Genomic DNA, 57,671 nt, shown 5'->3' on the forward strand with positions numbered 1-57,671 from the left:
GATGGGTTCCGGCGCCGAAGTGCTCCGCATTCTTGGCTGGCTGTTGGCAGGCTTGGCTGCTTGCAGTATTTTTGTAATGCTGGTGCAGGGCACCCACGAACGCAGGTACGAGCTGGCATTGTTGCGCAGCATGGGCTCCGGCCGTGGGAAATTGTTGGGACTGGTGCTGTCGGAAGCCCTTATCCTCGCACTTGCCGGCATTCTCGGCGGCTTTTTATTGAGCAGGCTAAGCCTGTGGCTGCTGCAGCAAGAGGTGTTTACCAACTATCACCTCACCTTTTCAGGGCTCTGGAAGATCACTGCTACAGACATGATCACCGCTGCCGCCATCCTGGCAGCCTGTCTGCTCGCCGCGCTCTTCCCGGCCATCCGGGCGTTCCGGCTTAACATTTCTAAAACACTGGCAAATGCTTAAAACAGAAAGATTTTTATTGGCGGGCCTGGCTTTTCTACTGGTATCCTGCTCGGATATCTCGCAGTTCTGCCGCCATTCATCCATATCGGCGGGATATCTGTCCAGCTTCATCAGCCTCCGGCAATCCGCCAATAATGAAAGCCCGCTGCCGGTATCCACCGTTACCTACGCGGATACCACCACCCGCAGCGTAACATGGAAACAGCTGTCCGACGTTATTTTCGACCGGAAATGGGACGAGAAGCTGCAAATGCCCATGCTCTACCCTTCTTTCAGCCGTAACATCAAGGCCCTGCACGGCAAAAACATCGTTATCAGCGGGTATGTTATTCCCCTCGATGTAAAAGGCGGCATGTACGTGCTCTCCGCCAATCCGAACAGCTCCTGCTTCTTTTGCGGCGGCGCCGGACCGGAATCTATCATGGCGCTGAAATTCAAATCAGGCAGTCCTTCTTTTGAAACGGACGATTTTGTCAAGTTTAAAGGAAGATTAAGGCTCAACGAGAAAAATATTTACGAATTATACTATAACCTGGATGACGCCGTGCTGGTAGGGAAATAACGCAAACTGTGCTACCTTTGTATATCCGATCAAGTGGAAATGATATGTCTAAAAAAGCGATCTTTTATATTGTCTTCTTTGTATTGCTGAGCGCCGGATTTATGGGATATTCCGGACTGATGATCAAGGAAGATTCAGGTGAATTTTTCGGAAAGGAAAAGCTGCCGGTGCTGGGCTCCCCCGGTCACACCGTACAGGGTTTCACTTTCCGGGACCAGGAAGGAAAGAGCATTACACAGGACCATGTGAAAGGCAAGATCTATGTGGCGGAATATTTTTTCACCACCTGTACCAATATCTGCCCGGTGATGAACAAGAATATGGAGAAAGTGTATGCGCAATACAAATCCAATCCCAATTTTCTCATCCTTTCCCATACCTCCGATCCCGAATATGATTCCATTCCCGTACTGAAAGCATATGCGGAAAAACATGGCGCGGACGCGAAGAACTGGCATTTCCTGACGGGCGACAAACGGCAGTTATACAAGCTGGCCCGCGAAAGCTACCTGGTAGACGATGGGCATTACACAGGGCCTGACGATTTCGTGCACACGCAGTGGTTCGCGCTGGTGGACGGCGAAGGACAGGTACGCGGATTGTATGAAGGCACAAAAGATAAAGATATTGAGAAGCTGATCAAGGATATTGACCGGCTGATGCATGAATAAATTGATCCATCATGGCTGCAAAACAAAAAGAACTCATCGTGCAGTTGTTGCGCTCCAGTAAACTGAGCATTACGGATACGCGTGTTAAAATACTGGAGCTCTTTATGAAAAGTAACGGCGCGCTGGAACATGCTGACTTTGAAAAGCTCAGCGGGAAGTCGTTCGACAGGGTAACGATCTATCGCACACTGCAGACTTTCCTGGATAAAGGGATCGTTCACAAGATACCTACCACCGATACTTCCGTGCGGTACGCGATCTGCAAATCGGATTGCGGGGAGCACGATCATCATGATCACCACGTGCATTTCCGCTGCGAAGAATGCGGCAGCACACAATGCCTGGATGAAACGGACATTCCCGTGATACAGCTGCCGAAAGGCTATGCCGCGCATAACGTGGAAGTAGTGGTCAGCGGGGTTTGTAAAGAATGTAAATAAAAAGAGGCGCCATTACGACGCCTCTTTTTTTATGCGATGATCTTGTCGATCTCCTTTTGTACGAACCCTGCCAGCTCCTTCACATAAGCAGGCGAGAAATCAAACCTGATCCCCGCCGCTTCATACAGTTCCCGCAGCGTTTTTGTATACCCCAGGCTGAGCGCCTTCATATAATTGTCCAGCGCCTGCTCCGGATTTTCCTTGTACTGCTTCCACATAGCGATGGCGCCGAGCTGCGCAATGCCATATTCAATGTAATAGAACGGCACTTCAAACAGGTGCAGCTGACGCTGCCAGTTGCTGGCACGGTAGTTTTCATGCCCGCTCCAGTCGATGTTACCGGGCGAGAATTCATCCATGATGCGCACCCATGCTTCGGTACGTTCTTCCACGGTATGCTGCGGATGTTCATATACCCAGTGCTGGAATTTATCGATCGTTGCGATCCAGGGGAAAATGTTGATCGCGCGTTCGAGCTGCTGCAGTTTTGCGCGGCGCAGCTCGTCCGGGTTGCTGAAGAAGATCTCCCAATGGTCCATGCTGAAGAGTTCCATGCTCATGCTGGCGACCTCCGCTATTTCCATCGGGTATTCCTTGAAGGAGCTGAGCGGCAGATCGTGGCTGAGGAAGGAATGGATGGCATGTCCGCCTTCGTGCACGATGGTGGTAAGGTCTCTCATCTGGCCGGCGGCGTTCATGAAAATGAAAGGCACGCCGGTTTCCGCGAGCGGGCAGTTATATCCGCCCGGGGCTTTGTTCTTCCGGCTGTCGAGGTCCAGCCGCTGCATGTTCTTCATCACCTGCAGGCAATCCCCGAAGAAAGGCCGCAATTCATTAAAGCAGGCGATGGATTTGCTGATCATTTCATCTCCGCTGGTGAAGGGTTCCAGCGGTTTTGTCCCTTCCGGCTCCGCATCGCCGTCCCACGGCCGCAATATATCCAGTCCGAGTTTCAGGCGCTGTCTTTCCAGCAACTGCTTCACCAGCGGCAGGATGTGCTCCTTTACCGCTGCGTGGAACTGGAAACAATCTTCCCTGGTATATTCAAAACGGCCCAGTTCCTCGAACTTGTAGTCCCGGTAGTTTTCGAAACCCGCGTTCAGGGCTACCTGGTGGCGTTTCTTCACCAGCTCGGTGTACAGGTTGTCCAGCGTGACCTTGTCCTGCAGCCGGCGGGCGGCCGTTTTGGTGAATACCTCTTCCCGCAGTGCGCGGTCCGGGCTTTCCAGGAACTTGGCGGCCTGCTGCAAGGTGTATTCCTGTTCTTTCACCTTGATGGTCATGGCGCCGGATATCACACCGAACTGCTGCGCCATTACGCTCAACTCGGCCTGTATCTGCACATTGGCTTCATTGAACAGCTTCACCTGTTTTTTTACGTTGCGCAGATAAGGGAAATAGATAGCGGGGTCCAGCTCCGCGGTGAAGCGGCAGTCCAGCAGCTTGCGGTTGAGGATATCGGCATGGGGTTGCAGTTTGGGCTGGATTTCCATGCAGAAATAGGTGAATGCCTCTTCGTATGCTTTGTTGGCGGTGTCCTGCGTCATGCGGATCTGGCGCCAGCAGGCATCTTCACTGATCACGGCTTCCACTTCGCTCATGTCTGCCAGCCATTTTTCCAGCTCACTTTTACTGTTGATCTCCCGGTTCTGCAGGGAGATGAAATACGGTTCCAAAGCTTCCCAGGTGGTTACCGTAAAGTCTTCCGGCAGGAAGTGCCTGGGCGGCTTTGTAATATTTGCGGATGGTGTCATCGTTTAACTTTTGAGTATCGATAAAATTAGCCAACAAATCCGGATGAAAAAAATTGAGCGGCAAGCGGGGAATAGACTTTAACATTTTGAAAATGAATGTCGGCCCGACAGCGCCTAATAAGACCGCTGTTGGTTCCCCAAAACGGTTAGGCACAAAACGCTGCTATACCGTCGCCATCCGGTATCAGCATAAAAAGAGGCTGACCAAAGTATTGGTCAGCCTCCGGCATTTATAAAAAAAGGTATTACTCTTCTGTCTTCTTCTTCTTTGTTGCTTTAGGCTTTTTCTCTTCACCTTCCGCTGCGGGAGCGGCGGCTTTCTTTGCTGCGGCTTTTTTCTTAGGCGCGGGTTTTTCTTCGCCTGCGGGCGCTTCTTCCGTTGCCTCTTCTTTTTTCGCTTTCGCTTTTGTGGCTTTTTTCGGTTTTTCTTCTTCCACCGGCGCAGCGGCTTCCGCTTCGGTTGTTTCTTCCGTTTCTTCTTCCTCGAACTTCAGCAGATCGTTGGTTTTGAGGATGGCGTACCATTTCACCATCTTCTTCATATCGCTTACATATACGCGCTCCTCGTCAAATTCGGGGAAAACGTTTTTGAAATAAGCTTTCACCGTGTTGTTGTCTGCTTTGGCGTCGGCGAGGGGAAATTTGGATTCCTGCTCCTGCATGGCTTTGAAAACAGCCGACAGGTTTACGTTTTCACCGGTTGTAAACACTTCGATGCTTTCCAATGGGGTAAAGTTATGTACCCGGGAAGATACAAAGCGTGTACTTTTATCTTCCAGCGATCTCACAATAGCGCCATCCTGTTTGCTGGCCAGCAATTGGAATAAACCGCCTAGTCCGGTTACTGCAACAATTTCTCTGTACTGCATGTTTTCATTTTTAAGAAGGGCAAATATAAAAAATTAGCAATAGATATCTTCCTGACAAATTTTCATTTCCCGGATGTACTGTAAAATGTACCGCTGAAATCACCTTCCGGCCAGTACCAGCGGCAATTTCCATGCCCCTGTCTTTCCCTGCGGGTCAAAAATCTGTATAAATATGATATAAATGCCCGGTTGGGCGATCAAACCGGCGTCTGACAAGCCGTCCCAGCTGATCCGGCCATTAACGGAGAGCAGCAGGTTCCGGGCAAGATGGCGGACGGGCCGGCCCCGGCCGTCAAATATGGTGATATTGGCGGTTTGCCCCTGCCGGAGGTCCCATGCCAGGAGGGCTACATCATTTTGCCCGTCGTTATCCGGACTGAATACTTCGGACATGAGGGTAAAGCCGCTGTTCAGCGCCGTGGCCGGCTGGAATTGTGAGTTAACGGCCCCTGGTGTGGCGTATCCTGCCGTGGCGGCGGCGGAATGCCAGTTGTGGGGGTCGCCGGACGGATAATCCGGGTGCAGCCGTTCCAGGGAAATGCCTTTTGTCTGCTGCAACACGCCGTGGTGCCAGGACTTGTTATACGCCACTTCATCGATCACCTGACCATCCGCCCTTAGCAGCACAATACTCCCTTCATCCGGCGGGAGTGTTGGCAATGCCGAAATGCGCTGTACGGCGCCGCAGGTAAAGAACCTGCACAACGCCGGTTCCGGCGACCAGGCCATATGCTCTCCGGGCATGCAGAGAAAAGGCCCCTCCGTGAGCAAGACCGCCTGCTTCAGCACACCATCCGTTCCGCGGGAAGCGAAGTACAGTTTGTCCAGCTCTATCGCCTTGCCGCTGCGGTTGAATATTTCTACAAAATCCGCGGCGCCCTGCGGCGGATCAAATAACACTTCATTGATCACGAGATCAAGACTGTCCGGCGCCACCGGCCTTGCGAAAGGTACCGGCTCCGGCAGCGTCACCGTTCTGCCGCCGCAGTCTTTTATATGATGGAACATGAGGCTGCCCGTGTGGACGGGTTCTTTCAGCTGCAAGGTGACGATATTGAAAAGCGGCGGGGCAACGCTCACCTGTTCAATGCCGGGGATATTATAATTTAATGGATCACTGGCGGACGCACTATCCAGCCCGCCGGAAAAATGCAGCCGCAGCTGCATGCTATCAGGGACGGATATACGAACCAGTGAAGTAACAGGCGGTTCGGGAATGGCGCCGGCCGCGGTGTTATATCTTCCCGGTGTTCCGCCGGTAACGTCGGTGGAGGCTTTCCAGTTATCCGCTCCCGCGCAGGGCCAGCGGGTATCTTTCATTTCCAGGCTCCAGCCGCCGGCATCCTTGATGCTGCCGGCATACCAGCTTTTGCTGTACGCCACGGCATGCATCAGCGTTCCCTGCCGGTCATACAACGAAAGTGTTTCTCCTTCATTCGCGAGCGGCGGAAAGCTGCCGGCATCCAGCGCCGGATGAAAGAACGAAAAAGCCAGCCTTCCGCAAACCACCACCAGGCTGTCCGGCTGCAAGGTGTAGGCCGGCAGGGAAACGCTGGTGGAAGAGTTGTGGAGCGTCCAGCCATCGAGGCGGATGGCGTGGGGCGACACATTCCGCAGCTCCACATATTCATATTCCGGCAATCCTGTGGGCGGCGAAGGATCAGCGAGGATTTCGTGTATCAGCACATCGTAGCGGCCGGGCGTATAATGCAGCACATTCATTTCCTGCAAGGGCATTGCATTGCCATAGAGGTCTTTTACATCTTTCACCGAAAAGCGGGTACTGACGCCGTTTTGAAGCGGGGTTGACAGGAAAACCCTCACCACTACGCCTCCCCATTCCACCCTCCGCACCCCCGGCACATAATTCCCCGCATCACAGGCGGTAACACTATCCACCGGCTCCGAAAACCGGATGAATATCTCCTCCGCGCTCAAAGCCTCCGCCGCCAATACTTCCGGCGGAATGACATCAGGGATAAACGGACGGATGAAGATGTCATCAAAATAATGCCGCTGAAAAAAGGATGCGGTGGACTGGCGGACTTTCAAACCAAAGTGCGCGCCTTCCGCAAAAGTGTTGTCTACAGCCTGCCCTTCGGGCAGGCCATTGGTGTACAGCCGCCACACACCTTCCTCCGTGCGCGTCGCACGGATCCGCAGCGGACCCGCGGAGGTTCCGTCCCGCCCGTCGATCAGCTTCAGGGGAGCGCTGCCGGGCGGATGGCAATAAAGACTCACTTCATCCGCCGTATTCCCGATCCGCACAAAATATCCCGCGCCCAGAGCGGCGTCGGGCGAAAGCAGGTACACGTCCGCGTAGTTGGTGGAAGAAGTGGCAAGGTCGAGATGCACCCACCATTCCCATTCCAGGGCGCCGGACAGGGCAACGGGGGACGAGAGGTAGAAGGTGCTGTTCGGAACGGTATGACGGCTTCGCAGCACGCCGCCGTCCACGCGGAAAGCGCTGTCCATTCCCTGCCAGGAAGGATGCTGCGAAAAATCGCCGTCATTGAAATTGTCGGAAAACTGGCCAAAGGCAATGGCCGGGAACGCTGCCAGCAGCAGGTTACAAACAACGGGTCGCATAAAGGAAGAATTTAATGAGTCAACAAAGTAACCGAATGTAGGAAAAATCTTGCTTTTCTGTAGTAATTTTGGCCTCTCATAAAAACAATATAATTACACATACAATGAAAGTAGCCGTAGTAGGAGCTACCGGACTGGTAGGCTCCAAAATGTTGCAGGTATTGGCGGAAAGGAATTTCCCCGTAACGGAACTGATCCCTGTTGCTTCCGAAAAATCTGTTGGCAAGGAAGTGATCTTTAAGGGCAAGCCGTTCAAGGTGGTGAATGCTGATACGGCTATTTCCATGAAGCCGAACGTAGCGATCTTTTCCGCGGGCGGCGGCACTTCCCTGGAGTGGGCGCCCAAATTCGCGGCGGCCGGTATTACCGTGATCGACAACTCTTCCGCCTGGCGCATGGACCCCTCGAAGAAACTCGTGGTGCCCGAAGTGAACGCGGATGCGCTGACGCCGGAGGACAAGATCATTGCCAACCCGAACTGCTCCACCATACAAATGGTGCTGGTGCTGGACCCGCTGCATAGAAAATATGGCATCCAGCGCGTAGTGGTATCTACCTATCAGTCTGTAACCGGCACCGGCGTAAAGGCGGTGGACCAGCTGATGAACGAGCGCAAGGGCGTGGAAGGTGAAAAAGCCTATGCGCATCAGATCGACCTGAACGTTATTCCGCAGATAGATGTGTTCCTGGATAACGGGTATACAAAAGAGGAAATGAAGATGGTAAAGGAAACCGTGAAGATCCTGCGGGACGAGAACGTAAAGGTGACCGCAACCACTGTGCGCATTCCCGTGATGGGCGGGCACAGCGAAAGCGTGAACATCGAGTTTGCCAATGACTTTGACCTGGCCGAAGTGCGGGATGTTTTAAGCAAAACGCCCGGCGTTGTGGTGGTGGACGAACCTGCCAAAGCACAATACCCCATGCCGAAGGACGCGCATGATAAAGACGAGGTTTTCGTTGGCCGCATCCGCAGGGATGAAACACAGGCTAACACTTTAAATCTCTGGATCGTGGCGGACAATTTACGCAAGGGTGCAGCGACCAACGCGGTGCAGATTGCGGAATACCTGCAGCAAAAGAACTGGTTATAGTGATTTCATAAAAAATTGTTTTTCAGTGGATGACGGATGTGCTTACATCCGTCATTCTTTTTTTATGAAATCTTATAAAGTTGTCATTCAGCCATTTATCATCTGTCAACTTTCATTGCCTCATATTAAATTTCAACTGTGTATCGCATCCCTGTTTTATCCTTCCCTTATTCTCAATGTTTTATAGGATGACATGCTTGGAATTTGAAATATTTTACTGTAAATTCACTTCCCCTTCATTTCACGATGAAGGATATACGAATTCATCTGTTCTTTAGCGCAACTGTGAGAGTGCCTACTGGCTTGCATTTTACTGCAATTGTTAATACATCGGATAAAAACTACACGGAAGTAGTATTGATATGTGGGGTTTAAGTTTCAACTTTGGTAATACAATCCTATGCTAATAAATTCTTTATCTGTTTTTTTCCATGACAAATAAACTATCAAACTAAACACCCTTTATCCTATGAAAACCAACACGAACCGTGAGCTTTTGTTAATGCACAAGTTTACTGAAGAGTGGAGTACTAATTTCTCATCACAGGTATCCCGGATCATGAACATTGTAGATCAGAAAGACACGCTGGATGGAATTATTCCGATCATCGAAGTAGCTAACGTGTATAACCAACGCTTCGCCCAGACCAGGCTCGACAAGGAAAACCTTTTGAAAAACCGTAAATCACGTCCATTTGAGTTTTTGATACACAAGAATTGATTTACCGTTACCATTTAGCTTTGCTTACTGCTGCACAACTGAAACTGTTTTGCGAAGTATGTACCATTGAAAGACACTAGTTGCCGGAAGATCCTCTCCGGTAACTAGTACACAGAGTACACAGGTTCCAGAAATTTATTCGTCCAGCGCGCGGTTGAGAAAATTTACGAAAGGCTGCATCACCGCGTAGGTACGCAGGATGTCCCGCACAAGGGTAGGTTGCGTAACAGCATCATCAGACATGCTGTGGGTGACTACAAAGCTTTTTAATTTGATATAGGCGATAGCGGGATTATCTTCATGATAGCCCTGCGGCGCGGTTTTCAGCGTATCGCCGTTCACCTTGCCGAAGTAGCGGATAAAATCCTTCTGCCCCACAATGCCCTGGAATTCGGAAAAATTATAATCGATCTCCTGCCGTATCTTTTTGATCTCGGGCGCGTCCGGCATCCAGATGCCGCCGCCGGCAAAGTTGTTCCCTCCCGGCTCCAGGTGAAAATAAAATCCCCCGTACGGGCTCTTCTTTCCTCCTTTTGAAAAGGAAGCGCCCATATTGGCCTTGTAAGGCGTTTTGTCTTTCGAGAACCTCACATCTTTATAGATACGGAAAACACAATCCTTTACCGTCAGTCCTTCCAGCCCCGGGTCCATTCTCGACAGTCCATCTATGATCTGCTGCACCAGCGTTTCGAAATCTGCTTTCGCCTGCTGGTATTGGGTCTTGTTTTCATCGAACCAGGGTTTGTTATTATTCTGTCTGAGGTCCTTCAGAAACTTCAATGTGGAACGTTGTAGCATATGATTCTACCCCCTTTTGGGCGGTAAAAGATACAAAAACTCCTGTACGCCACGGAGAAATTTTCCGGGTGTACAGGAGTTGTAAAGAAAGGGCCGGCTATATTAACCGGCCCCTGAGCATAATGGTTTGGTTAAACCTTCTTATATGAGCCAGTATTAAGGTTAGAATTTATAGATAGCGGCCAGCAGTACGTTGGCGGACACCTTTTTGCTGGTTTCCTCTTTTTTCATGAAGATGTTCTGCGAAGCCTGGTCCATCCGCACCTCCGGCACCAGCGTGAATCCGCCGACCTTGTAGTTGCCTGACAAAGTTAGCGCGAACACATTGCCGCCTTCGGGGAATTCGGTGGCATCGGTGAACAGTTTGATATTGTCTTTATCCTGCAGGTACTCCCCGCGCAGCGTGAGCCCGAAGCTTTCAGACGGATCGTAGTTCAGGTACAGGGCGGAACCGAACCAGTTGGTGTTGATCCCGTTCTTGTACATGCTGTACGTACCGTTGTAGCCGAGGCCGAATTTTTCGCTGACCTGGTAAGTGATCACGGCATCGAACTGGTCGTTGCGGGTCTGGAAAGTATCGCGGCCGCCGATGTAGTTGAGGTAGAACTTGAAAGGCACGCTTTCCGGCGAAAATCCATACTGGGCGCCAATGTACTTGATGCCGGTCCAGCTGGCGGTCTTCAGGTCCGTGGGGTTGAACACGCCTACCATGAAGCTGTGCTCACCAAAGGAGAAGTCCGCTTTCACGCCGGTATGGAAGAAGGGGCCGTAGGAGAACATGTAGGACATGCTGTAGTTCCTGTTGGCATAAGCGTCTACCAGCTCGTAACCCACGTGGGTGGCGAAGCTGCCCATTGTGAACTTCAACCACTCTGTCGGTGCATAGTTCACATACAATTGTTTAATAGCGAGGCGGGTGTTCGCATCGTTATAAGAAAAATCTTCCGCACGTTGCCCGAAGCCGAGATCCGCCACGAACCCTACATTTTTGTAAGCGCTTTCCAGCTTCAGCGATACCATGCCCAACTCAAAGGAGTTGTGGGAATTGGTAAAGCTGGTCTTGTTATCCGTATTGTTCTCGTTCAGGTTATACTTGTAATAAACGTCTGCGTATCCGGACAATTTCAAACCAACAGGCAGCAGGCGGGTGGAATCTTGAGCCGAGGCGGACATTGCGAAGAAAACAGCCAGAAGTACGAATAAACTTTTTCTCATTATGCGGGATTTTTTGGTTAATAAAATGATAAGGCCGCTGCTTGTTGTGGTGCTGAATATGAATAGTGGGGGCATGATACGCCCGGATCGCTCATCATCACAGCGTCTGGCCGCATGGCTGACGGCCTGCGCCGTGATGATGAACAATAATTCCGGGGATCAAACAAAAATCTCTAACCAGTCTGAATAGTATTAGCCGTGTATGGCGGTTTCTTCCTCTTTCAGGTGACCGCTGCCGTTAATACTGAAATTATTGGGATGGTAAACTTCATTGTGCTGGGTAACGTCGAGGCCGAGCTCTTCTTCTTCTTCCGTTACGCGGAGCGGGTGGATGAGGTTGATGAGCTTGAAGATGCCCCATGATACGACGAAGCTGTAAGCTACTACGAGCAGGAGGCCGAGCAGTTGTTTATAGAACAGGTCGAAGTTGCCGTAAGCCCATCCGTCAGCCGCCGCGGGGTTGATGGCGGTGGATGCGAATACGCCTGTCAGCAGCATGCCGGTCATACCGCCTACGCCGTGGCAGGGGAATACGTCCAGTGTGTCATCAACTGAAGATTTGTTCTTGTAGTGTACCACGACGTTGGAAATGATCGCGGCAATGAAGCCGATCACCATGCTCTGCGGTACGCCTACGTAACCGGCGGCGGGGGTGATGGCCACCATACCTACTACGGCGCCGATACAGAAACCGAGCATAGAGGGTTTTCTTCCGCGGATCACATCAAAGAAGATCCAGGCAAGACCGGCGGCGGCGGTAGCAGTGTTGGTTGCAGCGAAAGCGGAAACCGCGAGGGAGTTGGCGCCCAGGGAAGAACCGGCGTTGAAGCCGAACCAGCCGAACCAGAGGAGGCCGGTACCGATGAGCACGAACGGAATATTCGCGGGCTGCAGTTCCTGCTTCGCGATGTGGGCCTTGCGGCGTTTCAGCACGAGAGCGCCCGCGAGAGCGGCGCAACCGGCGGAGATATGCACTACGGTGCCACCGGCAAAGTCCAGTACACCGAGCTTGAAGAGGATGCCGTCTGCATGCCACGTCCAGTGCGCGATCGGCGCATATACCAGCAGGCTGAAGAGCACCATGAACAGTACATAGGAAGTGAAACGGATGCGTTCCGCCACGGCGCCTACCACCAGGGCGGGCGTGATCACGGCGAACTTCAGCTGGAACAGTGCGAACAGCAACAAGGGAATCGTACCCCAGGGTTCGCCGGAACCTACTCCGTTAAAGAAGAAATAAGTGGAGGGGTCGCCGATCAACCCGCCTTTGGAATCACCAAATGCGAGGCTGAAGCCTACCACCACCCAAACGATGCTGATGAGGCCTGTTGCAATAAAGCTCTGCATCATGGTGGAGATCACGTTCTTTTTGTTTACCATGCCTCCGTAGAAAAAGGAAAGGCCGGGGGTCATCAAGAAAACGAGACATGCTGCCACCAGAACCCAGGCAACATCTGCCGCATTGTACTTACTTGCATCACTAAAAGTTGGTACGGTCGGAACAAATAAGCCAATTACTGCCAGTGCAGTCAAAAAAATAAATGGCAGATAATCCTGAAATGAAGTTTTCTTCATAGCGTTTCATTTTAAAATTCGAAATAAAAGTAGGCAGGTACTTTAAAAATTCAAATAGAAGGCCCGAAAAATGGAAAACTTCGAAAAAACGGCAGAATATGGGGCGGAGAAAGCAATCATATAATGATTAATCAAAATATTAATATTGTTTTTGGGGCAACAACAATGTTAAGGGAAGGTTAAATTTCGGTTTAAAACATTGATAAATAAGAACTTAATAGAGAGAGGACAGAAAATTACGAAATTCTAATTTTTGCCGGCACAGGTTGCACTGTAAAAACGAAAAAATCCTTGCAGATATTTATCTGTCAAGGATTTAAACATTAATTTCAAATGACTTATTTCATTCAAAACAGCACAATCACACCATTCATATTAGAAATAATTCTATTCAAACTTTATTTATTTGCGCTTCAAATTTTCCAAATCCTGCTGCATCGTGAACATCTGATCGCGTAAACGGGCGGCTTCCATAAAATCGAGGTCTTTTGCAGCTTTTTCCATTTCCTTTCTGACCCGTGCAATGGACTTTTCCATCTGCGGAATGCTCCTGATCGTATCCTGGTTGTAAACGACCGCGTCTTCCGCTACCACAGCCATTTCATCATGCACGGCGTAGGGTGATGAATCGTCGAAGTGGCGGATCTCCAGCACGGATGTCTGCCCCATGATCTGCTCCTTTGATTTTCGTACAGTCATTGGCGTAATGCCGTGCAGCTCATTGTGTTTCCGCTGCTTCTCGCGGCGGCGGTCGGTTTCATCGATGGTGCGCTGCATGCTGTCGGTGATCTTGTCCGCATAGAATATCACCAGCCCGTCCACGTTCCTCGCCGCGCGCCCCGCCGTCTGTGTCAGGGACCGCTCATCCCGCAGGAAGCCTTCTTTGTCCGCGTCCAGGATGGCCACCAGCGATACTTCCGGCAGATCAAGCCCTTCCCGCAGCAGGTTCACCCCCACCAGTACATCTATATTACCAAGGCGGAGGTCCCGCAGTATCTCCACCCGCTCCAGCGTATCCACTTCGGAGTGGATGTAGCGGGACTTGATGTTGATACGGTGCAGGTATTTGTCCATTTCCTCGGCCATCCGCTTGGTGAGCGTTGTCACCAGTACGCGGTCGCCTTTCAATACGCGCTTGTCGATCTCGTCCAGCAGGTCGTCCACCTGGTTTTTGCTGGGCCGCACTTCTATCGGCGGGTCCAGCAGGCCGGTGGGCCGCACGATCTGCTCCGTTACGATGCCTTCTGTCTGCTGCAGCTCAAATTCGCCGGGGGTGGCACTTACAAAGATGGTCTGGTTCAGCAGGTTCTCGAATTCGTGAAAGTTAAGGGGACGGTTATCCAGCGCAGAAGGCAGCCGGAACCCGAAGTCCACCAGCGTGAGCTTGCGGGAGCGGTCCCCGCCGTACATGCCGCTGACCTGCGGGATGGTCACGTGGCTTTCATCGATCACCAGCAGAAAATCTTTCGGAAAGTAATCCAGCAGGCAGAATGGCCGTGTTCCGGGCCGGCGGCGGTCCAGGAACCGCGAGTAGTTCTCGATGCCGCTGCAATATCCCAGCTCGCGGATCATCTCTATATCATAATTGACGCGCTCGGACAGGCGCTGCGCTTCGATCAGCTTGCCGTTCGCCTTGAAATACTCCACCTGTGCGGCCAGCTCGTCCTGTATCTCGAAAAGGATCTGCGTCATCATGTCTTTCGGCGCCAGGTAAAGGTTCGCCGGAAAAATGGCGGCGGTATCCAGCACGCCTATACGTTTACCGTTATTGACATCAAAGCTTTCGATCTCCTCAATTTCATCCCCGAAGAAAGTGATGCGGTAGCCGTAGTCCACATACGGCAGGTTTATATCCACCGTATCTCCCTGCACCCGGAAGTTGCCACGGTTGAAATCCCCGGTGGTGCGCGTATACAGCGCATTCACGAGCCCGTGCAGCAGGGTGTTCCGCCCAATCGTCAGCCCCTTGTGAAGGCGGATGATCCCGTTCTCGAAATCGGTGGGGTTGCCCATACCGTAGATGCAGGACACGCTGGCTACCACGATAATATCCCGCCGCCCGGAAAGCAGGTTGGACGTGGCGCGGAGGCGGAGCTTGTCCAGCTCCTCGTTGATCGCCAGGTCTTTTTCAATATAAGTATCGCTGACGGGCATGTAAGCCTCGGGCTGATAGTAGTCGTAATAGCTCACGAAATACTCCACGGCGTTTTCGGGGAAGAACTGTTTGAATTCGCCGTAGAGCTGGGCCACGAGGGTTTTATTATGCGTCAGCACCAGCGTTGGCTTCTGCGTATTCTGGATCACATTGGCTACGGTGAAGGTTTTGCCCGAGCCGGTCACGCCAAGCAGGGTCTGGTATTTTTCTCCGTCCTGCAGACCTTCTGTAAGCTGGCGGATGGCTTCCGGCTGGTCGCCGGCGGGCTGATATGGTGCATGTAACTTAAAGGGCATACGCTATCGGGTTTATTACGGGTATACAAATTTCGGATTTTGAAAGGGAAAGGCGAAATTCGGACATCTAAACCGGAAAATACATTTTTACATGAGAAAGCACCTGTTAAAAGGATTGATGGTGGTGGCAATGATGGCAGGCAGTTTGTCCGCCAGCGCCTGGGGCGTGATCGGGCACCGTGTCATTGCCGAGATCGCGTCCATGCACCTCAGCCCCAAAGCGCAAAAAGCCATCCGCGCCATTATCGGACCCGAAACGCTGGCTATGATCGCCAACTGGCCGGACTTCATCAAATCGGATACCACCGGCATCTATAATCATACTTCCACCTGGCACTACCTGGATTTCCCGGGTCACTGCACCCGCGGGGAATACGACCGGCTGCTGGCCGCCGCAAAAGGCGAAAACCTCTACAGCCAGACGCTCGCAATGATCCAGGAGCTGAAAGACCCCTCCACACCCGATGCCCGAAAAAGATTCGCCCTGAGCTTCCTGGTGCACATGATCGGCGACATGCACATGCCGCTGCACGTGGGGCGCGATGAGGACATGGGGGGCAACAAGATATCCGTTAACTGGTTTGAAAGGCCCACCAACCTGCACCGGGTGTGGGACGAGCACCTCATCGATTTCCAGCAGTACAGCTATACGGAATACGCGGGCCTGCTGAACCGGATGGTGACAAAAGAGAAACGCGGCGCTTTACAGGCGGGCAGCGTGCAGGACTGGATGTGGGAATCGCATGTACTGTCTGACAAGATATACGACCGCACCAGGCCCGGTGACAAGCTGAGCTACCGGTATAATTTTCTTTTCGTGGACGATCTGAACGCGCAGCTCACGAAAGGAGGGCTCCGGCTGGCGAAGGTGTTGAATGAACTGTTCCGGTAAAGCGATGGCAGGGTTGACAATATCAGGCCCTCCGAAAAAATCAGGGGCTCAAAAATAATCCGATGGGCATGAGAATCGTGTAAACGAAAATTCTCTCCATCATGTATCCGAATAGAGATCGGATAAAATTATTTTTGAGCCCCTGATATTTATGCGGCGTTCGTTTATACCAGGTCGATATCAAAGTTCACCAGCTGCACGAACTGTTCCAGCCTGGTGGTGATGTCTTCCCGGGTGATCTCCCGCAGGCGTTGCGCCCCGAATTTCTCCACGCAGAAGGAAGCCATGGCGGAACCTACGATGATGGCGGTTTTCATGTTCTCGAAGGAAATATCCTTTGTTTTGGCGAGATGGCCTATGAAGCCGCCCGCAAAGGTATCGCCGGCGCCGGTGGGATCGAACACTTCTTCCAGCGGAAGGGCGGGCGCGAAGAACACATGGTTCTCATGGAACAGCAGCGCGCCGTGCTCGCCTTTCTTGATGATCAGGTAGCGGGGGCCCATGGTGAGGATCTTCTTCGCCGCTTTTACCAGTGAATATTCTCCGGTCAGCTGGCGCGCCTCGCTGTCGTTCACCAGCAGTACATCCACCATCTTCAGCGTCTTCAACAGGTCTTCCAGCGCAACGTCCATCCAGAAGTTCATGGTGTCCATCACAATGAGCTTGGGACGGGGATTCAGCTGGCTGATCACGCTCATCTGTACCTGCGGCGTGAGGTTCCCCAGGATGAGGAACTCGCTGCCCTGGTAGCTGTCCGGGATCACCGGCTGAAAATCGGCCAGCACATTCAGTTCCGTAACGAGGGTATCACGGGAGTTCATATCCAGGTGATATTTTCCCGCCCAGTAAAAGGATTTTTCATCTTTCTTCACCTGTACGCCTTCCATGGCAACGCCCCTGCCGGTAAGCGCGGCCAGCTCGTCCTGCGGGAAATCCCCGCCGATCACAGATACCTGGTTCACAGGCTGTACGAAATTGGAAGCTGCCCATGCAATAAAGGATGCGGAGCCGCCAACGATTTTATCCGATTTACCAAAAGGCGTTTCAATATCATCGAAAGCCATGGTACCAACTACGGTAAGAGACATGTAATGGATTGATTTAAAGGTTGAAAAACGCAGCAAATGTAATCAATTACCAATTACCGGGATACCTTTAAATCCATCTGTCCATTCTGCCTGGCCGCAGATCAGGGCGCACCATCAAACCTTCACCTTCTTCCATTTCCCTTTTCTGAATATCACCACCGCTGTCACCGCAATGGCGGACTCTGCTATCACGATAGCCCAGAAAACCCCTGTGGGCCCCCATTTGAAAACGATCGCCAGCAGCCAGGCCAGGGGGATTTGCAGCATCCAGAAACCAAAGAGGTTGATGAACGTGGGCGTTCTGGTATCGCCGGCGCCGTTGAAAGATTGCGCCATCACCATACCGAAGGCATAAAATATATATCCTATGCTGATCAGCCGCAAACCTTCAATGCCATAAGCCAGCACCGCGGCATCATGCGAGAAGATGCGCAGTATCTGCGGCGCAAATATCATGAACAATACAGAGATCCCGCCGAGGAAGAACATGTTCATATAAGCGGCCTTCCAGACGCTCTTCTCCGCTCTTTCCGGCTCGTTGGCCCCGAGGTTCTGCCCCACCAGCGTAGCCGCGGCGTTCGCCAGGCCCCAGGCCGGCAGGATCGCGAAAACGATCACGCGGATGGCAAAGGTGTAACCGGCCAGCGCGTCTTCCCCGAACTGCGAGATGATACGGATCAGGAATATCCAGCTGGCGGAGCCGATCAGGAATTGTAAAGTACCGCCGGAAGCGAGTTTGATCATACGAAGGATCGTCTGCCAGTCCGGCCGCAAATGCCGCCACGTGATCTGTATCAGCTTGTTGCCGCCGAAGAGGTGATACAACTGGTAGCAAACACCCGCACCGCGGCCGATCAATGTGGCAATGGCCGCGCCTTCCAGCCCCATGCCGGCACCATAAATAAATACAGGACAGAGGATGATGTTGAGCACATTCGCCAGCACAAGGCTGCGCATGGCAATGCTGGCCTCTCCCGCGCCACGGAAGATCCCGTTGATCAAAAACAGGAGCACCACCACCAGGTTACTGCCCAAAGCAATTTTCGTATATACGTGTCCGTTTTCTATCATGACGGCGTCGGCTCCCATCAACGCAAGTATCTCTCTCGAAAATATTACGCCGAGAATGCTGACCACCGCGGAAAATCCCATGGCCAGGTACACCGCCTGCACCGCTGCGTGCGCCGCGCCCTCGGGGTCCTTCTCCCCGATACGCCGGGCCACAATGGCCGTAGCCGCCATGCTGATGCCGATAGCTACCGCGTAGATCAGGCTCAGTACAGATTCCGTCAATCCTACCGTAGCCACGGCAGCTTTTCCCAGTCCGCCTACGAAATAAGCATCCACCAACGCAAACAGTGATTCCATAGACATCTCCAGGATCATGGGAATGGCGAGCAACACCAGCGCACGGTTTATGCTGCCGGCCGTATATACTTTTTCTTCTCCTTTTATAGCTTCCTTTATCAGGCGCAGCCATTGCTGCGTGCGCGTAGCTGCGCGCGTCATACTTCGCATGTTGACGAATTGAAATGGTAATAAATGAATTTTGAAGGCGCCGCCGGGCGCCGGATAGTGGAGGATGAGGTGGCCGGCGCTATGCCGGCGGTGTTAGAATTTCATATGCGTAAAAATTGAGGATTACAAAGGTAATTGAATTGTTAAACCGGCCATGCGGAATTTTACAAAGCAGGTTGATCCCGCACTGTTAAATGATGAATGTAATTCATCCACCTGCTTGCAACAGCTGTTTTTCATCAAAGAAACAAGCCACCATACTGCATTCCGGCGGGCCGGATAAAAAAAGGATGCGCGCTTTGTAACATTTTAATTCCAGCTCCGTTTTACCTATGTCCCGCAAATGGGACTACACACTTAACCTAATTATTGAACCAAAGCTTAAAAAACGGAAATCATGCTTATCCTAAAAAACCGGACTCTCGGATGGAGTCTGTTGGTTACTGCCGTGTTCGGAATTACGCTGGCGTCCTGCTCTGATGACGATGATCCTACGCCGCAAAAACGCTCCAAGGAGTATCCGCTGACCGTATCTACAGGAACCGGCGGCGGCAAGGTAACGCTGCAGGAACTGACTGACAGCACCTTCACCATGACGATCCGTATCGACAAATCAACAAAAGACACGACCTACCATTTTGTGTTGTTCAATGGTAACAAAGACACTACCGTACTGGATACCTTCCATCTTGTAAAGTCGGTCAAAAGCGCAACCACCGGCGCACCGGTTGAGGCCAGATGGGAAAATGTGAAAGAGATCACCATCGGTGAAGACACGAAGAAATGGAATTACGACAGCGTGCTGAAGTACCGCGCATTTGCGCGTGTTGCTTTTGTTGACAAGGGCGTAACGCCGGAGAAAGACAGTGTTGTGGCGATCGGCAACATCGGCAGCGCACAATAATCAGTTACGTACAATTTTAGTTGATAGATGGAGACGAGGGCTGTGTCGGATACGATGCAGCCCTTTTTTTGCCCATACCTTCATAAAAGACAATAGCCGGATAAAATCCGGCCATTGCTTGTATATGATAGGATATGGTTCATGGTGGGAAGGAATTCCCTGTTGAACATCTTACTGCGTTAACATGTTAATTGCGCAACACTTTGAACTCTGTTCGCCGGTTGAGCTGCCGCCCTTCAGGATTGTCCTTTCCGTTGGGCAATGTGTTCGGCGCCACGGGCCTTGCTTCTCCATAACCTTTGCTGATCACCCTGTTTTGCTGAATGCCTTTGCCGATGAGGTAGTCCACACAGGCTTTCGCGCGCGCGTCCGAGAGCTTCAGATTGTAGGCATCCGTGCCTTTGCTGTCCGTATGCGCACCCAGCTCTATTTCCATTTTCGGATTGTCCAGCAACAGGTAGTACAGGCTGTCCAGTATCAGTTTTGATTCCGGCCGCAGGCTTGCCTTATTGTAATCGTAGAAGATATCGTTGATCACGATCGGTTTGTCGATCTCGAAACGTTTGAGGCAAACGGAGGGATTCATCATGGAATCCACCATGCTCAACTGCTCAGAATCGAAATTGAAATTCTTCGAGAAATAATTTTCCTTTTCGATCAGCACTTTGTATTTCCTGTTCATTTCCACTTCAAACATATAGTTGCCCGCTACGCCGGTGGTCTGCTTTTCCAGTATGTTCCGCTGCGTGCTGTCCAGCAACGTGATCTTTGCGCCTTCCAGCGGCTGACCGGTTTCGCAGTCCAGCACCATGCCGCCCGCCATTTTCACCTTGCGTTTCACGGCAAAGATCTCCAGGCAGCAAACGGATTCGCGGTCGGAGCTGATGTATCCTTTCTGTAATGCATTTTTCGGGAAGATGGATGCGAAGTAGAGGTCGTCCTTCGCGGAGTTCAGCGGGTATCCCATGTTCTCGGGTGTGGACCAGCTGCCGAAGTTGCCTTTGCTGGAAAAAAAATCCAGTCCACCGAAACCCGTACGCCCGTCTGTGCTGAACACCAGCACTTCTTTCGCGGGATCGAAAAAGGGTGCGTTCTCCTGGTCTTTTGTATTGATGGCGGTGCCGAAGTTGGCGGCGTTGCTTAATCCTCCGCTGCTGTTGATCGTGCAATACCATAGGTCGAACTTGCCCATGCCGCCGGGGCGGTTGGAGGAAAAGAGGAAATATTTTCCGTCCGGGGAAATGAACGGTTCCTTGGAGCTGTAGCCTGCAACGTTCACGTTGGCGTCCAGGGGTTGGGGGGCGCTCCATTCATTGCCCTGCCGCACGCTGCGGTAGATCGCGGAATGCTTTGCCCCGTTCTTCACGGTCCATCTTGTGAGGTACAGCGTATTGCCATCCGGCGCAAGCGCTGCCACGCCCTGTTCCATGCCTTCTTCCATGGGAACGGACAGCTTCTCATTGGCTTCAAAACTGTTATCGCCGCCTGTCGCCACATACAGGGTGTTAACGAAAGGATTGTCTTTCTTTTCGATCAATGTGGAATCCGGGCGGGAGGAGGTAAAATAAACGGTGTTATTGCTAACGGGCACCGGCGCGTAGTTGGCGCCGCCCTGGTTGATGTCGCCCGCTACCCTGATCACTTCATACTTCGGCGGCAATGCCATTTCCCTGATCGCAAACTCGCAGTTGGCGATCTCGATGGCCGTGCGCGTACTGTAGTCGTCATACCCTTTGTAAGACTGCCGGAACAACTGGAACTGCGTGAGCGCATCTTCATATTTGGACGCCGCACGAAGGCATACGCCGTACCAGTAACGCACCAGCGGGAATTGCACAGGATCAAAGTTTACGGCTTCCGCATACCACTTTTCCGCGTTGGCAAAATCGTTGTACATGCGGTAGGATTCCGCCAGGCGGTACACCACCTGTTCATAATCCTTCAGCTTTTTCTGCTTCTTGTTTTTGCCGGATTTATCCAGCAGGTAGGGCTTATATTCTCCCGGTTTGATGGTGAAAGTGCCCAGCGCCTTGCTGTAATACTGCGCCGCGGAGTAATAGTCTTTCTTCTCGAAATAACTATCCGCCGTACGCTTGTAATCATATATATACTGCTGTGCATGCAGTGTACCGGCCATGCAAATGGAAACCAACAGCAGGATGAGTGTAAATCTTTTCATAAAGTTCATCATTTGATGGTGCTTATAATCTTGGACAGATAAAATATTCCGGCTCCATGATCCTCCGTTTGCGGCCAATGAATGACAGGGATATTTCGAAGGCATTGCTTCCGTTCGTCAGCCTGCTGAGATTGGAAGTGTTCGCATCATAGCTGAGGCCGAGCGTAACGTTCTTGTAGTGAAAGCCCGCGAAGGGAGACACCGCGTCGTTCACCCGGTAGTTCGCGCCGAGCAGCAGATCAAACTCCGTATTCACTTTCACCTGTGAGTAAACACCGGCTACGATCTCTTCCGCATTGCCCTGGCGCATGTACAGCCCGTGCGGTGTGATGCCTACCATATCTGACAGCCTGATCCTGGAACCGCCATGCACGAGATAGCGGATCGGGAGGGATCTTGATTCCTTGTTCTCCGCCACGAAGGGGTCATCCGGTTGTGTCAGGTGCGCTCCCGCCACGCCGATAAAAGGATTGAAGCGGTGGTTCGGATTGCCGTCGAACAGCATCAAACCGGCATTCGCATCAAAAACAGTGGAAGAAGTGGCGCGCAGCTGTTCGCCGGAAGGAATATTCGGATCGAATCCGGACACGGGATTGTACTGGCTTCCCAGCTGGAACTTCGACTGGTCTACCCGCCGGTTGATGATACCGGCCTGTATGCCCGCCACGAGCCGCGTGGTGCCGTTTGCGCCCATTTTCACGCCACTGTAGGAAACGGTGGCCATAGCATTGAAGTAATTGAATCCCGCGTCGCCGGCGGACATGTTCAGCGCCGTGATGCCGAGCCCTACGTTTTTCTGCGTGGGCGCATCAAAGGAAATGCCGGCGGTAGAATACGGGCTTCCAAAATTAGCCCACTGGTTCCGGTAATTGCCGGTAAGCCGGTAATCTCCGTCTATCACCCCGGCCAGTGCGGGGTTCAGCCAGAGGGGGTATGCATAATATTGTGAGAAATGCGGGTCAACCTGTGCGGTCGCTGATCCGGCGAGCATGGAACACAGGGAAATCAAGCCTATCATAAACTTGTTCTTCATGGGAACATTTTTTTCGGTTTGGAATTGGCCGGAATGAAGTTGCCTTCATTCCGGCTGTTTAAAATGTATTTGCTTGCCTATTGATCGGGTTACCTGACAATCGTGATGGTGCCTCGTTTCTGAACGATGGTGCCGTCCTGCAGCACTGCTTTCAGTACGTAGGTGTATACGCCAATGGGTTGTTTCGTACCGCTCATCGTACCATCCCATCCACGGCCTTTGTCTTTCGATTCAAAGACCATCTGACCCCACTGGTTGAAGATCCGCAGCTCCATAGACGCGATAGTGGTACCGTATACGAACAGCACATCGTTGACGCCGTCATTATTCGGCGTAAAGGCATTCGGAACGAATACGGTGTTGCCCGCCGGGTTATCCGTACCGCCACCGCCGAGGAACCATGCGCTGTTGGCGCAAGGCGTTGCACCGATGGCCATTACCTGTAAGGTGACGGTCTGGTTCGGTTGCAGACCCGTTACGGTATGCGTGGTGCCCGTGAGGCCGGAGCTTGGTTGCGTGAACGTTGTACCACCGTCAGTAGATACCCTGTATCCGATAGCACCCTGGATCGCATCCCACTGGAAGGTGACAGAGGTAGCTGTTCTGCTGGCTTCCGTTACTCTCGGCGCTGCCAGCGGTTCAAGGATACTGATGGTCACCGGTGTACGGGTCGCGCTCATGCATCCTCCGTTATAACCTGCCGCCACATAGTAGATAGTGGTGGCGGTGATGCCCGGCGTTTCAAATACCGGTCCGGTGAATATGGAGGCGCCGCCTGTTGCAGAAGTATACCAGCTGAATATCACGCCTGACTGTGTGGATGTCGCGCGCAGTGTGGCGCTGCTGTCCTTACAAACCTGCAGTGCGTCTGCCGTTACGGTCGGCGCTACCGGCACATTACCAACAGTGGCCGTGGCTGTTGCCCTGGTGCCGCTTACGCAGCCGCTGCCTATTACAGCTTCCACGTATACGGTGATATTCGTAGTGAGCGTACCTGTTGTGTAGCTGGCGGACGTGCTGCCCTGCAGCAGGTTGCCGTTCACCGGCGCGTCGTACCAGCGGTAGGTAACACCCGGCACGGGGTTTTGAACGGTGAAGGTGGCTGTTGAGCCGGAGCAAACCGTGATCGCGCCGCCGTTGATGAGCACTGGCGTAGCCGGTGCGTCCGCAGGAATGAGGATCACTCTTGCGCGGCTGGAACTGATACAGCTGCCGCCCTGAACAGCGCTTTCCACGTACAGCGTATCTCTTGCGCTAACGGGGTTGCTGGTATATGTGCTGCCGGTAAAGAGCAGCGTACCGCCTGTAGGTGCATCGTACCAGCGGTATTCAATACCCGCATTCGGGCTTTGAATGCTGGCGGTGGCGCGGTTGCCGCGGCAAACGGTCACTTCGCCCGGCGTTACCGGCACTGCAGGTCCGGCCGTGATCACCACGCTTACTTTTGTGCGTGTTGCGCTGGAACAGTTGCTGCCGTTCACGGCCTGTACATAGTAGTCTTTATTGGCCGTCAGTGCCGGCGTTACGAAGTCGGGTTGAGAAGAAAGCACCGTGCCACCGGTGGCCGCGTCATACCAGCGATAGGTAATGCCGGGCTGCGGGCTCTGAACGGACAGCGTAGCTGTGCCGCCGGAGCAGATGGTCTTCGTAGCTGCATCTACAGCCGGCGCTGCCGGAGCAGGATTAACGGTAACGGTTACACTGGTACGTCCCGCGCTGGTGCATGCACCGCTGGATGCCTGTACATAATAGGTAATCGTTGCCGTTACGCCGGTGGGCGCGAAGGTGGTGCCCTGTGCCAGCTGCGTACCGCCGGTTTGTGCGCTGAACCAGGTGTAGGTAACGCCTGGCAGCGGGTTCTGCACAGACAGGCTGATGGCGCTGCCTGCGCAAACAGTGGTGCTGCCGGTTACAACGGGCAGGGCCGGCGGGGTGGTCACCGTTACGCTCACTTTCGTTGGTGTAGCGCTGGAGCATCCGCCCGCGGATACCGCCACCACATAGAAATCTGTTGCGGTGGTGATCGCGCCGGTCCTGAAAGTAGCGCCGGAGAACAGTTTATTACCGCCCGGAGCGTCGTACCAGTCATACGTGAGGCCGGACTGCGGATTCTGGATGCGCAGTGTCGCCTGAGCACCGGTACAAACCGCTACGTTCGCGGATTCTACAGCCGGAGCAGCCGGTCCTGCTGTTACCACCACGCTTACTTTCGTGCGTGAGGGGCTGGAGCAGTTGCTGCTGTTGATGGCTGCTACATAGTAATCTTTATTGGCCGTCAATACCGGCGTTACAAAGTCGGGTTGAGAAGAAAGCACCGTACCGCCGGTTGCGGCATCGTACCAGCGATAGGTGATGCCGGGCTGCGGGCTCTGAACGGACAGCGTGGCTGTGCCGCCGGTGCAGATCGTCTTCGTGGCCGCGTCTACCGTTACCACCGGCGGAACCGGGTTAACGGTAACGGTTACACTGGTTCTTCCGGTGCTGGTGCATGTACCGCTGGAAGCTTCCACATAATAAGTGGTAGTAGCTGTCACGCCTGCCGGCTTGAAGCTGGTGCCCTGCGCCAGTTGCGTACCGCCGCTTTGTGCGCTGAACCAGGTGTAGGTTAATCCTGTTTGCGGGTTTTGTATGGACAGGCTGATGGAATCGCCTGCGCAAGCAGTGGTGGAACCGGTGATCACCGGCAGACCGGGCGCTACTGAAACCTGTACGCTCACCTGTGTTGGCGTTGCGCTGGAGCATCCGCCGGCTGATACGGCATACACATAGTAGCTGGTAGCGGACACTATCGGTCCGGTTACGAAAGCGGGACCGGTGAACAGTTTATTGCCGCCCGGTGCGTCGTACCATTCGTAGGTAATGCCGCCCAGCGGGTTCTGCACGCGCAGCGTAGCCGGAGCGCCGCTGCAGACGGTCACGTTCGCGGATTCAACAGTTGGCGGGTTGAGCGCGGTTTGTACGCTTACCCTTGCCGTTGCGCGGCTGCTGCTGGCGCAATTGCCGGCGCCTACTGCTTCTACAAAGTAGGTAGCGGTGTCTGTCAATGCAGGCGTTGCAAACGTAGCGCCGCTGGAAAGCAAGGTACCGCCGGTGGCAGCATCGTACCAATTATAGGTAACTCCTGTTACAGGATTCCGAACGGAAAGTGTTGCGGGCTGGCCGTTGCAGATAACGGTAATGCTGTCCGCCAGTACGGGCACGGCCGGTGTGGCGTTTACGGTAACAGTGGCCGCAATCCTGCCGCCGCCGTTGGTACAGCCGCCGCCTGCATTTACGGCTTCCACATAGTAAATGGTGGTGCCTGTCAACGCCGGTGTGGCAAAGGTTGCCCCTTCAAACACCGGTGTGCCGCCTGACTGCACGGTATACCAGCGGATGGTAATGCCCGTTGTGGAAGAGGTCACACGCAATGTTGCGGAGGTGCCGCTGCACACGGTCAGATTATTTGCTTCCAGTACCGGATCAGGCGGTGCTGCGGCCACAGTAACGGTAACGGGCACACGTGTTACACTGCCGCAGGTGCCGTTGTATGCTTCTGCGTAGAAAGTGGTCGTGGCCGTGAGTGCGCCGGTTATAAAGATGCTGTCCAGCGAAAGCGGCGTACCGCCTGTTGCGCTGCCGAACCAGCGGATGGAATGCGAGGAATCCAGTGCACGGGCCATCAGGATGGCGCTGCCACCGGTACAGATGGAAGTATCTCCTTTCTGAACAACGGGCAGGTCCGGCACTTCCTGTACCTGTACGGTCACCGGCGTACGAACCGGGTTCACGCAATTGGTAGAGGCCCTGAAGCTTTCAGCGTAGTAAGTGGTATTCGATGTAAGGACCGGTGTGGTGAACACTTTGCCGGTGAAGATGGGCGTTCCGCCCGTTGGGGCAGTATACCATCTTACGGTTGCGCTGTCTGAAGCTACAGCGGTCAGCGTTGCCTGGCTGCCAGCGCAGATCCTGATGTTGTCCGGCGTGATCACGGGTGAGGACAGGATGCGGTTGGCGTAGTGCACATTCAGGTTCACCAGTGCGGATGCAAGACCGCCGCGTACCCTGATCTCTATACGGTCATATATGCCGCCCGGCGCAAAGAGCACTGCACGCTGATTGGTGCCGCCCAGTACCACGAGGCGAAGACCTGTGGCATCCAATGTTTGGGTATCGTTATTGGATGTTGCGCCATTATAAGAGGTGATCTGTATAGCGCTTAATACGCTGAGATCAGCAAGGCCGGTGGGGAAGGACAATCTCAGTTTCACGGTATCTCCGGCAGCAGCGGGGCTTCCGAAATTCAGCGTTTGTGTGATGTCTGCCCCGAGGAGGCTCAATACCTGCGTGATCGTTGCGAAGTTGGTCGTGTCGTTGTCTACGGCGTTGTCACCGAGATTCACGGTACATCCAACACAGAGGCCGTTCACGTTGGAAGTCTGGCTGTTCGCGAAATCGCAGCCGGGGTTAAAGTCACGGTCCACATTCACGGTAACCGCTGTTCTTCCGCTGGCGCAACCGGAAGCGGAGGCCGCTTCCACATAATACCGGGTGGTATTGGCCAATGCGGGTGTAATAAAAGGATTACCTGTGAACACAGGCGTACCCCCTGCTGAATCCAGGTACCAGCGGTAAATAGCGCCCGGTGTAGCTGATGCGGCCGTCAATGTGGCGGTTTGACCGTATTCAACGGTACCGCCGGCGGGATTGATGGTCACGGTCGGCTGAATGGGAACGTCATTTACCTGGATGGTCACTGTTCTTGGGGTTGCGCTGATACACTGACCGTTCGCTGCTACTACATAGTAGGTGGTGCTGGCGGTCAGCGCCGGGGTTGTGAATGAAGGGCCGGTAAATACGATGCTGTCCAGCGCAGCGCTGGCATACCAGTTAAATGTTACGCCGGGCGTTGCGGAGGCGGCAGTGAGTGTAGCTGTACTTCCTGCGCAGATGGTAGCGTTCTGCGGCGTAACATCCGGTGTGCCCGGTTGCGCTGATACACTAACCTGAACGGCTGTACGGGTATCGCTGGCGCATCCGCCGCTGGAAACAGTTTCTGCATAATATACGACCGAGCTGTCGAGCATCGGCGTGATGAATTCCGCACCGGTAAAGAGCACTGTACCGCCCGTCTGCTGGCTGTACCAGCGGAACGTTGCGCCGGCGGGGGCCGTAGCGCGCAAGGTGGCGGTAGATCCGCCGCAGGTGGTTACGCTGGTGCTTTCCAGGGTTGGCGCCGCGGGTGCGGAAGTGATGGTCACCACCGCTTTGGCCCTTACCGGATTGGCGCAGCCGGTGCTGGTCTTGGCAGCTTCCACATAGAAGGCGGTGTCTGTCGTAAGCGGACCTGATACAAATTCAGGGCCGGTGAACAGCAAGGTGCCGCCGGTGGGCTGGCTGTACCAGCGGTATGTTGTATTGGCCGCCGGAGTTACGGATAATGCAGCTGTACCGCCGATGCAGGTACTTACAGTATCCGGCTGCACTACAGGCGCAGGTATCAGGCGCTGTGCATAATTGATGTTCACAGCATTCAGCGCCTGTGCAAGGCCGGAGTTCAGGCGAACTTCCACCCTGTCAAACACTGCTGAAGGCGCAAAGGTCACCAGCGCCTGCTGGTTGCCCGGCAGGAGCTGCAGATGGAGCAATGCGGCATTCAGCGCCGTGCGGTCATTGTTATAAGTAGTACCGTTATAGGTAGCGATCTCTACGCTTCCGAGCAATGCAACATCGGCCAGTGATGCGGGGAAGGACAGACCCAGCCGGATGCTGTCGCCTGCGTCACTGGGAGAGGGGAAGATGAGCGTTTGCTGTACATATCCGCCGAGCAGGCCAAGGATGGCGTGCAGGGAAGAGAATGTTTCTGTGCTGCCGTCCACTGCGGAACCCTGGTTGTCCACATAACAGCCTATGCAAAGCCCGTTGGCGTTGCTGATCTGTGTGGTGGCGATGTCGCAGGGCGCATCGGGATCGGTGATCACAACGTTCGCCACGGCGGCAACTCTTTGCGGAGTGGCGCAGCCGGTGCTGGTGGATGCTTCCACGTAATAGGTAGTGGTGGCGTTCAGCGGCGGGGTGGTGAAGCTCGGTCCGGTGAAGACGAGCGTGCCGCCTGTCGGCGCCGTATACCATCTGTATGTCAGTGCCGTGTCCGGCGTATTCACATTAAAGGTGGCGGTGCCGCCCTGCGGGATCGTCACGGAGGTGGCGGTGAGCGAGATGCTGGCGAGCCCTACTTTTACGAATACCGGTTTGCGCACTTCGCTGGCGCAGGTGGTAGTGGCGGATGCGGCTTCCACATAATAGGTAGCATTGGCGGTTACCGAATCCAGTACGAATGCGGAGCCGGTGAACAGCAGGTTGCCGCCGGAGGGTGCGTCATACCAGCGGAAGGTAGCGCCGGCAGGGCTTGTGGCGGTGAGCGTTGCATCCTGCCCGCTACAGACATTTACGGTGTCTGCCGCTACGCCGGCCATCGGGGTGATCTGCTGCGCGTAGTATACATTGATCTGCGTCACGGCAGTAGCCACACCGGCGATCCTGATCTCGGCTTCATCAAATACCTGTGAAGGCACATAGGAAATCACCGCGCGGGAGCCGCCGTTCAGCAGCTGCAGGTTCAGCAGGCCGCTGTTGAGCGCCCTTACGTCCGCTGTATTCTCCACACCATTATTGCGCGGGCGGATGGTTACGTTTGACAGCAGGCTGAGGTCCAGCAGGCCGGTGGTAGATCCTACCACGATGCGCAGGCTGTCTCCCGCCGAGCTTTCCTGTCCGAATGCGAGGCGCTGCATTACGCCGGCGCCCAGCAAGCCTACCGGAACATGCAGCCGCGATGCGGTTTGCGGATTGTCATCCACGGCCAGTGAAGAATCGGCTATCGCGCAAAGCAAACAGAGGCCGAATGCCTGTCCGCTTTGTGTTACGGCCCTGCCGCAGGAAAGGTCCGGGCTGCCGGGCCCAACTGTTACATTCACTTCAACGGCTGTACGAACATAGCTCGTGAGGCCGTCCGGTGTGGCGGCTTCCACATAATAAACCTGGTCCTGTACAAGAACGGGGGTATTGAATGTGGGGCCGGTATGGAGGAGGTTGCCGCCGGTGGGGGCGTCGTACCAGTTGAAGGTGGCATCGGGCAGGCGTATGGAGGCCGTCAGCGTGGTATCGCTGCCGAAGGGTACGCTGACATCTTCCGGCGTTACGGTAACGGGGATGAATGCCGCGGCTTCGTAGATGTTCAGGCTGGAAAGGCCGGCCACAACGCCTGTCAGGTCTACCTGCGCACCATCGAACGTGCTGTTAACGGGGATGGTTACACGGAATTTGCCGACGGTGCCTGTCACATCCAGGCCCAGCGCCTGCAGGTTGATCAGGTCATTGTCAAGCGTAATGGCGTCGCCATTGGGCGTTGCGCCGTTATAGGTCTGCACCCTGATACCGGAGAGCAGCTGCGCGCTTAACAACTGATTGGGAACGCCGAGCACAAAGGATATGCTGTCTCCGGCCTGGTAAGTGCCGGGGAATTTAACGAGTTGCCCAACGGAGCCGAGGGCACCGACGGTCATGATAGCCTGTGAAGCGGTGGTTGTGTCCGCATCAACGGCCAGTTCAGGATTCTGCACCAGGCAGCCGACGCAGATGCCGCCGATGACCGGACTTTGTTGTTGGTCGCCATACGTCCACAAGGGGCCGGGGCCGCCGCTTACGGTCACTTTCGCCGCAGTGCGGTGGAAGCTCGTCAATCCGTCTGGCGTGGCGGCTTCCGCGTAATATGTTTTGCTCCGGGTCATGGGAGGCGTTGTAAAGCCGGCGGTCGTAGCCAGCGGGGTGCCGCCGATGGGCGCATCGTACCAGGTGAAGGTAGCGCCGGGAGCCCTGACGCTGGCTTCCATGGTGGCAGTGCCGCCGGAAGGTACGGTGGATGCGGGAGGAGTAACCGTTACAGGCATGAATGCGGCTGCTTCGTATATGCGGAGTCCTGACAGACCGGCAAGCACGGCGGAAGTGCCGATGCTTACACCGTCGAACGTACTGTTAACAGGAATGGTTACACGAAATCTGCCGGTGTTCCCTGTGCTGACGCCCAGCAATTCCAGCCGCACGAGCGAGCTGTCGAGCGCAATCGGGTCACCATTGGGCGTATTGCCATTATAGGATTGCAGGGTAATGCCGCCAAGCAACTGTGCGCCGATCAACTGATCGGGAAGCTCCAGGTCCACCGCGATGCTGTCGCCCGCCTCATAGGTCCCGGGGAAATGGATCAGCTGGGAAACGCCGCCGAGTGCGCCCACCAGTGTATTCAGCTGGGAAGCGGTATTGGGGTTGGCGTCCACAGCGTTTTCCGGATCGGTAACGGTGCAGCCTACGCATACGCCGTTGATCAGCGGGCTTTCCTGCTGGTCACCATACGTCCACAAGGGGCCGGGACCGCCGCCCACGTCTACGTTCACCGCAGTGCGGATAAAGCTGGTCTTGCCGTCAGGCGTGGTGGCTTCCACCCAGTATTGATGCACGCCGCGGTTCAGCACGGGCGTGGTAAAGGTGCTGCTGCTGCCAAGCAGGTTGCCGCCTGATGGCGCATCGTACCAGTTATAGGTAGTGGCGCCCAGGCGGTGCGAAGCGGTGAGGGAGGCCGCGCTTCCTGCGGGAGAAATAACGGGATTGGCGGAAGGAGTTACAGTAACCGGCACTACCGCGGTTACTTCATATATGTTCAGTCCGCTCAGCAGGTTGAGTGAAGCGTCAAAAGTGATCTCCACCCGGTCGAATGTGCCGGTTGCGGGAATGATGGCCCTTCTCTTTGTAGATCCGCCGAGGCCGAGCAGCTGAAGGCGGACGAGCTGGCTGTTGAGGTTGACGGAAGTAACGGCAGCCGGCGCGGAGCCATTGAAGGTCTGCACCCGTATGCCGCCCAGCACTTCAAGGCTGAGCGCGGCGCCGGGCACTTCAAAGTCCAGCACAATGCTGTCGCCGGCTTCATATGTACCGGGGAAAACGATGCGCTGGCCTGCCCTGCCGAGCACGCCAAGGCCGATCCTCACACGGGCCGCGGTGGCGATATTCCCGTCATGGGAGGCGCCGGCCGTGTCTACGGCGCAGCCGAGACAAAGGGGGATGATGTTGGTATGGCTTGTGCCGGTACTGAAAATAGGCCCCGCAGCAAAGAAACTGCGTGTGGCCGTGTACGTTACAAGCGTTTTCTTTGTCAGCAGTGGTGATTGTCCGTACCAATCAGCGGCGGCGGGGGCTTCGGTATGCTCGCCGGGGTACCACCAATACTGCATATGGCTTGCGGCAAATGCTTCCGCGGCGGGTCCTGCGGGTAGCAGGGCAACGATCAGCATAATAAAAGCGCGCAAGACACTCTTAGGAGTAACATTCAGACTCATATACAATTGTTTGGGTTATGTATGAAAGTTGTTTTTGCGAAATAGATCATTGAAAGCGCATGCCCTTACATGAGTGGACATGGTTTTGTGGTTGAACTGATTCTCGTTACATCAGGGTATAGTTTTGAAGAAAGGTTATCTGTCAAAATTCAGATCTGCTGATTCGGTTCCATACGTTTTTGATAGGATACTTTCTTAGTTACAGGAATGGTTATTGCATTAACGACTGTACGAAAGTATGCTGCGGAAGCGGGGAAACGATGTGCCATTCCTGTTCATTATTCGCACACTTGCCAGCCTGTTCATTTTTTGGAAATCCTGTTCATTTTGTTCATTTTGGCTCCGCGAGAACAAAATCCTTACATATTTGTACTTCCTTTGAAAAAAATATTGGTTTTCCTCATTGTCAATTGTATGTCAAAACTTTATACTATCTTTAAACGCATTCACCTCCCAAGAATGGTTAGGCATCCTAATCGTATACACCAACTTCTAATACAAAAAACATTTATGGCCTATACTCCTCCCTTAATCTCTTGATAAAGAACAGCTAATGCATTTATGTTCAACTGAATAATGTCTGTTCATTTTGTTCATTTTAAATCATGTAAATCCGAATGTTCATTTTACTACGTACGTATGTCATTTATACCTGATACCCAAGCCCCCTAACCCATTCAATACAATTTCATATGATCGACCTGTCCTACGATTATATCATTACGCTTCAGCAGGAAGTGTTAAGAAAATTTGGTGTGGATCATATTCAACCAAATCAATGCAAACACCTCGCACAGTCCATTCTGAAGCTGACCGGCAAACTTGTTAGTGAGACCACACTCAAACGTGTATTCGGCCTGGCCGTTACGCAACACAGCTTTTCCCGCTACACCCTGAACACACTTGCCCAGTATTGCAGGTTCAGGGATTGGGAAGACTTTCAGGAACACCATCAGCAAAGGAATACCCGGCTGCGCCCCACAGATCATTCCAAATGGGGCGATATAAAAAAGAAAGCCGCCGCCGTATCCCACTACACGATGCTCACGCTGAAGAACCGCAGCGGCATCCCTTTTCCGCAGACCGCACCGCGGCAGTACTGCCTTTCACACATCGAACGGTTTCTTGAAAGCGACTACGCCGCCACCGTGCTGATCGCGCCCGCGGGATGGGGCAAGTCCATCGCGCTCGTTCACGCCGCGGAACACAACTGGTTCGGCAGGAACGCGCTGCACCCGGAAGATATCTGCTGGTTCATCAACGCACACGCCGCCGGAAGCCTCCTGCTCAAAGGCTTCTCGCTGTCCACCTGGCTGGACAACCAGCTGAGCCTCGGCAACGGCGAAAATTTCCGCGAATATTTCAGCGCGCATCCGGACCAGAAAGGCGGCCGGCTGGTACTGATCATCGACGGGTTCGACGAGATCACCATGGGCGCCGACAAGCTGAAAATACTCTACAACAAACTGGAAGACTTCGTCTACTCCAACGACCTCCATCCCTGGGTGAAAGTGATCCTCTCCATCCGGTCCAGCACCTGGGCGGAGATGTTCCAGCAATCACTGCAATACCCCGCCTTCCGTAAATACTGGTACCTGGGCCCGGAGATGGATGAAGACACCAATACCAACATCCCCTTGCTCTCGGAACGGGAAGTGAAAGATGTATTGCAGAGTTTCGATTTCGCGCCGTCCGCCATCCGCTCCTTTTCGGACAGCTTCCTGCAGAAGCTCCGCCATCCCTACTACCTGCAGCTTTTTTGCCAGTTCAATCATTCAACGGGACAATCGTTCGTAGACGAAAATCTCAGCCTGGTAGAGATCATCTCCCGTTTCATCCAGCACCGCGTCTTCAATTCCTCCACCAATACCTTCAAGATCCGCATCATTGAAAAAATGCTGCAGCTGCTGGACATGGGCAAGAACGGGCTGCGGACGGACAAAAGCGCGCTGCTGAAACAGAACCCGGAGCTGTTCCCCGCATACAAGGAACTGATCGCGGACAACATCCTGGTGGAAGAAAACTACAGCCAGGAGATCATGTTCAATGTGAAAGTGCGCTTCGCGCATAACTTCCTCCTGGAATATTTTACCGCCATGCATTTCATTGAAAAGCACGGCGAAACGATAACGGAAGCCATGCTCCGCGATGTTATGGAATACTTCCAGCAGTCGAGATTCCGCATGTCCGTCGTAAAGTGGATGCTGCGCTTTGCCATCATGCACGAGCAGATAGAGAGCATACAGCGCATCTTCACCCTGCCGCTCGCCACGATTGAAAAGGCGCACCTGCTGGAATACCTTGTGCTGCACTATCAGCAGAGCGGCAAGCAGGAACAGCTGCAGCAGATCTTTCCACACGGCTATTTCAGGAAAAGGCCGATCAGCACTTTTATCAACGACGACTTCATCCACTTTAAAAAGCAGAAGCTGCTCAATACGCTGCTGGGCCTCGCGGAATCTACGGAAGACAAACTGAAGATCCGCTCCAACCTCTTTACCATGGCCATGATGCGGCTGGACGCGGAACAGAGCGAGATAGAGCTGACCGGCATCAAAAAGCTCTGTGCCGGCAACGAAACGCTCAAGGAAATGTGGATCACGCCGTATGACGCTTTTTTCTTCATCTACGAATACCTGAAGTTCGGCGCCATCAATGAAGAGATGCGGGACAAGATCTACCATTACGCGCGCCACTGGAGCATTCCCGCCAAAAAGAACTTCTCCGTGGGCGACGAGACCGTTTACCGCGCGATCTGCTTCGCCTTTTTGCTGATGGGCGATCATCAGCAGATGATCGGGTTTTCCGAACGGCTTTTCAGCGAACATCCATCCATCCTTTTCAACCGCACAGACCCTTTCCGCCTCATGCTGCTATGCTGGAAGGCGCAGGCGCACCTGGGCGTGAATGACATGGCCTCCGCCAAAAGGATCTGCGCGCATATTGAACGGGTACTGCGGCATTACTCCACCGACTTCTTCAACGGCCGCCACCTGGAAGCCTTGCAGAAGATCATTGCCGCGGAGATATGGTACCGGGAAAAGGAATTCAACAAAGCCATCCGCGCCGCGGAATCCGCGATGGACATCGTACAGCGGCTGGAATTCAAAATATTCGCACTGCTGAATTACGGCGTGCTCAACCGCATTTACCAGCATCTGCAAATGGACAAACAGAAAAATGATGCGAAACGGAATATCATCATCATTTGTGAAGGCACCTCCTTCAAACAGGTGATTCCCCGTCTTGTACAGCTATAGCCACACCGGCGGTACGGCGCCTGACATATTTCATGTTCCGTACCGCATATTTGGCATAATTTTGCGGTACTATTCTCCGCAATGGCCATTGATCAGAGTAAATACACAACCCTACAGCATTTTTTGCTGAACCTGCTAAGCCTGTTGACCATCCTTCCGCTGGCGCCGTACATTAACCGGTACCTGCCTACCATACAGGTGCGGGACTGGCATATCGATCTGATCCTGTCCATTCTCATCGCTTTTCTCTTTACCCGCCTGCTGTTATGGCTTTTTAAACCGCTGATCATCCCGGCTTTTGTACTGGTGGCGGGCATTATGATATTCAATTCCTGGAGCGGCCGCTATTCATTTTCCAATGTGCTGAACGATTACAAGGGGATGGTGCAGGGCAACTGGGGCACGCGCGATAAAAAACAGCTGGATATCCTCAGCTTCTATCCCAGGCGCGTAGAGAGTTACGTGGATAAAACCGTGCGCGGCATCCGGGAAAAGATCAATTTCAAGGATTCCACCGTCCGCAATTTCTCCGTACAACATTCGCTGGATTACTATGATGAGTACTGGCCGAAATACGGAAAGATCGTACGGTATCTTTCCCTTTACCGCTACATGCGTGAGAATTTCAAATATGTGAATGACAGCCAGCGGGACGAGTACTTCGCCACACCGATGGAAACCATCCGCAACGGCCTGGGCGGCGATTGCGATGATCACTCCCTCCTCGTCACCTCCTGCCTGCAGTCCATCGGCGCGCGCACGCGCATTGTGCTCATCCGCGGGCATGCTTACCCGGAACTGTACTGCGGCAACGAGCAGGAATTCGAGATGATCAAGCAGGCGATCGTAACGTTATTCAACAATCCTCCCGTAAAAGAGTTATATTATCATGAGATGAAGGGCGAATACTGGATCAACCTGGACTATACCGCGCGCCATCCGGGCGGCCCTTATCTGAACGACAAGGTATATGCATTGATAGAATTATAGGACGTAAACAATAAAACATTATAACATGAAAGCAAACATTGGCATTCCGGACAACCATCTGCAGGCCGTAGCGGAAAAGCTGCAGGTTTTACTGGCGGATGAACAGGTTCTTTATACCAAGACCCGCAACTACCACTGGAATGTGGAGGGGGATAATTTCTCGGAGATGCATCTTTTTTACGAAAAGCAATATGACGAGCTGGCGGAGATCATTGATGAAGTAGCGGAGCGCATCCGTATGATCGGCCACTACAGCACCGGGCGCCTGGTGGATTTCCTGAAGCTCACGCAGCTGACGGAGCCGGAGTATACGAACGACCAGCCGGAGCAGATCAAAAACCTGGTGGAAGATCATGAAACGATCATCCGCAGCCTCCGCACACTGATCACCGAGTTCGCGGACAAACACAAAGACCTCGGCACGAGCGACTTCGTGACCGGCCTCCTGCGCCAGCATGAAAAAATGGCCTGGATGCTGCGCTCATACCTGAAAAAATAACATTTTCCCGTACGGAAGACCCGTAGGGGAAGGCCGGTGCAACAACCCGTTGGCCGGCCTTCCTATTTTTGCTTGCCTGCTAGTCCGCACTTTTATAAATGATGATCTCCACCCGCCGGTTCTGCTTTCTTCCTTCCGGCGTATCGTTCGTTGCCACCGGCCTGCTTTCTCCCGCGCCGGACACATGCCGGATGTACTGCTCCAGTCCTTTTTGCCGCAGATAGTCCGCCACGGCCTTTGCGCGGCGGTGGGAAAGATCGAGATTGTAATCGTCGGCGCCCACATTGTCCGTGTGCCCGAGCAGCTGCAACCGCACGTTCTCGCCCCGGGGGATCTTTGCCACGAGGCTGTCCAGCGCGCCATACAGGTTTGTGTTCAGCTCGTCGCTGTTGAATTTGAAGAGCACGTCGGGGATGACGAGGGTATCTGGCGGCGGGGGCGTTGCTTCCGGGACGATCGCCAGCTTCGGTACGCAGAATTCAAGGTCCACGAAATTGTTCTGTTCGCGGCCTTCCGGCGTAGTGGGATCGTGCCGCGGCGCCAGCTTGCCTTTCCCGGAATGAACGATATCATCATAGCTGAAGCCGTGTTTGTATACAAGAACCTCCGCCACACGGCGCGCCTTGTCCGCCGACACCACCTGGTTGTAACGGGTGGTGCCATCCACGTAGGCATGGCCGGTTATACGGATTCTCATCGTCATCTCCCCATCATATTGCCGGATCACCGAATCCAGCCTGGCGGCGGCTTCCGGCTCACGCGCGCGGCCCGCCGCTGTGAAAATCGTTTCGTCTTTTACGGTGATGGTGAAGCAGTCCATTTGCTCCGCCCGCTTTTTAGCCACCTGGGTTTGCAGGGCATGGTAGTACCTGTCCGGAAGCGTATGGCGGTAGTGCTGCGCGTAGAGTTTTTGCCTGACATTGACGGCGTTGGCGCAGAGCGGCCCGGCATTGCCCACGGGCGCGATGCTGATGCTGTCGATCAGCAGATACCCGATGTCATAACGGTTCCGGGATTCGCGGAAGCAGCCGAGCACCACGTGCGTAAACGTATCTTTGGCGGTGAAGTCCTGTTGCAGGAGATAGAAGGTTTTGCGGCCGGGGATCTTCTTCACCACATCCTTTTCTCCTGTGCGAAGCGTGGGTTGAAGGCCGGAAAGCGACACCGGCTGTATCCGGTAGGTCCACCCCGTATCAAAACGCACATCGATCTCCGGCACTACCTGTTCATCCTGTTCCTCTGCCGCCGCCAGCAGCGTTACGCGGTATTGCCGCCCTTTTTCCAGCGGGCAAAGCAATTGCGTCTGCGCGTAATTCCTGACGGGGAAAGGAGAGGCGGCCGTCAGCCGGATGAGGTTATTCCCGCCGGTGGCATATGTATGGTAAAGATATTCCAGCTTCTTTGTTTCCGGCGCTACGCTCTCCCAGGCCGAAGGCGTGCAGGGCGCCCGGAACTCCACACAGATATTCACATCCTCGAAGCCGGGGTTGGCAACAAGGTTCTGCGAACGCGCAAACAAATGTGTCATAACGATGGCAGTGAACAGAAGTATATGCTTATACGTTAGGTACATAGGAATCTGCTGTTACTATAACAGAAAAATTTCTAATTTATTATCCGTCACGGTCTTATCCGGCCATTTTGGAGGAATATAACACGAACGTGTAATATTAGGATTTCTATAACAAGGCTCCTTCGTAAATTTGTTCAAAACCCACCATATGGAACCATCATTTGCAGGAAAAGTAGCACTGGTGACCGGAGCAGGCTCCGGGATCGGTGAAGCCACCGCAAAGCTCTATGCGGCTTACGGCGCAAAGGTGATCGTTGCCGACCTGAATGAAAAGGGCGGGAACGCAGTCGTGGACGCGATCAAAAAGGGCGGCGGCGAGGCGCGCTTCGTAAAATGCGATGTCAGCCAGGCGGAAGCCTGCGCGAAGCTTGTCGAAGAAACCCTCCGGGCATATGGCCGGCTGGACTATGCCTGCAACAACGCCGGCATCGGCGGGGAGCAGAATATGCTGGCGGACATGAGCGTGGAAGGTTTCAATAAAGTGATCGCCGTGAACCTCAGCAGCGTATTCTATTGTATGAAATACCAGATACCCGCCATGCTGCAAAATGACGGCGGCGCCATTGTGAACATGGCCTCCATACTGGGCCAGGTAGGCTTTGCCTATTCCGCCGGGTATGTAGCCGCCAAACATGGCGTGGTGGGATTAACGCAGAATGCCGGCATTGAATATTCCGCCAAAGGCGTCCGCGTAAACGCCGTGGGGCCTGGTTTCATTGATACGCCCTTGCTGAGCCAGGCCGATGCCAAAACGAAAGAAGGGCTGGTGTCCAAACACCCCATCGGGCGGCTGGGCACCTCCGAGGAAGTAGCAGAGCTGGTGATCTGGCTAAGCTCCGACAAGGCTTCTTTTGTAACGGGCGCTTACTATCCGGTAGACGGCGGCTATCTCGCACCCTGATACGAACGCGGCACCGCCGCAAACATTACTTGACTTGCCATCAATACATGAAAAAGCCGGTTGCTGTTGTGACCGGCTTTTTTGCGCCTGATCCTGACCATACATACCAATATATGCCCGCTCCTCCTATTTGCGCAGACTCCGGCCTTTTTTTGGCGTCACATATACCAGTAATCTGCCCTACCATTTATCCCGTTTATCACGCATAGGTGTAAATATTACGGTTAACTGCGCTACGGGTAGTAATTTTCGGACGTTCAACCTAATAACATTAGATGAGAATTAAGCCCGTCAGCAGCCTTTTGATACTGCTGGGATGTATGTTATCACTTTTCGCAAAGGCACAGGAACCCCCTTCCAACAAGGATACCGAAACGGGTACTGTCACCGGGAAGGTATTGCAGGCATCCAACAAGGAACCAGTGCCCTTTGCCACCATTGCGCTGTTAAATGAAGATGATTCAACAATTATCAACGGTGTTGCCGCCGATGAGAAAGGCGCTTTTGTGCTCAAACCCATCCCTTACGGCAGTTATATCATCAGAATAGCCACCATGGGCTTTTCTCCCTATTATACCAAGATAAAACCAAGCAGTGAAAGACCGCTGTGGGACCTCGGCACCGTGATGATGCAAAGCGGCGCGCGCACGCTCAAGGAAGTGACCATCACCGGCCAGAAGCAGATGTTCACTATGAACAAGGACAGCATTGTGTTCTCACCGGACGAGAACTTCCTGCCGGGCGGTACCGGTATGGAACTGCTGGAATATGTGCCGGGCATTACCATCGATGCGGAAAATAATGTAACGATGGAAGGAAAGGACCAGGTGAAATTTTATGTGGATGACCGGCCGATATCCACGACCGGCATGGATTACAACAGCTATCTGCAAAATCTTCCCTCCTTCATGATCGAAAGGATAGAAGTGCTGAAAGCGCCGCCGGACCCCGTGGAAGCGGAACAGGCCCTCGTGGAAGGACGAACCAACATCCGCTACATCAACATCGTCACCCGCAAGATACAGTTCCGCGGTTATTCCGCAGCGTTTACCGCCGGGGTAGACACCCGCCGCAACCTCCGCGGCAAAATGCGCTACAACCTCAACCTCGCCCCCTTCCAGGTAACGTATTTCAACAACGGCGAATATAATTCAGACAGCAGCTATCTCTCCCGCACCTATTTCCCGCAAACCGCCGGAGCAGATACCTCCTATCTCGAACAAAAGAACTTCCGCACCAACTATAACTTCAATCACAACCTCAACGGCCGCTACGAGCTGAAGATCACCGAAAAAGAAAAGCTCCGCGGCTCCGTAACACTGGGGTGGACGGGCGACGGCAGCGACGGCGAGAACAACAGCATCTTCAGCGACTACGCCCAAAAGCCCACCCGCACCATCAACCAGGAAAACAAAAACCGCCGCAACGGCTACCGCGCGGTGACGGACTGGAACTACATGAAGGAATACGATGTGCCCGGCAAAAAGCTGGAAGCAGGGTTCAACTTTGTGAAGAGTAACGGGAACGGATATGGGAATAATGATTATTTCTACCTGATGACGGAAGATACTTCCCTGCAACGCACCAACCGCCGCAACGGCAACTGGAACATGCGCTCCAACTTCCAGTTCCGGAATGTGCTGGAAGGCAGCAAGTATTATAACCTGAGCACATCCATCGAAATGAACGGCGGCCACAACGAGGCGCTCGCCAACCGCAAGAACGTGAACGACGAGGAGCTGCTGTTCGCACCGCGGCTTTCTACCAACTACACCAACTTCAACCAGAACTACGCGGTGAATGCCTCCTTCGGCAAGCGCAGCAGGGAACTGGGATATAACTTTACCAGCCGCCTCGGCTACGTGGGCGCGCAGTCGGAAGAAGATTATGCCGGCAACCGTTTCAACAACGAAACGTATGAGATCCGCACGTCCATGGGCATGAACTACAGCCCGCTGAAAGACCATATGGTCAACGTCCGCTTCAACCCCGGCATCCAGTTCTTCAACCAGATGGCGGTGCTGGATTCCATGAGAAGCCGCGTGCCGTTCAAATACACCAACTTCTCACCGGGCATCAATTTGCAGTACGACTACAAGGACCAGCAGCTGACCTTCACCTTCAACCGCAATATCGACCGGCCCAACCCGGATCAGCTGAACCCGTTCATCAACACAGCGGATACGCTGAACATCCGCATGGGTAATCCCAACCTGCGCCCGGCCTTCACGAAAGATTACCGCCTGGAATACCTTATTCAGTACAAGAGCCACCAGCTGAAAGCCGGCCTGGAAATGCAGGATGCGGGCGACATCATCTCCCGGTATACCTCGGTGGAGCAGGTGGGCAATACCATCTACACCACTTCTACCTGGGTGAACCTCGCCAGCCGGAAAGACCGCAATGCCTACATCACCCTGAACTCGCATCTCTTCAAAGCCCTGCAGAATAACAAAGGCGCCTTCAACGCCAACATCAGCGGCGGCCTGCGTTATTACAACACCATTACGGACGGCGGGGAAGACGGGAAAGACGCCGTGAGCGAGCAGTTCGCGCATGTGGAAGGCGTTACCTCGCACCTGACCGTATGGGCCGCTTACCGCATCCGCGTGTTCTCTGTTTCTGTGAACGGACGTTATAACGGCCCACGTTACTACGCGCAAGGCAGAAGGGAAGGGCGTTTCCACAGCGGGTTAAAGGGACAGGTGAACCTCTTCCAGCGGAAGATGAACATCGCGTTCAGCGTGGAAAACCTGTTCGGTTCGTCCGTGCGGAATTCCTACGAGCTGACCAACGCCTACGAACAATATTCCAATGCGCGCCGGAACGTGCGCTATCTCAGCCTGAACATCACGTACAACATCCGCAAGTTCACGAAGCTCGGACAAAAAGGGCCGAAAGAATTTGATGAAGAAGGAAGAGAAGATTTCGGCGATGAGCGGGGAGGCCGCGGCAGGCGGTAGATCAGGCCTGCATGCGGGCTTTCAGCTCCAGGTATTTGTTCACTACGTCCACCGTCAGCTGCTCGGGCGTAGTGAGCAGGGACATGATGCCGTGGTGGGACAGCTCCCGCACGATCTGCTTTTTTTCATGCGCAAACTTCTGCGCGATCACCTGGATGTAAATATCTTCCACTTCCTCCGCTTTGCGCTCGTTCAGCTTTTTCAGTTCCGTATTCTCGAAGAATACCACCAGCAGTAAATGATATTTCGCCAGCTGGCGCAGGTAGGGAAGCTGGCGCTGCATGCCGGAAGCGGATTCGAAGTTCGTAAAGAGGATGAGCAGCGAACGTTGGGTAAGCGCGGTGCGGAGCTGCACGCCGAGGCGCTCGTAATCGCTTTCCATCCATTGTGTAGTTTGATGGTACAGCAGGTCGAGGATCTTGTTGAGCTGCACCTTTTTATTGCTCGCAGGCAGTATCTCCGTTTGCTGCCCGGTGAATGTTACCAGTCCCGCTTTATCTCCTTTGTGCAGCGCCACGTTGCTGAACACCAGCGTGGAATTGACGGCATAATCCAGCAGCGTCAATCCATTGAAAGGCATCTTCATATTGCGCCCTTTGTCGATCACGCAATACACCTGCTGCGAGCGTTCTTCCATGAAGTTGTTCACCATCAGGTTCCCGCGGCGGGCCGTGGCTTTCCAGTTGAGGGTGCGCACATCGTCCCCTACCGTATATTCCTTGATATGATCAAATTCCATGCTGTGGCCCAGCACTCTTTTGCGGTGCACGCCGATCTCGTTCAGCTGGTGCTTGAAAGACATCAGCTCGTATTGCCGCAACTGCACGAAAGACGGGTAGACCTTCACCGTGCGGGGATGTTCGAACGTAAAGCAGCGTTTCACCAGCCCTATCATGCCTTTCACAAAAACATGCGTGCTGCCGAATGCATATTCCCCTCTTTCCACGGGGCGCAGCTTGTAGTCAAACACCTTTTCCTCATCCTGCTGCAGGAACCCCTTCAGCAGGAAATCCCGCTGCTGGAACTGGTACGGCAACTCGTCCGTGATCTCTATCCACACCGCAAAGCGGTAATTATTTCTGACCGAAAGACTGATGTTGTTCTGATCTCCGTTGCTGAAACGTTCCGCCAGCCCGCGTGTCACCTGCATGGCGCGGCGCGGCAGGTACAGCTGCAAAAAATCCAGCAGCAAAAAGATCAGCAACGCCAGCACGGCGATCACGGCCACCTGCAGCAGCACCGGTACAAAATACGCCAGGATGAAAAGCAGGATCACTCCGCCGAGTGCGAGATACAGCCGGAGGTTAAAGAAAAGGGAACGGTAAAAGGCGGCGAGCGGTTTCATATTAACGCGGTACCTCCACCGCTTTAAGTATCTCTGAAATAATATCGTCCGGCGTGATGCCTTCCATTTCCCGCTCCGGCGTAAGGATGATGCGGTGGCGGAGAATATGCGGCAGCACGTACACCACGTCGTCCGGCGTCACAAAATCGCGGTTGTTCATTACGGCGATCGCTTTGGCGCAGTTCATAACGGCAATGGATGCACGCGGCGATGCGCCGAGGTAGATGCTCGGGTTCATGCGCGTTTCATTCACCAGCGTGGCGATGTATTGCAGCAGCTTTTCTTCGAGCAGCACGCTGCGCACTTTCGCCTGCAGCTGCTGGATGGCGGCACCCGTCACCACCCTGGCCACCTGCGCCGTGACCGCTTCCAGGCCGGTGCGGAGATTGGCGGCCTGCAGAATGGCTACCTCTTCTTCGAGGGCCGGATACTTCACTTCTATTTTGAACAGGAAGCGGTCCAGCTGCGCTTCCGGCAGGCGGTAAGTGCCTTCCTGCTCTATCGGGTTCTGTGTGGCGATCACCATGAAAGGCGCTTCCAGCGGGTAGGTGATGCCGTCGCTGGTGATCTGGCGTTCTTCCATCACTTCAAACAGCGCGGCCTGCGTTTTGGCGGGGGCACGGTTGATCTCGTCTATCAGGATGATGTTGCCGAAGATGGGTCCTTTCCTGTATTCGAACGCTTTGCTTTGCGGGTTGAAGATGGAAGTGCCCAGTACGTCCGCCGGCATGAGGTCCGGCGTGAACTGTATGCGGGAGAATTTTGCGTCGATGGTTTGCGCCAGCAGCTTTGCCGCCAGTGTCTTCGCCACGCCCGGCACGCCTTCTATCAGGATGTGCCCGTTCGCCAGGATGCCGGCCGTGAGCAGGTCCACCATCTCGTGCTGCCCTACGATCACTTTGCCGATCTCCGCCTTGATGGCCGCGATCGCTTCATGCAGGGGCGTCAGGTCTGTGCGGGGTTCAAAGGTATTTACTTCCATTAGCTCGCTTTTAAATAGAATTGATAGATACTGTTATAATAATGTTGCAGCTCGTGATCGGCTACGCTGCCGGCTTCCCGCAGGTAGTGCGTCTGCGCGACCAACGCTTTGATTTCGTCATGCGGGTGCCCGGATTTGCGGGACAGCGCCGTTACAAATTCATCGTTGAGCTGGCTGGTGTTCAGGTAATAACGGTTACGGATATGTTCCAGCAGGTGCTGCGCCATTTTCTGCGCCAGGTTGCTGTTATTGTGATGCAGGTAATACAGCCGCCCCAGCGTTTCCGCAAAGTCCAGCGAAGCATTTGCCAGCACAGGTTTTGGCGGAATGAGGCGCTGCCTTCTCTTGCCTTCGAACAGCACGTACAGCAACAGCAGCAGCACCGCCAGCCACAGCGCCCAGCGCAGGGCGGGATGTTTCAGCAGCACCTGCCAGTTGGAAAAATCACCACGCTGCGGGCCTTGCAGCCCTTTGTAATATTCGTCCCAGTATATCCTGTCCGGGTACTCCGGCAGATAAGCCAGCTGCGTTTCCAGCGCTTTGATGTTATCGTCTTTCAGCAGGAAATAATTCGTCCACGCCATCGGGTTCAGCAGCACGAACAGGTAGCCTTTGCCCACTCGGATGCGGAAGAAGTTCGGTTCGTGGCTGGCGTTGTTGCCGAGGATGGTGGTATTGGCGGGTTGCGTTCTGTCCAGGTAATTCACCATCTGCAACCCTTGGGAAGTGAATGCCGTATCCGGCGCAAACTCGCTGTTCACGAAGGATTGGGCGGCTTCCTTGCGGGAATCATCATAAAAGAACCGGCCGGGGCGCCTGATCGAAAAACGGAAAGCCGATTCAAACAGCGAATCCGTTTGCTCCACCGCCACGAACAGGCGGTTGCCGGCGGACACAAAGTTCCGCATGGCCAGTACGTCCTGTTCCGTTGTATATAAGTCCCCCGCTACAATGAAATAAACGTTGCCGTGCTTTTTCAGGTTGGCGTCGTTGCGGTAGCTGTAGGCGAACGGACGGGTAACGGTGCGGGGCTTTGTATCATGAAAAAAATGTTCCAGCACCCTGAACGGCACGTAGCTGCCCAGCGGCTGTTTATCCCGGCTGCTGTAGGTAGCCTGCCGGCGGGAGAGGCGGTCTTTCATCTGCGGCTGCACAGCGCTGCCGCCAATGAACAGCAGGCTGATCATTAATACCAGCAGCAGGGATATTATGATGACGATCGCCGTTCTCATCTCAACTCCGTAATGATTTTTTAAACTCCGCAAATTGTTCATCCAGTTGCATGAACTGTCCGTTATTCAGCGGTACTTTTCCGTACCAGATATATTCATAGTGCCTTGTCAGGTTAGCGAAAGGTTTGTGAAAGGCTGTGGCCGACAGCTCGCGCAGGAAATCCATGTTCGTCTTGTCTTTCCCCGGAACGATCAGCGCTTTCATCTGCAGGATGTGCAGGGCTTGCAGGTAACGCATCCTCACGGCGCTGCGGTAATCTTCCGCGGCAATGGCGGCTTGCGCCAGCGTGTCGTAATTCTGCGGGCCGGTTGCCGCTGCTTCTCCGGTTTCTTCGGCTGTGCTGCGCCGGGCGCGGGGCCAGAGGGAGATATCGCTTTTGCGGATGAACAGCACGATGGTCAGCAGCAACAGGGCGCCCAGCAGTATGTAGAAGGTGTTCCGGATCACGCTGAAATGCGCCAGCACCCACAGGCCGATCCGCTGCATGAGGGCGGAGCGGTTCTTTTCTTTTTCCTCCTGATCGTATTGCAGGGCTTTCATTTTATGCAGCTCGTCCATCGCTTCCGCAGGTACGCGGCGGATGCTGAGGCGGGTGTTGGCCATTTCATCCCATTCCCCGAGCTTCTGTTTGTCCCACATCGCGTTCAGCCAGCGCTCCTGGCGGGTCTGGCCGTTGAAGTCGCGGATCTCCACGGTGGTAGTGTCTTCTTCGGCGGCAGTGGCTTCTTCAGTTGCTTCTTCCGCTGCTTCTTCCGCGGTGATGTCGTCCAGCGTGATAATGGCGGAATCTTCTTCCTGCGCATGCACGTGCATCGCAATGCATATTCCTGTGAAAAGGAGGGTGATGATCTTCCGGGGGCTCATGGGGACGGGGGTTTTATCAGTTTGCCTTCCGCCGTCAGCCGGAAACCTTTCCGCTGCACCCGGATGGGATAGATCACGAAATACCAGATGATGAACGCCAGGGAAAGCGCGAGAATGCTGATGCTCAGTGCAACGGGCATGTCTGTATGACGGGTGATGAAACTTTCCAGGAACGCCGCTACAATGAAAACCGGCACCAGCGCCACGATCACCCGCAGCCCTTCCATGGCGCCGCGCTTGAGGGATTCCTTGCGCGTGTGCGTGCCGGGGAACAGGAGGCTGTTGCCCATGATCATACCGGCCGTTCCGGCAATGATGATGGACGATATTTCCAGAGTGCCGTGTATCCAGATGACCAGTACGGAAGACCAGCCAAGCCCTTTCGAAAAAAAGAAATACTGGAAAGAACCAAGCATGATCCCGTTCCGGAACAATATCCACAAAGTGCCCGCGGAAAATGCAATGCCCATCACAAAGCAAAGCAGGCTCACCTGGATGTTGTTATAGGCGATCAGCAGCCACATGGACCAGGAGTTCTGGTTTTTATATACGCCGAAGGGATCGCCTTTCTCGATGTTCTGCTCCGTCATGTTCACATAGCCATCACCCAGTACGCCGCGCACAAAGGTTTCATCATTGGCCGCCGAAAACGCGCCGATGATGCAGAAGAGCAGGAAGTAGCAGAAGGTGAACAGGAACAGGCGGTGATGCCGGCGGATCAGCAGGGGCAGCTTGTACGCCACGAAGTTGCCGAGGCGGTTCCGCTCTCCCTGATGATTGCGGTAGATCCGCTGAAAGATGCCGCCGGCGAGGCCATTGATATAATGGGTGACCTTGCTGTGGCCGTAAAAGGTTTTGGCATACGCCAGATCGTCCAGCAAGCCGGTAAACCGCTCCGCCATCTCATCGGGGTCTTCCGTGGGTTCCTGCTGGATCTTCTTCCAGCGCTGCAGGTTCCTTTTAATGAATGACGATTCTCTCATGCGGTAACGGAGATAAAAATACTGAAGTGGAAATATAATAAATTTTAAATTTGTTTATGTCTATTATAAAAATCCCTACTGCGTTTAATATAGACCTGGAGTTCGAGGTGGCCGACTTCGGCCGCCGCCTGGCAGCCTATGTGATCGATCTGCTGATACGGATCGCCTATGTCGCGCTGATGTCCTGGCTGATCTACAGGGTCATTGGCGTGGAGGGAGATGGGGACATGCCGTTTTTTATTTTCGTGATGCTGCCGGTATCCCTGTATTATCTCATTTCTGAAATGCTCATGAGCGGGCAGAGCCTTGGGAAAAAGGTGATGTCGCTGAAGGTGGTGAGCATCCTGGGCAATACGCCCGGCATCAGTCAGATATTGTTGCGCTGGATGTTCCGGCTGGTGGAATCGCCGCTGCTGTCTTTCGTATTGCTCGGCGCGGCCATGCAGGAAGAATCAGGTATTGGCATCCTGCTGGCGTTGGGCATGGCTATCCTTCCGCTGGTGATCGTACTTCGCTCTCCTTACAACCAGCGGCTGGGCGATATTACCGCCGGCACCATCGTGGTGCGCAACCAGCAGAAAGCCTCAATCGACGATACCATTTTCCGCGAGATCAACCAGGAGAATTATGTGCCGCAGTTTTCGCAGGTCCTCCGCCTGTCCGACCGGGACCTCGGGAAGATCAAAGCGGTGCTGGACAATGCGTACCGCACCAAAAACGCCGTGATGGCCAGCCGCATAGCTGCCCGCGTGCAGGAGGTGCTGCATATTGAAACGGACATGGAGCCGGTGCTTTTCCTTGAAACGCTTTTGAATGATTATAATTACCTGGTGACGCGGGATTAAAAAATCCTCTTTTCATATCGTATAAGATGTTCCTTCCACATACACCATCACCGGTCGAAATTCCCTGTCAAAAACAGTGAGGTTGGCTTTTTGTCCCGGTGTGATCCCTTCCCGCTGCGGCATTCCCATCAGCCGGGCCGGGTAAGTAGACGCCATGCGCAGGGCTTCCGGCAAGGGTATTCCCACTTTCTCCACGCAATTGCGGATGCCTTGCAGCAGCGTGATCGCGGAGCCGGATAAAGTACCGTCAGGCAGGGTGTAACGGTCTTTTTGCTTTATATGGGTGTATGCGCCATTGCTCGCTTCCACGGCGTCGGTGATCAGGAAGAGGCGTTCGCCCATCATCTTTTTACTGATATCCAGCGCTTCAAAATCCACGTGAATACCATCGGGGATGATGCTGGCGCAGGCGGTGGCGGATTGATATACGGCGCCGGGCAGGCCGGTGTCGCGGTGATGCAGGGGGCTCATGGCATTGAAAAGATGGGTGGAAGTCTGTATGCCGAGCGCGAACCCTTTGGCCGCTTCTTCAAAAGTGGCGTTGCTGTGCCCCGCGGACACCACCACGCCATGATCCAGCAACAGCCGGATGATCTCCGGGTCGCACATTTCCGGCGCTACGGTCATCATCTTTATAACGCCTTTCGCGCGTTGCAGGAGGACTTCCACTTCCTTTCGCTCCGGCTTTTTTATATACTGCGTGATATGTGCGCCGCGTTTGACGGGGTTGATGTACGGCCCTTCGAGATGAAGGCCCAATACGGCGGGATGGGGGTTATCCCTTACTACGTCGATGGCTTTTTCGAATACCTCCAGGCTGTTGGTGGCCAGGGTGATGAGAAAGCCGGTGGTGCCGGTGCGTACAAGACCATCGGCGATGGTATTCAAAGCAACGGCGGAGGGGTCGTCCGCGAACAGGAGACCACCTCCACCGTATATTTGCAGATCTAGCAGGCCGGGTGAAATGTTGCAGCCTTGTTGGTCGATGATGCGGGCTTCTTCAGGTATGCTGACGGCTGGTGTCCATCCTTTTATGATCCCGTCTTCAATCAGTAACGCTTTTCCCGTTATTTCCGCTTTGCCGGTAAAAAATACCGCATTGACCAGTGCTATCAGCATACGTAATATTTTAGATTATTGCGTCCACCCCGGGTTCTGGATCAGCTCAACGCCTTGGTCTTTATACAGCTTGATCTGATCGAGGGGTAGCGGATTCAAATATACTTTATCATCCGTAAATACCCGTTGCGTAGCACCACTTGGAGCGGGAATAATGTATCCTTCATCGCCACCGCCTTCGAGAGTTACACCGGAAAGCCAGGAACCACCGGGAGGATCAGGTTTTTGCCATTCTGCCCGGTTGATCCAGGCGCCTCTGTTGATATCCGGGTTAGCCACCATGTCCACATATGCCAGTTTTTTCCAACGGCGCAGATCATCCAGCCGGTATCCTTCCATGGTCAGCTCCACGCGGCGCTCACGGCGGATCTCCCAAATCATGGCGGATACCGTGGCGTCCCTTTCCGGATCATCATAAGTAACGCCATTCACTGCCGGCAGACCGCCTACCACTTCCAGTGGCGGGAGTTTTGCATCTGCTCCGCTCGGGCGGGCGCGTAATACATTGATGGATTTATCGAGATCGGCCTGCGTAAGCGTTCCCAGTTCCGCACATGCCTCCGCATAAGTTACCAGCACCTCTCCATAGCGGATCACCGGCGCATGGATGGGATTTACGTTGGACTGGCCTTCGGGCTTGTCGCGCAGATCATCGTTCAGGAATTTCCAGGTGGCATAGCCGGTGGTGCTTACGCCCAGTTTGTTGTAACGGCCGATAGAACCCTGCGGGCGCAGTTCCGGATTGAAAGTGCCCAGCAAGCGCGGGTCACGGTTCGTGCGTACCTCCTCATTGGTCTTGTCACCTGCATATGCGGTGGACAAACCTACGGGCAATCCATCCGTACAGAGATAGGATTCCATGAGGTCCTTATTAGGGCCGGTCTGTCCCTCGCCGTTCACGTAGCTCATCAGCGCATGCGTCAGCAGGCCGGTAGCATAACGGCGGTACATGATCATTTCTTTATTGGTGGAAAGGTCCAGCGAGTTGAAAGATTCGCGGTAAGTATGAGAAAAAGAGTAGCCTCCGTTCGTTATTATTTCATTGGCAGCCCATTTTGCCGCCGTGAGATATTCGGTGGATTTTGCCTGGTTCTGCTCATGGTATTTTTGCCAGGTCCCTTCAAAAAGAAATATCCTGCTCATATAGGCCAATACCACCCATTTGGTTACGTTCAGCCCTTTTTCCCCGTCAGACGCCCTTACATTTGCCGCGGCATATTCAAAGTCGGCCAGCACGCTGTCCATTACCAGCTCACGCGGGTCGCGGGGTTTGTACAGTTCTTCCTGGTCGGTGGTGAGCAATTCCCGGTTATAAAAAGGCACATCACCGAAATCTTTTACGAGGCGGAAATATTCCATTCCCCTGAAGAACCGTGCAATTCCCGACCAGTGGTTACGGGTCTCATCATCCAGGCCCGGTACCTTCCTGACGCGGTCGATCATAATATTCGCCTTCCGTACATTGGTAAACGACCAGCCGCCTCCGCTGGGAGGGATTACCTTGGTGAATTGCGGGGGACTGGTAGGCGCGAAATCATCGTTCAGCGACTGCCCCTGGTAGAAATAATCTCCCCAGGTCCAGCCTGAACCGTAACCATTGAAGTAGATTGGATAAAATCCATATGCAAACGTTCGTACGTTCTTTTCATTGGTCCAGTAGTTGCCATCTTCCATCTGGTCCAGCGGGCCACGTTCCAGGAACTCCTTTTTACAGGCACTGAACAATACCACAAAAGCCGCCAGTATATATATGCTCGATTTCATAATATCCGTTTTTTATGAATTAGAAAGTGAGTTGAACGCCGAAGGAAATCTCTTTCCTGTAAGGGTAAGTACGTCCAAAGGCTGAAGCATCGGTCTGTTCCACTGTATAGTCAATTTCCGGGTCCAGGGGGATCGATAAATTGTCGAATGTGAGCAGATTTTCAGCCGACACATACACACGGGCCGCTTTCATGTGAATGCGTTTTGCCAGATTTCCCGGCACGGTATACCCCAGCGAGATATTCTTTACACGGGTATAAGCCATGTTCAGCAGATAGCGGCTCTGGCGGTAGAAGTTCTGGATGTTATTGGACTGGCCGGTGAAAGTAGGTTGCGGATAGAACGCATCCGTATTGGTCGGCGTCCAGTAATCCTGGTGATGATCGTACCATGAATCCTGCCCGAAGCCCGGAATGAACAGGGGACCGGAAGGCCACAGCTCGCGTTTGCCAACACCCTGTATAAAGATGCTGAAGTCAAATCCTTTCCATTCGGCGCCAAGGCGGATGCCATACTGATAGCGGGGCGTGGAGTTCCCGATCACCATCTGGTCACCCGGATCGTCTACCGTGTTGGAGCCGGGAGAAAGCGTGCTGTCTCCGTTGCGGTCCACATACTTCACATCGCCCGGCGTATAATAGAACCATGCGGAATTACCTGCCAGGATGGTCTGTGAGGGAATGTCCGGTTTCAGCTCCCACCGGTCGCCATTCTTTGTGAAATCGCTTTCCTGGAACAGGCGGTCAGTTTGGTATCCCCATATCTCGCCAATCGTTTTTCCTTCGTAGTTATTGGTAATGATCCTGGTGGCGCTGGCCAGTTTGGTGATCTTTTCGTTGAAGTCGGACAAGGTGGCCAGTGCGTTGATCCGCAGGCCATTGTCAAATGTATGCGTGTAATCGAGCGCCAGCTCCCATCCTTTCGTACGCATTTCTCCAAAATTCATCACCGGTACGTTGCCGCCAAATGAGCTGGGCAGCGTCAGGCCCGCGCCGATCATGTCACTGGTAGTACGTTTATACCAGTCGAAAGTAATGCCGAATGCATTATTAAAGAACCGGGCATCTACCCCGAAATCCACTGTGGATACGGTTTCCCAGGTGAGCGACTTGGACACCTGCTGTGGCGTGGAAAAGGTGAGCTGATTGGCTTCTCCTATGAGCCAGCCGGAATTGCTGGAACTCATCACGGAAATAAAGCGATTGGGACCAACGTTCTGGTTTCCCAGGGAGCCGTATGAACCTCTCAGTTTCAGGAAAGACAGCACCGGTTTTGCGAAGTCCATAAAGGTTTCTTCGGTGAGCACATAACCGGCGGAAACAGAGGGGAAGAAATCATAGAGCTGGGCACGCGGGAATTTCGAAGAACCGTCGTAACGGCCATTCACTTCCAGCAGGTATTTGTTTTTGTAGTCATAGTTGAGCCTGGCAAAATAACCATTGGTAGCCCAATGGCCCCGGTCGCCCGATACGTATTGGTCACCGGTCGCCAGTGAAATTTCAGCCAGGTTCTGGTCTATCAGCGTTCTCCTTTCAGAAGAGTGCGCCCAGTTGCGGTAAAGGTCTACATCCATACCGGCCATTGCCTTGAAGTGATGATCTTCATTCACATCAAACCTGTAAGTAGCATAGGCGCGGCCATTGTTCCATTCGTTCCACCACGACTGGTAAGTAATCGCGTCCACTGTAGGAGACTGGTAGTTCTCGAAATAGTTCAATTGTGTAGGGGCTGCCCAGAAGTTGATGCCGGCAGTTCCGCCGCCCGGTGAACGCAGGTGGGTGTTGGTACCGGAGTAGGTATAATCTACATCCACCGTAAAGCCTTTGAAGGGTTTGAGCGTAGTTCCTACCTGTACCCGGCTGAATGTGGACTTGGTCTGCTCCATGTTCGCCTGCTGTACTTCTGTGATGGCGCTGCGGAAAGGTTTTCCCTGGTAAGTGCCGTAGGGGTAGATCTTGGGCCAGCGGTAGAGATAGTACCAGGGGCCAAAGCGCGCACTGGAAAAGCTATAGGGCGTCTCGAAAACAGATTGGCTCAGCATCATCTTGCCACGAACATCTATCCAGTCGTTCACGCTGGAATTGACAGAAAGCGTAGCATTATACCGGTCGAACTTATCGGTTTTGAACCGGAGGACACCGCTTTGGTTAAGATATCCGAGGCCGAGGTGGTAATTCGTTTTTTCGCCTCCGCCGGATACGGCGAGGTCATGCTTTTGCATCAGGGTCCAATCCTTCATATACATTTTTCCCACGTCCCAGGGGCGGTAAAAGTAAAGCCGTCCGTCCCGCACCTCGAAATCCCGGCCCATGACCATGGAGTCGCCAAGCTCTTTGCCGCCATAATCTCTTTCCCACTGACGCATCTTCTCAATTCCCTCCCTGTCGAAGCTCATGCCGAGCGTGGTAAAGTAGGCGGTATTGGGATCGACGCGCATTTTTCCCAGGAACATGGCTTCCGCGCCTTCGGCTGCGCCGGCAATGGTGGGCATGGTGGTGGGCTGGCTCCAGGAGAAGTTATTGGAATAGTTGATGCTGGCTGGCTGCCCTTTCCGGCCTGATTTAGTGGTAATAAGCACTACGCCCCAGGCGGCACGGGTGCCATAAATAGAAGTGGAAGCCGCATCTTTCAATACGGAAATGGATTCAATGTCCTGCGGGTTTACCATTTGCAGGGAAGGGATCTCCACGTTATCCACCAGGATAAGCGGCTGAGCGCCGGCAGCGCCGGTATTCAGCGAGCCCGCCATGCCTCTCAGGCGGATACTGGGGTTCCGGCCGAGGTCGCCGCTGGCGGTGGTGATGGTCAGGCCCGGTACAGTTCCCTGTAAGCCACGGGCAACGTCCGAAATGGGGCGTGATTGCAGTGTTTTTTCGATGTCCACAGTAGACACGGCGCCGGTGAGATTGGCCTTGCGTTGGGTGCCATAACCCACCACTACCACATCGTCCAGCTTCCGGTTATCCGTTTTGAGTATGATGTTCAGGGTAGCATTTTTGCTTAGTATTTGTTCCTGCTGAATGGAGCCTACGGAGCTGAAGACCACGGTTTGCCCGGGCTTGCCGGTGATAGTGAACTGGCCGTTGGCATCCGTGAAGCTGCCTCTTGTGGTGCCTTGCAGACGCACGGAAACACCCGGCATGGCAACGCCTGTTTCATCCACTACGCGCCCTCTCAAAGTGACGCTGGTATCTGCCTGCGCCGGTGGAGGACCGTCATCGCCCGGCGTCTCTCCGTGCCGGAGGATCATTATTGTGTTATCTGTCAGCTTATAGGTGAGGCTGGTAGATTTCAATAACGCATCCAGCGTAGCACTGACGCTGCGGGTTGCCAGGTAAAGTGACACACGGCCATACCGCTCCACCTCTTCGGAAGCATAGGCAATACGAAAGCCCGATAGTTTTTCGACTTGCAGCAATGCTTTTTCCAGTGTAACATTGCCTACCTCTATCGTAATCTTTCTTTCCTCCAGCGTCTGACCTTTGCTGGTAACTGCCCATAAAAGGTTGAAGCTTACCAGCATGCAAATGATTGTGGAGAGGCTCAATCTCATAAAAAAGCGCATTTGCTTGGAATAAACTGCTGTTGACAGGGCGCTTAATAGCCGCCCACTAGCAAAAACCGCGGATTTTTGCATAATTTGCAATTGTTTAAAAAGATGAAGAATAGCCGTCCTGGCTGTTTAACATTTTAAGCTAAGCCCCTCCAGAACCTACCACAGTGCGGAGGGGTTTTTATTGTCCATTAATTTCTAGGAAGGCGGTCGCAATTTCCAGGTCATGGTATAAGATTTTGGTTACCGAACGTTACGAAATGTCTAGTGTTCATCTGCGCATCCATCGCCGCTGATCATCACTTCGTCACCGTTGATCGTATAAGTAGCATCTCTTACGGTGCACAGGATCATTAAAACTTTCTCGAGTGATTCTGTTCCTTCAAATGTGGCGCGTATCCTGCAATTCTTCAGGGCAGGGTTGGCGAAAGATATTTTTACCTGGTAGCGGTCTGACACCTGGCGCGCGATCTCTTCAAACGGTACGGAAATGAAATCCAGCCCCTGCTTCACCCAGGCCACTGTTTCCGCTGCTTTCACCGCGCGGGTTTCCGCTACTTCGTTATTATTATATACGATCTGCTGGTCCGGCAGCAGGATGCCCAACAGTTTCCGGCTCCTTTCCTCTTCTATCTTCACTTTACCGCGCCTCACCGTAACGGTTACAGACGGCTGGTCCGGGTACGCTTTAATATTGAACGCGGTTCCCAGCACCGTGGTGATCACCTTGCCGGAATGGATCACAAAAGGTTTGTCTTGCTGCTGATAGATATCAAAATAAGCTTCCCCTGTCAGCGTCACTTCCCTTTTATCGCCTTTGAATGTTTCCGGATAGATGAGGCTGCTGCCTTTCTGCAATACCACGGTGCTGCTGTCCGGCAACAGGATGAAACGCCGCCCGTCGGAATTATCCGGGCTCACGGCCAGCACGGGTTTTGCCTGTTCAGATACGCCCGGCCGGCTCAGCCAGAGCAATGCGCCGATGCCCAGGATAGGCACTACCACGGCGGCGGCGCGCCACCAGGTCTGCCGGGAAGAACCCGTGCGGAACAATGCTTCTTTACGGCGGCGGTAATCTGAAAAATCAGCCAGCAGTTCCTGCGCCAGCTCTTCATCTTGCTTCCATACCACTTCCTCCGCGTCAGGATGCCGCCATGATTCATACCAGCTTTCCAACGCCTGCAACTCCTCCGGGGTACAGGTGCCGGATTTGTATTTCTCCAATAAATCTTTTACATCGTACAAGCTCATAAGTGGTAATTAAGACATCGGTATTATATAGGGACAAATGATAAAAACTAAACCGTTACTCCTGTTAAAAAAATATTTTTCTTTGTGAAATCCGCACTGGAAGCGCTTTAAATTTCTTACATTTATCTTGCTCAAAATAACCAAGGTCTATTCCACATTACACACACCATACGGACGTTGAACTCCTTTTATTCTGGAAGAAGGGTGATCAGGCTGCATTTGACGCCTTGTACAAGCGTTATGCCGTTATGCTCCTGAAAAAAGCATATGAAAAAACAGGAGAGAAAGAAACGGCCCGTGAATTTGTGCAGGAAGTTTTTCTTGAATTGCTGGAAAGGAAAGACCGGCTCGACATTCACACTTCTTTTAAAGCATACATCTTTACCGCGCTGCGCAACCGCGTGCTAAACTATCTGCACCGCCTCGCGATCCATCACCGGTATGAAGTGTTCCAGGAAACGCGGCCCCCCTCCGCCGATAATGATGTGGAATCCTACCTCCGTCATAAAGAACTGGAACACCAGATGGCCGACGCCATTCAGCAGCTGCCCGAAAAATGCCGCCAGGTATTTCTGCTGAGCCGCTCCGAAGAGCTGAGCAATAAAGAGATCGCGGAACGCTCCGGTATTTCTGTGAACACCGTGGAGCAACATATGCGCAAAGCCCTGCGCCTGCTGCGGAATGGGCTGCAACGGACTACCGCTTTACTGCCACTGTTGTTCGTGCTGCTGCCCTGACCAGCTATATCGCACCTCTTTGCAATCGCTTTTGCACCGCTGATATTGAGCCGCCAGCCCCTTCTACCTGCGCCACAGCAAATATTCATTTCCCATTTCCTTCATTTTCCTTCAACGCCAACAAATAGATCAGCGACGCCGTTCCATCCATCGTAGGCTCATTGGTGCTATAATCCCCGTAATCATCGTGATACACAACAAGACCGCTCTGAAAGGCCGCGTACTCATCCGGCTCCGCCAGGCGTATGCCGATCAGGTTCCGGTAAATATTTCCATACACCGGCCCATCTACCAGCCCGCCGTCTATCGGGTAATTTTTCAGATGTGTGAACGCGGAATGCGGATCTACCGGCGTATCGCCAAATGCAGGTAAGCCGAACACCATGCCGGTGCCCCAGGGATTGCAACCGAACAGCCAGTCCACATTCGCCTGTGCCAGCGCGGCATAGGCAGCATCGCCGCTCAGCTGCTGATACCAGTAACATTGTATCGCAAAAGCCGTTGTGAGGTTATTACTGCACCAGATGAACGGCACTCCGCGGTAAAAAGCGTTCTCTTTTGCTTTCTCCCATACTTTGCCGATGCCTGTTTTATAGTACTGTATCAACTGCTGCCGCTGCTTTCCTTTTGATTGCTTCGCCAGTTCGTAATGACCGATATTGATGAAAGGATA

38 protein-coding genes (2 of these 38 running past the window's edge) are annotated in these 57,671 nt (G+C 53.6%); 15 read left to right on the forward strand and 23 right to left on the reverse strand.

Annotated elements, in window-relative coordinates:
• The 4 genes in view from CCY01nite_RS05985 to CCY01nite_RS06000 are tightly spaced (at most 44 nt apart) and all read left to right on the forward strand, a layout consistent with a single transcriptional unit that may run on beyond the window.
• On the forward strand, positions 1–415 hold the 3' end of the coding sequence (locus CCY01nite_RS05985) for an ABC transporter permease (protein ID WP_146858736.1). It extends 1,058 nt beyond the left edge of the window; 415 of the gene's 1,473 nt are visible here — the last part of the coding sequence; the start codon falls outside the window, past its left edge; its stop codon occupies positions 413–415.
• Positions 408–977: a DUF3299 domain-containing protein gene (locus CCY01nite_RS05990; RefSeq protein WP_146858738.1), complete on the forward strand. Its 570-nt coding sequence runs from the start codon at positions 408–410 to the stop codon at positions 975–977. Before CCY01nite_RS05985 ends, CCY01nite_RS05990 begins: the two co-directional genes overlap by 8 nt.
• A 44-nt stretch (positions 978–1,021) precedes the next feature.
• Positions 1,022–1,648: an SCO family protein gene (locus CCY01nite_RS05995; protein ID WP_146858740.1), complete on the forward strand. Its 627-nt coding sequence runs from the start codon at positions 1,022–1,024 to the stop codon at positions 1,646–1,648.
• Positions 1,649–1,659: 11 nt separating this feature from the next.
• Positions 1,660–2,088, forward strand: a complete 429-nt coding sequence (locus CCY01nite_RS06000) for a Fur family transcriptional regulator (protein WP_146858742.1) — start codon at positions 1,660–1,662, stop codon at positions 2,086–2,088.
• Between the two features lie 29 nt (positions 2,089–2,117).
• On the opposite strand, the gene CCY01nite_RS06005 is transcribed toward CCY01nite_RS06000, so the two are convergent.
• From CCY01nite_RS06005 to CCY01nite_RS06015, 3 genes are all read right to left on the reverse strand, one after another.
• Positions 2,118–3,842, reverse strand: a complete 1,725-nt coding sequence (locus CCY01nite_RS06005; protein ID WP_146858745.1) for a M3 family oligoendopeptidase — start codon at positions 3,840–3,842, stop codon at positions 2,118–2,120.
• Between the two features lie 245 nt (positions 3,843–4,087).
• Positions 4,088–4,711, reverse strand: a complete 624-nt coding sequence (locus tag CCY01nite_RS06010) for a DUF5606 family protein (protein WP_146858747.1) — start codon at positions 4,709–4,711, stop codon at positions 4,088–4,090.
• Between the two features lie 99 nt (positions 4,712–4,810).
• Entirely contained in the window at positions 4,811–7,300 is a 2,490-nt protein-coding gene (locus tag CCY01nite_RS06015) for a lamin tail domain-containing protein (protein WP_146858749.1), read from the reverse strand.
• Between the two features lie 104 nt (positions 7,301–7,404).
• Here CCY01nite_RS06015 and CCY01nite_RS06020 point away from each other — a divergent pair, with 104 nt between their 5' ends.
• Entirely contained in the window at positions 7,405–8,394 is a 990-nt protein-coding gene (locus CCY01nite_RS06020) for an aspartate-semialdehyde dehydrogenase (protein ID WP_146858751.1), read from the forward strand.
• 469 nt (positions 8,395–8,863) lie between these two features.
• Positions 8,864–9,115, forward strand: coding sequence for a hypothetical protein (locus tag CCY01nite_RS06025; RefSeq protein WP_146858753.1), 252 nt, complete (start codon positions 8,864–8,866; stop codon positions 9,113–9,115).
• A 135-nt stretch (positions 9,116–9,250) separates the two neighbouring features.
• Here the strand turns inward: CCY01nite_RS06025 and CCY01nite_RS06030 are convergent, their stop codons facing one another.
• The 4 genes from CCY01nite_RS06030 to uvrB all read right to left on the reverse strand — a co-directional run bounded on the left by CCY01nite_RS06030 (position 9,251) and on the right by uvrB (position 15,154).
• Positions 9,251–9,913, reverse strand: coding sequence for a DUF2461 domain-containing protein (locus CCY01nite_RS06030; RefSeq protein ID WP_146858755.1), 663 nt, complete (start codon positions 9,911–9,913; stop codon positions 9,251–9,253).
• Positions 9,914–10,075: 162 nt separating this feature from the next.
• Complete coding sequence (locus tag CCY01nite_RS06035) at positions 10,076–11,128, reverse strand: porin (RefSeq protein ID WP_146858757.1); 1,053 nt, start codon at positions 11,126–11,128, stop codon at positions 10,076–10,078.
• 192 nt (positions 11,129–11,320) lie between these two features.
• On the reverse strand, positions 11,321–12,703 hold the full coding sequence (locus CCY01nite_RS06040) for an ammonium transporter (RefSeq protein ID WP_146858759.1): 1,383 nt from the start codon (positions 12,701–12,703) through the stop codon (positions 11,321–11,323).
• A 402-nt stretch (positions 12,704–13,105) separates the two neighbouring features.
• Positions 13,106–15,154: an excinuclease ABC subunit UvrB gene (gene uvrB / locus CCY01nite_RS06045; protein ID WP_146858761.1), complete on the reverse strand. Its 2,049-nt coding sequence runs from the start codon at positions 15,152–15,154 to the stop codon at positions 13,106–13,108.
• Positions 15,155–15,245: 91 nt separating this feature from the next.
• On the opposite strand from uvrB, the gene CCY01nite_RS06050 reads away from it, so the two are divergent.
• Positions 15,246–16,046, forward strand: coding sequence for a S1/P1 nuclease (locus CCY01nite_RS06050; RefSeq protein ID WP_146858763.1), 801 nt, complete (start codon positions 15,246–15,248; stop codon positions 16,044–16,046).
• Between the two features lie 164 nt (positions 16,047–16,210).
• Here CCY01nite_RS06050 and CCY01nite_RS06055 read toward each other — a convergent pair whose 3' ends face one another.
• The gene (locus CCY01nite_RS06055; protein WP_146858765.1) at positions 16,211–17,134 is read right to left on the reverse strand and encodes a PfkB family carbohydrate kinase; all 924 of its coding nucleotides are present in this window, start codon (positions 17,132–17,134) and stop codon (positions 16,211–16,213) included.
• A 114-nt stretch (positions 17,135–17,248) separates the two neighbouring features.
• Positions 17,249–18,652: an MATE family efflux transporter gene (locus tag CCY01nite_RS06060; protein ID WP_222614316.1), complete on the reverse strand. Its 1,404-nt coding sequence runs from the start codon at positions 18,650–18,652 to the stop codon at positions 17,249–17,251.
• A 397-nt stretch (positions 18,653–19,049) separates the two neighbouring features.
• Here CCY01nite_RS06060 and CCY01nite_RS06065 point away from each other — a divergent pair, with 397 nt between their 5' ends.
• Positions 19,050–19,556, forward strand: coding sequence for a hypothetical protein (locus CCY01nite_RS06065; RefSeq protein ID WP_146858767.1), 507 nt, complete (start codon positions 19,050–19,052; stop codon positions 19,554–19,556).
• 187 nt (positions 19,557–19,743) lie between these two features.
• Here the strand turns inward: CCY01nite_RS06065 and CCY01nite_RS06070 are convergent, their stop codons facing one another.
• The 3 genes from CCY01nite_RS06070 to CCY01nite_RS06080 form a co-directional block, all read right to left on the reverse strand.
• Entirely contained in the window at positions 19,744–21,735 is a 1,992-nt protein-coding gene (locus CCY01nite_RS06070; RefSeq protein ID WP_186830925.1) for an OmpA family protein, read from the reverse strand.
• A 22-nt stretch (positions 21,736–21,757) separates the two neighbouring features.
• Positions 21,758–22,768, reverse strand: coding sequence for a PorP/SprF family type IX secretion system membrane protein (locus tag CCY01nite_RS06075; RefSeq protein ID WP_146858771.1), 1,011 nt, complete (start codon positions 22,766–22,768; stop codon positions 21,758–21,760).
• 89 nt (positions 22,769–22,857) lie between these two features.
• Positions 22,858–32,136 (reverse strand): Ig-like domain-containing protein, encoded by a 9,279-nt coding sequence (locus CCY01nite_RS06080; protein WP_146858773.1) that lies wholly within the window; start codon positions 32,134–32,136, stop codon positions 22,858–22,860.
• A 692-nt stretch (positions 32,137–32,828) separates the two neighbouring features.
• On the opposite strand from CCY01nite_RS06080, the gene CCY01nite_RS06085 reads away from it, so the two are divergent.
• The 3 genes from CCY01nite_RS06085 (at position 32,829) to CCY01nite_RS06095 (ending at position 36,885) form a co-directional block, all read left to right on the forward strand.
• Positions 32,829–35,396: an NACHT domain-containing protein gene (locus CCY01nite_RS06085; protein ID WP_146858775.1), complete on the forward strand. Its 2,568-nt coding sequence runs from the start codon at positions 32,829–32,831 to the stop codon at positions 35,394–35,396.
• A 123-nt stretch (positions 35,397–35,519) separates the two neighbouring features.
• The gene (locus tag CCY01nite_RS06090) at positions 35,520–36,386 is read left to right on the forward strand and encodes a transglutaminase domain-containing protein (RefSeq protein WP_246129865.1); all 867 of its coding nucleotides are present in this window, start codon (positions 35,520–35,522) and stop codon (positions 36,384–36,386) included.
• Positions 36,387–36,396: 10 nt separating this feature from the next.
• Positions 36,397–36,885 (forward strand): Dps family protein, encoded by a 489-nt coding sequence (locus tag CCY01nite_RS06095; protein ID WP_262713318.1) that lies wholly within the window; start codon positions 36,397–36,399, stop codon positions 36,883–36,885.
• Between the two features lie 79 nt (positions 36,886–36,964).
• On the opposite strand, the gene CCY01nite_RS06100 is transcribed toward CCY01nite_RS06095, so the two are convergent.
• The gene (locus CCY01nite_RS06100; protein ID WP_186830926.1) at positions 36,965–38,413 is read right to left on the reverse strand and encodes an OmpA family protein; all 1,449 of its coding nucleotides are present in this window, start codon (positions 38,411–38,413) and stop codon (positions 36,965–36,967) included.
• A gap of 193 nt (positions 38,414–38,606) precedes the next feature.
• Between CCY01nite_RS06100 and CCY01nite_RS06105 the strand changes: the two genes are divergently transcribed.
• A complete protein-coding gene (locus CCY01nite_RS06105) occupies positions 38,607–39,359 on the forward strand; it encodes a glucose 1-dehydrogenase (protein ID WP_146858784.1) in 753 nt (250 codons plus the stop codon).
• 320 nt (positions 39,360–39,679) lie between these two features.
• A complete protein-coding gene (locus tag CCY01nite_RS06110) occupies positions 39,680–42,322 on the forward strand; it encodes a TonB-dependent receptor (protein ID WP_186830927.1) in 2,643 nt (880 codons plus the stop codon).
• Position 42,323: 1 nt separating this feature from the next.
• Here the strand turns inward: CCY01nite_RS06110 and CCY01nite_RS06115 are convergent, their stop codons facing one another.
• From CCY01nite_RS06115 to CCY01nite_RS06135, 5 genes are read right to left on the reverse strand one after another with little or no spacing between them, the layout of a single operon-like run.
• Complete coding sequence (locus CCY01nite_RS06115) at positions 42,324–43,667, reverse strand: DUF58 domain-containing protein (RefSeq protein WP_146858788.1); 1,344 nt, start codon at positions 43,665–43,667, stop codon at positions 42,324–42,326.
• A 1-nt stretch (position 43,668) separates the two neighbouring features.
• Positions 43,669–44,649 carry an AAA family ATPase gene (locus CCY01nite_RS06120; protein WP_146858790.1) on the reverse strand — a complete coding sequence of 327 codons (981 nt, stop codon included), beginning with the start codon at positions 44,647–44,649 and terminating at the stop codon, positions 43,669–43,671.
• On the reverse strand, positions 44,649–45,881 hold the full coding sequence (locus tag CCY01nite_RS06125; RefSeq protein WP_186830928.1) for a DUF4350 domain-containing protein: 1,233 nt from the start codon (positions 45,879–45,881) through the stop codon (positions 44,649–44,651). The genes CCY01nite_RS06120 and CCY01nite_RS06125 overlap by 1 nt, the downstream gene beginning before the upstream one ends.
• Position 45,882: 1 nt before the next feature.
• Positions 45,883–46,746, reverse strand: a complete 864-nt coding sequence (locus CCY01nite_RS06130) for a DUF4129 domain-containing protein (protein ID WP_146858794.1) — start codon at positions 46,744–46,746, stop codon at positions 45,883–45,885.
• Positions 46,743–47,729: a stage II sporulation protein M gene (locus CCY01nite_RS06135; protein ID WP_146858796.1), complete on the reverse strand. Its 987-nt coding sequence runs from the start codon at positions 47,727–47,729 to the stop codon at positions 46,743–46,745. The genes CCY01nite_RS06130 and CCY01nite_RS06135 overlap by 4 nt, the downstream gene beginning before the upstream one ends.
• Before the next feature lie 56 nt (positions 47,730–47,785).
• On the opposite strand from CCY01nite_RS06135, the gene CCY01nite_RS06140 reads away from it, so the two are divergent.
• Complete coding sequence (locus CCY01nite_RS06140) at positions 47,786–48,574, forward strand: RDD family protein (protein ID WP_146858798.1); 789 nt, start codon at positions 47,786–47,788, stop codon at positions 48,572–48,574.
• A 12-nt stretch (positions 48,575–48,586) separates the two neighbouring features.
• On the opposite strand, the gene nagA is transcribed toward CCY01nite_RS06140, so the two are convergent.
• The 4 genes from nagA to CCY01nite_RS06160 form a co-directional block, all read right to left on the reverse strand.
• Positions 48,587–49,693, reverse strand: a complete 1,107-nt coding sequence (nagA, locus tag CCY01nite_RS06145) for an N-acetylglucosamine-6-phosphate deacetylase (protein WP_146858800.1) — start codon at positions 49,691–49,693, stop codon at positions 48,587–48,589.
• A 15-nt stretch (positions 49,694–49,708) separates the two neighbouring features.
• Positions 49,709–51,457 carry a RagB/SusD family nutrient uptake outer membrane protein gene (locus tag CCY01nite_RS06150; protein ID WP_146858802.1) on the reverse strand — a complete coding sequence of 583 codons (1,749 nt, stop codon included), beginning with the start codon at positions 51,455–51,457 and terminating at the stop codon, positions 49,709–49,711.
• 19 nt (positions 51,458–51,476) lie between these two features.
• Complete coding sequence (locus CCY01nite_RS06155; RefSeq protein WP_222614317.1) at positions 51,477–55,010, reverse strand: TonB-dependent receptor; 3,534 nt, start codon at positions 55,008–55,010, stop codon at positions 51,477–51,479.
• Between the two features lie 264 nt (positions 55,011–55,274).
• Entirely contained in the window at positions 55,275–56,261 is a 987-nt protein-coding gene (locus CCY01nite_RS06160) for a FecR family protein (RefSeq protein ID WP_146858804.1), read from the reverse strand.
• 227 nt (positions 56,262–56,488) lie between these two features.
• Here CCY01nite_RS06160 and CCY01nite_RS06165 point away from each other — a divergent pair, with 227 nt between their 5' ends.
• Positions 56,489–56,998, forward strand: a complete 510-nt coding sequence (locus tag CCY01nite_RS06165; protein ID WP_246129866.1) for an RNA polymerase sigma-70 factor — start codon at positions 56,489–56,491, stop codon at positions 56,996–56,998.
• Between the two features lie 85 nt (positions 56,999–57,083).
• Here CCY01nite_RS06165 and CCY01nite_RS06170 read toward each other — a convergent pair whose 3' ends face one another.
• A protein-coding gene (locus tag CCY01nite_RS06170) for a glycoside hydrolase family 9 protein (protein WP_146858809.1) crosses the window boundary here: on the reverse strand, positions 57,084–57,671 show its 3' portion. It continues 1,194 nt past the right edge of the window; 588 of the gene's 1,782 nt are visible here — the last part of the coding sequence; its start codon lies off the right edge, out of view; it ends in the stop codon at positions 57,084–57,086.

Source organism: Chitinophaga cymbidii (assembly GCF_007992715.1).
Classification (GTDB): Bacteria; Bacteroidota; Bacteroidia; order Chitinophagales; family Chitinophagaceae; genus Chitinophaga; species Chitinophaga cymbidii.

Coding starts and splice junctions, on each gene's coding strand:
- CCY01nite_RS06140 (WP_146858798.1), top strand. CDS start 47,786: ATGTCTATTATAAAAATCCCTACTGCGTTTAATATAGACCTGGAGTTC.
- CCY01nite_RS06155 (WP_222614317.1), bottom strand. CDS start 55,010: ATGAGATTGAGCCTCTCCACAATCATTTGCATGCTGGTAAGCTTCAAC.
- nagA (WP_146858800.1), bottom strand. CDS start 49,693: ATGCTGATAGCACTGGTCAATGCGGTATTTTTTACCGGCAAAGCGGAA.
- CCY01nite_RS06040 (WP_146858759.1), bottom strand. CDS start 12,703: ATGAAGAAAACTTCATTTCAGGATTATCTGCCATTTATTTTTTTGACT.
- CCY01nite_RS06050 (WP_146858763.1), top strand. CDS start 15,246: ATGAGAAAGCACCTGTTAAAAGGATTGATGGTGGTGGCAATGATGGCA.
- CCY01nite_RS06080 (WP_146858773.1), bottom strand. CDS start 32,136: ATGAGTCTGAATGTTACTCCTAAGAGTGTCTTGCGCGCTTTTATTATG.
- CCY01nite_RS06120 (WP_146858790.1), bottom strand. CDS start 44,649: ATGGAAGTAAATACCTTTGAACCCCGCACAGACCTGACGCCCCTGCAT.
- CCY01nite_RS06115 (WP_146858788.1), bottom strand. CDS start 43,667: ATGAAACCGCTCGCCGCCTTTTACCGTTCCCTTTTCTTTAACCTCCGG.
- CCY01nite_RS06085 (WP_146858775.1), top strand. CDS start 32,829: ATGATCGACCTGTCCTACGATTATATCATTACGCTTCAGCAGGAAGTG.
- CCY01nite_RS06030 (WP_146858755.1), bottom strand. CDS start 9,913: ATGCTACAACGTTCCACATTGAAGTTTCTGAAGGACCTCAGACAGAAT.
- CCY01nite_RS06130 (WP_146858794.1), bottom strand. CDS start 46,746: ATGAGCCCCCGGAAGATCATCACCCTCCTTTTCACAGGAATATGCATT.
- CCY01nite_RS06055 (WP_146858765.1), bottom strand. CDS start 17,134: ATGTCTCTTACCGTAGTTGGTACCATGGCTTTCGATGATATTGAAACG.
- CCY01nite_RS05990 (WP_146858738.1), top strand. CDS start 408: ATGCTTAAAACAGAAAGATTTTTATTGGCGGGCCTGGCTTTTCTACTG.
- CCY01nite_RS05995 (WP_146858740.1), top strand. CDS start 1,022: ATGTCTAAAAAAGCGATCTTTTATATTGTCTTCTTTGTATTGCTGAGC.
- CCY01nite_RS06020 (WP_146858751.1), top strand. CDS start 7,405: ATGAAAGTAGCCGTAGTAGGAGCTACCGGACTGGTAGGCTCCAAAATG.
- CCY01nite_RS06100 (WP_186830926.1), bottom strand. CDS start 38,413: ATGACACATTTGTTTGCGCGTTCGCAGAACCTTGTTGCCAACCCCGGC.
- CCY01nite_RS06105 (WP_146858784.1), top strand. CDS start 38,607: ATGGAACCATCATTTGCAGGAAAAGTAGCACTGGTGACCGGAGCAGGC.
- CCY01nite_RS06160 (WP_146858804.1), bottom strand. CDS start 56,261: ATGAGCTTGTACGATGTAAAAGATTTATTGGAGAAATACAAATCCGGC.
- uvrB (WP_146858761.1), bottom strand. CDS start 15,154: ATGCCCTTTAAGTTACATGCACCATATCAGCCCGCCGGCGACCAGCCG.
- CCY01nite_RS06125 (WP_186830928.1), bottom strand. CDS start 45,881: ATGAGAACGGCGATCGTCATCATAATATCCCTGCTGCTGGTATTAATG.
- CCY01nite_RS06035 (WP_146858757.1), bottom strand. CDS start 11,128: ATGAGAAAAAGTTTATTCGTACTTCTGGCTGTTTTCTTCGCAATGTCC.
- CCY01nite_RS06110 (WP_186830927.1), top strand. CDS start 39,680: ATGTTATCACTTTTCGCAAAGGCACAGGAACCCCCTTCCAACAAGGAT.
- CCY01nite_RS06150 (WP_146858802.1), bottom strand. CDS start 51,457: ATGAAATCGAGCATATATATACTGGCGGCTTTTGTGGTATTGTTCAGT.
- CCY01nite_RS06000 (WP_146858742.1), top strand. CDS start 1,660: ATGGCTGCAAAACAAAAAGAACTCATCGTGCAGTTGTTGCGCTCCAGT.
- CCY01nite_RS06070 (WP_186830925.1), bottom strand. CDS start 21,735: ATGAAAAGATTTACACTCATCCTGCTGTTGGTTTCCATTTGCATGGCC.
- CCY01nite_RS06135 (WP_146858796.1), bottom strand. CDS start 47,729: ATGAGAGAATCGTCATTCATTAAAAGGAACCTGCAGCGCTGGAAGAAG.
- CCY01nite_RS06075 (WP_146858771.1), bottom strand. CDS start 22,768: ATGAAGAACAAGTTTATGATAGGCTTGATTTCCCTGTGTTCCATGCTC.
- CCY01nite_RS06025 (WP_146858753.1), top strand. CDS start 8,864: ATGAAAACCAACACGAACCGTGAGCTTTTGTTAATGCACAAGTTTACT.
- CCY01nite_RS06015 (WP_146858749.1), bottom strand. CDS start 7,300: ATGCGACCCGTTGTTTGTAACCTGCTGCTGGCAGCGTTCCCGGCCATT.
- CCY01nite_RS06005 (WP_146858745.1), bottom strand. CDS start 3,842: ATGACACCATCCGCAAATATTACAAAGCCGCCCAGGCACTTCCTGCCG.
- CCY01nite_RS06010 (WP_146858747.1), bottom strand. CDS start 4,711: ATGCAGTACAGAGAAATTGTTGCAGTAACCGGACTAGGCGGTTTATTC.
- CCY01nite_RS06060 (WP_222614316.1), bottom strand. CDS start 18,652: ATGCGAAGTATGACGCGCGCAGCTACGCGCACGCAGCAATGGCTGCGC.
- CCY01nite_RS06065 (WP_146858767.1), top strand. CDS start 19,050: ATGCTTATCCTAAAAAACCGGACTCTCGGATGGAGTCTGTTGGTTACT.